The 57,671-nt window shown below is 64.7% G+C and carries 31 protein-coding genes (2 of these 31 cut by a window edge); 15 read left to right on the forward strand and 16 right to left on the reverse strand.

Annotated elements, in window-relative coordinates; translation table 11 throughout:
• Both ACFWF1_RS16505 and ACFWF1_RS16510 read right to left on the reverse strand, forming a co-directional pair.
• Window positions 1-18,422: the 5' portion of a C2 family cysteine protease gene (locus tag ACFWF1_RS16505; protein ID WP_379282829.1), read on the reverse strand. The gene continues 36,241 nt to the left of window position 1, outside the view; only the first 18,422 of its 54,663 coding nucleotides appear in the window; the start codon lies at window positions 18,420-18,422; its stop codon lies off the left edge, out of view.
• A gap of 175 nt (window positions 18,423-18,597) precedes the next feature.
• Entirely contained in the window at window positions 18,598-19,065 is a 468-nt protein-coding gene (locus ACFWF1_RS16510; protein WP_379282831.1) for a YbaB/EbfC family nucleoid-associated protein, read from the reverse strand.
• Between the two features lie 316 nt (window positions 19,066-19,381).
• On the opposite strand from ACFWF1_RS16510, the gene ACFWF1_RS16515 reads away from it, so the two are divergent.
• The 8 genes from ACFWF1_RS16515 to ACFWF1_RS16550 all read left to right on the forward strand — a co-directional run bounded on the left by ACFWF1_RS16515 (window position 19,382) and on the right by ACFWF1_RS16550 (window position 32,283).
• Window positions 19,382-21,055 (forward strand): hypothetical protein, encoded by a 1,674-nt coding sequence (locus ACFWF1_RS16515; protein WP_379282832.1) that lies wholly within the window; start codon window positions 19,382-19,384, stop codon window positions 21,053-21,055.
• A 32-nt stretch (window positions 21,056-21,087) separates the two neighbouring features.
• Entirely contained in the window at window positions 21,088-21,411 is a 324-nt protein-coding gene (locus ACFWF1_RS16520) for a WXG100 family type VII secretion target (protein WP_379282833.1), read from the forward strand.
• Window positions 21,412-21,460: 49 nt separating this feature from the next.
• Complete coding sequence (locus tag ACFWF1_RS16525) at window positions 21,461-21,940, forward strand: YbaB/EbfC family nucleoid-associated protein (protein ID WP_357382450.1); 480 nt, start codon at window positions 21,461-21,463, stop codon at window positions 21,938-21,940.
• 12 nt (window positions 21,941-21,952) lie between these two features.
• A complete protein-coding gene (locus tag ACFWF1_RS16530; RefSeq protein WP_379282834.1) occupies window positions 21,953-27,634 on the forward strand; it encodes a hypothetical protein in 5,682 nt (1,893 codons plus the stop codon).
• Window positions 27,627-30,101 carry a hypothetical protein gene (locus ACFWF1_RS16535; protein ID WP_379282835.1) on the forward strand — a complete coding sequence of 825 codons (2,475 nt, stop codon included), beginning with the start codon at window positions 27,627-27,629 and terminating at the stop codon, window positions 30,099-30,101. Before ACFWF1_RS16530 ends, ACFWF1_RS16535 begins: the two co-directional genes overlap by 8 nt.
• Window positions 30,098-30,907, forward strand: a complete 810-nt coding sequence (locus ACFWF1_RS16540; protein ID WP_379282837.1) for an ESX secretion-associated protein EspG — start codon at window positions 30,098-30,100, stop codon at window positions 30,905-30,907. The genes ACFWF1_RS16535 and ACFWF1_RS16540 overlap by 4 nt, the downstream gene beginning before the upstream one ends.
• A 28-nt stretch (window positions 30,908-30,935) precedes the next feature.
• Window positions 30,936-31,238 (forward strand): hypothetical protein, encoded by a 303-nt coding sequence (locus ACFWF1_RS16545; RefSeq protein WP_379282838.1) that lies wholly within the window; start codon window positions 30,936-30,938, stop codon window positions 31,236-31,238.
• Between the two features lie 124 nt (window positions 31,239-31,362).
• Window positions 31,363-32,283: a helix-turn-helix domain-containing protein gene (locus ACFWF1_RS16550; protein ID WP_379282839.1), complete on the forward strand. Its 921-nt coding sequence runs from the start codon at window positions 31,363-31,365 to the stop codon at window positions 32,281-32,283.
• A gap of 14 nt (window positions 32,284-32,297) precedes the next feature.
• Here ACFWF1_RS16550 and ACFWF1_RS16555 read toward each other — a convergent pair whose 3' ends face one another.
• Window positions 32,298-33,407 (reverse strand): NADH:flavin oxidoreductase, encoded by a 1,110-nt coding sequence (locus ACFWF1_RS16555; RefSeq protein ID WP_379282841.1) that lies wholly within the window; start codon window positions 33,405-33,407, stop codon window positions 32,298-32,300.
• Between the two features lie 205 nt (window positions 33,408-33,612).
• Between ACFWF1_RS16555 and ACFWF1_RS16560 the strand changes: the two genes are divergently transcribed.
• Window positions 33,613-34,059, forward strand: a complete 447-nt coding sequence (locus ACFWF1_RS16560) for a MarR family winged helix-turn-helix transcriptional regulator (protein ID WP_379282842.1) — start codon at window positions 33,613-33,615, stop codon at window positions 34,057-34,059.
• A gap of 242 nt (window positions 34,060-34,301) precedes the next feature.
• On the opposite strand, the gene ACFWF1_RS16565 is transcribed toward ACFWF1_RS16560, so the two are convergent.
• The 3 genes from ACFWF1_RS16565 to ACFWF1_RS16575 form a co-directional block, all read right to left on the reverse strand.
• Window positions 34,302-38,504: a hypothetical protein gene (locus ACFWF1_RS16565; RefSeq protein ID WP_379282843.1), complete on the reverse strand. Its 4,203-nt coding sequence runs from the start codon at window positions 38,502-38,504 to the stop codon at window positions 34,302-34,304.
• A 44-nt stretch (window positions 38,505-38,548) separates the two neighbouring features.
• The gene (locus ACFWF1_RS16570) at window positions 38,549-38,857 is read right to left on the reverse strand and encodes a hypothetical protein (RefSeq protein ID WP_379282844.1); all 309 of its coding nucleotides are present in this window, start codon (window positions 38,855-38,857) and stop codon (window positions 38,549-38,551) included.
• 414 nt (window positions 38,858-39,271) lie between these two features.
• Entirely contained in the window at window positions 39,272-41,041 is a 1,770-nt protein-coding gene (locus ACFWF1_RS16575) for an ATP-binding protein (RefSeq protein WP_379282846.1), read from the reverse strand.
• Between the two features lie 216 nt (window positions 41,042-41,257).
• Here ACFWF1_RS16575 and ACFWF1_RS16580 point away from each other — a divergent pair, with 216 nt between their 5' ends.
• Window positions 41,258-41,911 carry a TetR/AcrR family transcriptional regulator gene (locus ACFWF1_RS16580; RefSeq protein WP_379282847.1) on the forward strand — a complete coding sequence of 218 codons (654 nt, stop codon included), beginning with the start codon at window positions 41,258-41,260 and terminating at the stop codon, window positions 41,909-41,911.
• Between the two features lie 186 nt (window positions 41,912-42,097).
• Here the strand turns inward: ACFWF1_RS16580 and ACFWF1_RS16585 are convergent, their stop codons facing one another.
• The 3 genes from ACFWF1_RS16585 to ACFWF1_RS16595 form a co-directional block, all read right to left on the reverse strand.
• Window positions 42,098-42,931 (reverse strand): alpha/beta hydrolase family esterase, encoded by an 834-nt coding sequence (locus ACFWF1_RS16585; protein ID WP_379282848.1) that lies wholly within the window; start codon window positions 42,929-42,931, stop codon window positions 42,098-42,100.
• Between the two features lie 101 nt (window positions 42,932-43,032).
• Entirely contained in the window at window positions 43,033-44,262 is a 1,230-nt protein-coding gene (locus ACFWF1_RS16590; protein ID WP_379282850.1) for a cytochrome P450, read from the reverse strand.
• Between the two features lie 131 nt (window positions 44,263-44,393).
• Window positions 44,394-44,927 (reverse strand): helix-turn-helix domain-containing protein, encoded by a 534-nt coding sequence (locus ACFWF1_RS16595; protein ID WP_379282851.1) that lies wholly within the window; start codon window positions 44,925-44,927, stop codon window positions 44,394-44,396.
• Between the two features lie 55 nt (window positions 44,928-44,982).
• On the opposite strand from ACFWF1_RS16595, the gene ACFWF1_RS16600 reads away from it, so the two are divergent.
• A complete protein-coding gene (locus ACFWF1_RS16600) occupies window positions 44,983-46,275 on the forward strand; it encodes a serine aminopeptidase domain-containing protein (RefSeq protein ID WP_379282852.1) in 1,293 nt (430 codons plus the stop codon).
• Window positions 46,276-46,412: 137 nt separating this feature from the next.
• A complete protein-coding gene (locus ACFWF1_RS16605) occupies window positions 46,413-46,970 on the forward strand; it encodes a hypothetical protein (protein ID WP_379282853.1) in 558 nt (185 codons plus the stop codon).
• Window positions 46,971-46,974: 4 nt separating this feature from the next.
• Here the strand turns inward: ACFWF1_RS16605 and ACFWF1_RS16610 are convergent, their stop codons facing one another.
• From ACFWF1_RS16610 to ACFWF1_RS16630, 5 genes are all read right to left on the reverse strand, one after another.
• Window positions 46,975-47,637 carry a Crp/Fnr family transcriptional regulator gene (locus ACFWF1_RS16610; protein WP_379282854.1) on the reverse strand — a complete coding sequence of 221 codons (663 nt, stop codon included), beginning with the start codon at window positions 47,635-47,637 and terminating at the stop codon, window positions 46,975-46,977.
• Entirely contained in the window at window positions 47,634-49,619 is a 1,986-nt protein-coding gene (locus ACFWF1_RS16615; RefSeq protein WP_379282855.1) for an adenylate/guanylate cyclase domain-containing protein, read from the reverse strand. The genes ACFWF1_RS16610 and ACFWF1_RS16615 overlap by 4 nt, the downstream gene beginning before the upstream one ends.
• A gap of 194 nt (window positions 49,620-49,813) precedes the next feature.
• On the reverse strand, window positions 49,814-50,851 hold the full coding sequence (locus ACFWF1_RS16620; protein WP_379282856.1) for a YihY/virulence factor BrkB family protein: 1,038 nt from the start codon (window positions 50,849-50,851) through the stop codon (window positions 49,814-49,816).
• A 133-nt stretch (window positions 50,852-50,984) separates the two neighbouring features.
• Window positions 50,985-52,166, reverse strand: coding sequence for an AI-2E family transporter (locus ACFWF1_RS16625; RefSeq protein WP_379282857.1), 1,182 nt, complete (start codon window positions 52,164-52,166; stop codon window positions 50,985-50,987).
• Between the two features lie 345 nt (window positions 52,167-52,511).
• Entirely contained in the window at window positions 52,512-52,760 is a 249-nt protein-coding gene (locus ACFWF1_RS16630) for a hypothetical protein (RefSeq protein ID WP_379282858.1), read from the reverse strand.
• A 79-nt stretch (window positions 52,761-52,839) separates the two neighbouring features.
• Here ACFWF1_RS16630 and ACFWF1_RS16635 point away from each other — a divergent pair, with 79 nt between their 5' ends.
• Both ACFWF1_RS16635 and ACFWF1_RS16640 read left to right on the forward strand, forming a co-directional pair.
• Window positions 52,840-53,217: a hypothetical protein gene (locus tag ACFWF1_RS16635; RefSeq protein WP_379282860.1), complete on the forward strand. Its 378-nt coding sequence runs from the start codon at window positions 52,840-52,842 to the stop codon at window positions 53,215-53,217.
• A 340-nt stretch (window positions 53,218-53,557) separates the two neighbouring features.
• Window positions 53,558-54,145 carry a hypothetical protein gene (locus ACFWF1_RS16640; RefSeq protein WP_379282861.1) on the forward strand — a complete coding sequence of 196 codons (588 nt, stop codon included), beginning with the start codon at window positions 53,558-53,560 and terminating at the stop codon, window positions 54,143-54,145.
• A 1,034-nt stretch (window positions 54,146-55,179) separates the two neighbouring features.
• Here the strand turns inward: ACFWF1_RS16640 and ACFWF1_RS16645 are convergent.
• Window positions 55,180-55,626 (reverse strand): hypothetical protein, encoded by a 447-nt coding sequence (locus ACFWF1_RS16645; RefSeq protein ID WP_379282862.1) that lies wholly within the window; start codon window positions 55,624-55,626, stop codon window positions 55,180-55,182.
• Window positions 55,627-56,150: 524 nt separating this feature from the next.
• Here ACFWF1_RS16645 and ACFWF1_RS16650 point away from each other — a divergent pair.
• Window positions 56,151-56,894 (forward strand): hypothetical protein, encoded by a 744-nt coding sequence (locus ACFWF1_RS16650; RefSeq protein WP_379282863.1) that lies wholly within the window; start codon window positions 56,151-56,153, stop codon window positions 56,892-56,894.
• A gap of 213 nt (window positions 56,895-57,107) precedes the next feature.
• Here ACFWF1_RS16650 and ACFWF1_RS16655 read toward each other — a convergent pair whose 3' ends face one another.
• Window positions 57,108-57,671, reverse strand: partial view of a hypothetical protein gene (locus tag ACFWF1_RS16655; protein ID WP_379282865.1) — the 3' portion only. It continues 525 nt past the right edge of the window; the window shows 564 of its 1,089 coding nt (coding positions 526-1,089); the start codon falls outside the window, past its right edge; it ends in the stop codon at window positions 57,108-57,110.

Below are 57,671 nucleotides of genomic sequence, written 5' to 3' on the forward strand. Positions count from 1 at the left end.
GTAAATGATATCGGCTCACCGGACACCGGATCTCGCCCGAAATACATAAAATCCACATCACCTGGCAACGGATTCGGCCGTAACAACCCCAATGCTCGACCCATTCGCACCGCACCCACTTCATTACGACGCGCACCCGTCAACCCCAACGTGTCGTACAGATCCTCCATTCGCCCATGTGCTTTGATCTTCAGCTTGCTACGGATCGCCGCGAGGGCCATGCCCTGCGCTAGCAGTTCGAGGATTTCCCGCTGCTTATCCTTCGGTCGAACCTCGGTCAACCCCCGCGCCTCAACCTCCACCGCTCCCACATCCAGCAGCCGCTTCTTCAACTCGGCTGCCGGCAACACCAACGACTCGATACCCCCCTCGTCGACATCGAATTGGCCATCGGCCCGCAACCTCGCCGACACCACCCACTCCCCACCCTCCGACACCGCACGCCACGACACCCATGTCCCGGCACCTAAACCACCATCTCCCAACGCAAACGCGAACCTGCCCGCTTCCCACACCCGAGTAACTCCAGTGGTCACCGCAGGCTGCACGATCCGCACAACACTCTCGGCGCCCAACCCCGGCACACCCGCACCCGAACGATCCTCCGACTCGCCCAGCACTCGACCGCGACCATCGGTAAACCCGAACCTCGTTCCCGCCGGAAACTCGACCGTGGCGAATTTCTCCCGGAACAGTCCCCAACCGAACACATCGACACGATCCGTCTCCCCCACCTCCGAAAGGCTGGTCCGCACCGCTGGCAGCCCGCCGGGGACGCCGGAGGTGTCGAGGTCGGTGCTGGTCCGCGGTTCGGCGGGACGCGGGGTCAACCCGATAGGTCCGCGATTGCGCACCAAACGACCCGACAACCTTTGCTCCGGCCGCGGAGCGACCGCAGCACCTGCCGGCGAGAAAAGAGCAGCGGGAACGTCTTGCAAATCCGGCAGTAGTTCTCGCTGGTACTCGTAACGCTGTCTGACCCACTCGCCATCGGGCCCGACAAACTCTTCATCGATATACACAACGCCATCGTCATTCGTCAACAAATAGGTGTGCGCACCTACCGCGAGTTCGTCCACCACCAACGCCGCCGAACCCGGCCCGAGACGAAGGAGATCGTCTTTGATGTTCTCGTGATTTCGGAACCGCCCGAACAATGCGGGAACCGCCTTTTTGAAATTGCTCTCCAACACCCCACTGAGGCGAATTACTCGATCGCTCAAAACGCCGATGTTCAAACCAGGATAACGCTCCTGCAGCCTCCGCAGAGTACGCGGCCCACATTCATTCCGGCCGGGCACCCGAACGATGAGCGCGGTGACCGTGTCTCTGTCGAGCTCACCCCGCCTGGCCTGCCTGTTTGCTTCGGCGAGCGCTCTCATTTCCCGGCCGTCCGCGGGTTCGTTGTTAGCGCCGAAGCGTGCTATCTGCCTTGTCTTCCCTGATTCTATCGAGTTCGAAGTAGTATCAGGTTGGATGCTCTTGACACTGTCGCGGTTCTCCTGGATAGCCTCGAGTTTGATGACCTTGATGCTCGCGCGGATATCCTGAGGCATGAGGATGCCAGAGGCAAGGCGCTGGAGTATCTCGTTCGGCGGCTCCAGCGGCAGTTTAGGCGCTTTCAAGGCAAGACTGTCGATGGTGCTTTGATCGAGCAAGTCCATGTCGAGGGCGATCCCGATGAGCGCCGCGATATTCTCGCTCCGGTTTGATGTGGAAGTAATGCCGAATGTTTTGTACAGGTCGCTCAGTACTCTCCGCACTGCGTCTGGTGTATTGGCAGTTGTTTTTCTCAGCGATCGTCTGTGACGGGCGATGTCCGCAGGCTCCGTGTAGCCCGCAGCAACGTAATGGAGTATCTCGAACGGTCGATCGTCGTCCTCGTCCAGCTTGATCGAGGAAGGCTGGAACGGTAATGGGTCCGGGATTGTGGCGATGATGTTATGGTCGAGTTTACCTGTCTGCTCGGCTTTTTCGGCGATCTCAGTGCGCTGGGAGAAAGGGATGGGGCTGTAGGGGAGGCCGAGGTCGTAGGCTACTGTGAGCAGTATTGTTTCGAGTGCCTGGTAGGTGATGCCGAGGCGTTCGACAATTTGTGTGTTGTTGTATTTTTTGATGATGTAGTGAAGGACCTTCTTCTGTTCGTCTGTCAGCGTGCCCGGCGGCGAAGTGGTAATAACCTCGGCGATGTCGGATCCGCGTGCGGCCGCAGGGGTGGCGGGACTGTGGTGTTGGCTGCTGTCGTGCGTCGCTACCGGGGATGGTTGTGCGGGCAGCGGTGTCGCGGCTGTGGTGGGTGTATTCGGGGTGGGGTCGATGCGGGTGCTCGGTCCGGGCTGTGCCTGGTGGCTGGTATCGGGGTGTGTGCTGCTGCCGTCGGTGAGTGGCTGCCGGAGTCTGAACGGTAGGAGCGGGGCGCCGTTTTCGTCGAGGAGCAAACCTTTCTCGATCATCCTGTCGGCTTGCATCATCGCTCGTCTGGTTCTCGCTCCCCGGGCCCGACCAGTAGTAATGTCCCTGATGCCGAATCTTTTTTTGATCAGATTTTCTCTGCTTGTCTTTACGTTGGACAGCGTGGTGGGTATTCCTCGGCTGACGAGGTAGCTGAGAAGATCGTCGTCACTGGTGCCGCCCGCGTGAAGGAACTCGAGTATCATCTGAGATTTAGCCGTCAGCCAGACGGGCGCTTTGGGTAGCTCGGGCAGCGGGTGTTCGGTGAGGTCGAGTTCAACGCTTTCTTGATACGCCGCGCGTGCGGCATCTATGGCTTTCTTGTCGAGTAGCTGCCATCGGATAATTTCGGCCAGTACCGAATCAGGTGCAACGCCGAGTACACGGTAAGCGCTGTCGCGGTTGACATAGAATTCCATTGCCTGTTTTATGTCTGATCGTCCGATTCCAGGAAATCCGTTGTTTCTGAGCTCGGCGGCGATTTCGGGGTATGCATCCCAGCCGCCCGCAGCCTGGTGTTCGAAGATCGCTGTTTGCAGTCGGGTGAGTGAGGGGCCGGGGATTCTTGTGCTGTAGGGGGTGCCGGTGGAAAAGGTGCCGTGTCGGTAGGTGTGGTTGTGGGGGTGTTGTTGGAGGTAGTGGATTTGCTGGCCGGGGACGGGTTTGGTGGTGAGAGTGGCGCCGTGGTGGAAGTGGATGTTTGTTTTGGTGTGGTCGGTGGCGGGGTGGAATACGAAGGGCAGGCCTGGGTGGCTGGTGGAGCGGTTGTCGGTGGTGCGGCCTTCGCGGATTGCGGTGGTCTCGCTGGCGAGCGCTGCGTAGCGTGGCGCGAGGTCGGTGTCGGCTGCGGCCTCGATGCGATCGTTGGTGATGAGGCCGACATAGTCATCGCGGTTTTGCTCGAGGTGGTCGGCGATACGGTCGCGTAGTTGCTGTTGTTGGTCGGTGTCGTTGATGGCGAGTAGGTGAGCGAGGGCGGTGATGGGTGAGTCGTGCTCGGTGCTCCAGTGGGCGGGTGCGGGCGCGTGAATGGTGACTTCGGCGTCAGGGGCGAGGCTTATGAGGCGGTCGAGGCGGTCGAGGAATTGGGGTACGTGGAGCGTTTGTACTGCTGTGGTGTGAAGTTCGATTGTTCCGTTGGCTCGGATGGTGGCGATCGACTTGTCGGGGAGGCGGATTCGAGTATTGGCGGGCAGAGCGTTGCGGTGGATTCGGTGGCGGAGGTCTGCGACGGTGGTGTGGGAGGTGTGGTGGTTCTCGCCGAGTACATGCCACCGGAGGGCTTCGTCCAGGGCTGACTGACGGTCGGAAACTCCGAATTTGTTGTATACGCCGCCCTTTTTAGCGGTCAGCGAATCCTTGATCTTATTCGATGTCATGTCACCGAATTCGGTGACATGTTCGAAGCGAGCAAGGATCTCTTTTACCGTTTCCCAGCCTGCCATCAGGCGTTCGAGGATCGCTTTTTGCAGGGGAGTGATTCGGGGGCCGACGATTATTGTGGCATAGGGCATGTCGTTGGAATGGATGGCGTGTTGGTAGGTGTTGTTGTGGGGGTGTTTTTGGAGGTAGCGGATTGTTTGGCCGGGGGCGGGGCTTGGGGCGAGGATTTGTCGGGTGGTGCCGCGGTGATTGAATTCGATGTTGGCTGTGGTGGTGTCGGTGGCGGGGTGGAGTGCGAAGGGCATACTGGGGTGGGTGGTGGAGCGGTTGTAGGTGGTGCGACCGTCGCGGATTGCGGCGATTTCGGTCTCGATTGCTGCAAGGCGTAGTGCGGCGAGGTGGTCGCGGTATTCGGCGGCGCGGGTGTTTTCTTCTTGGATTCCGGTTTCGGTGTGGAGGGTAGGGCTGATGAGGAAATGGAGCTGGGCTTGGTTTTCTTGGGTCAATGCGGCGTCGATCTCGTCATTGGTGATGAGATGAGCGTAGTTCTTGCGGTTTTGCGCGAGGTGTTGGGCGATGCGGTCGCGTAAATGCTGTTGCTCGACGGTGTCGTTTATGCCGAGTGCGTGGGCGAGTGCGGTGACGGGTGAGGGGTGTTCGGTGCTCCAGTCAGTGGGAGTGGTTGCGAGGATGGAGATTTCGGGGGTGGGGAGTTTTTTGAGGTGGTCGAGGAATTGGGGGACGGTGAGGCTTTTTGGTCCGGTGAGGCTGCCGAGTCGGACTATGCCGGTGACGGTGATGGTGGCGATGGTGTTGCTGGGTAGTTCGAATCGGGTACCGGTGGACAGGATGGGGTGGCGTGGTTTGTTGGTGAATTTTTCGATGGTTGTGTCGGTGAGTTTCGAGACAGTCGTGTGGTAGATGGGTCCGGAGGTGTCGGGGGTTTCGGGTGCGGGGTAGCGGATGACGGCGGTGCGGGTGCGAGTGTTGACGTAGGAGGTGACGAGGGCCAGGGCGGTGTTGCCGTAGACGACAGGCCCCGCGCTGGGGGTGATCGGGTTGATGGCGCGGTGGTCGTGGCCTTGGGGGAGTAGGCCTTTGTCGGCGGTGACGGTCAGCTGCACCGTTTCGTGCTCGCTGTTGAGATAGATCTCGGTGCCGACGGGGTAGCCGTCGGTGCGACCGGGGTCCAGGGTGCGTGCGAGAGTCGAGTCCGCGAGCAGCCTCTTGAGGTCGGTGAACACCTGGATGCGGCGGGTGCCTGGCACCGGTGGAGCCGCGGGCCACGCCCCTCCCGCCTGTGATGAAGAAGCCTGCGCACGATCGGCGTCGTATGAATACGACTGTGGCGGATCCACATCCATAAGAGGGCCGAGGTCGAGGGCGGGTTGTTGTTCGGCGCCGCCGCGGAGTGGGTTGGTCGATTGGATGGTGTGTTGTTTGGTGGTGTGGGTGGTGAGCGGCTGGCCGTTGGGGTGGATGGCGACGTGGTAGTGGCCGCCGCCGATGTTGTCGCGGAATAGTGGGTGGGTGGGGGTGCCAGGAGCACCGTGGAGGTGGTGGGTGGTGCCGTCGGGGTGGTGGATGTCGAGGTTGAGTTCGAGGGTATGTGCGAGGGCGGGGAGGAGGAATTCTGCTGCGGGGTCGGTGTATTGGGCGTTGAGGAGGAGGTTTTCGAGTTGGCCGGTGAGGGTGGCGTCGCGGAGTTGGTTGTAGGTGTTGTGACGGTCGGTGGGTGAGTGTTCGGGCATGAAGTGTGTGGGTGGGTATGCGGGCATGAAGGTGTTGAGGGTGTTGGCTCGGTTGCGGTAGGCGGTTTCTACTGCGCGGGCGCGGAGGTCGAGGTGTGCGTCGGGGTCGTTCATGTCGAGGATGCGGGCGATGGCGTGGAACATGCAGTTGCCGTCGCCTGGTTGTGATTGCCAGAGTCCGCCGCCGGGCGCGGGGATGTTGTTGATGTGCGAGCGGACTGAGGGGGTGGCGTCGCGGGCGATGCGGTTGCCGTATCCGTCACCGGTGACTTCGAGATCGGGGCTCGGCACCCCCGTGGGACCGGTTCGGTCGAAGTATCGGCGGGCCACTCCGATTTCGGACAGAGCTCGGCGGGCCTCGCCGAATGCGGACAGCGCGTTGCGGAGTCGCTGGACGCTCGCGTGGTGCGGTGCGCCGTCTTCGCGCGAGCGCCCGCCGGGTTGCGGCGGGTTGTGATAGTCGGCCCAGACGATCGCCGCGGCGGTTTGATCAGGGTCGCCGGGGGTGGCCGCGGCGTACTGCTCCATGCCGCGGGCCAGATCGTTGTTCATCGAGGTGATCGAGAAATCGAGTCCGGGTATGTGCCAGGACACCGCCGCGGCGGTATCGATATCGCCGAAGCTGAACACTGCCGCACCGTGTCCGTCGAACGCGTCGGGATCGGCTTTCAGCAGATGAACCGGCGGGACGTGGATGCCCTGCTCGCGGGCGACAATGTCCGCTTCGTGCTCTGCCTCGTACAGGCCGACCATGAGGTCGTGCAGGTCGAACAGGCGCCGCTGTTCGAGCGCCGACCGTTTCGTCCGGGCATTCAGTTTTTCCCATTCGGTTCGGAGATAACTCCGGTTGAGCGTGTTCCTGACCTCGGCCGGGATGCCGTCGGACGTACGCAGGCCGGGGAAATCGGTGACCAAGCCATGCTGATAGTCCAGTGCCAGCGCCGGGAAGTCCAGCGCGTTCCACCACTTCCGGCCGTGTGCGTTCCACCACTTCGCCGCCTGCTGGGTCTGTTGGCCAGCGCTGAGCGCGGTGTCGGTCTTGCCGAGCCCGGCCGGGATTTCCGGCGGCACGATCCGGTCATTCTCCAACTCCGACTCCGGCTGCGGCTGCGCCCACAGGCCAAGGTCCAATGACAGGTCCAGCGAAGGACGGACCTCTCCGGCCAGGAGCTCCTGGGACCATGCGGAGATGTCCTTCTTGCGTCGCAGCAGAATCCGACGTTCGCGGTCGATCCAGCGTTGGACTTCCTCGGAATGTGGGCCGCGGCTCGCGCGGTTCTCCAGCGCCGCGAGCTCGGTGTCCAGTAGCAGCTTTTGACGTTCGACCTCGGCCTTCTGCCGGTCTTTTTCGCCGATCCGCTCTCGCGCAGGACCGTTGAGATCGCGCGTTTTGTCGTCATACCCCCTTCTCTCGAAGTCGCGGTCGAGGACGAGACCACGGCGTAGCTGCCAATCGAGGAAGTAGTCGTTCATCTCCGGCCGTGGTTTGTAATGCCCGCTGTCGTCGCTCATCACGGCGAGTGTTCCGTCCTCGACGAGGATATAGCCAGCGGCGGTGACCGTTCCTCCGGCGAGGAATGACGAATGGAAGAGCCGCAGATGTGTAGAGCCCGCGTACCAGTTGCCGAATTCGTCGGCCACGAACTTCGCACCATTCGGTGCGTGGAACGGACGGCCGTCGCGTGCATTATACAGTCGGCCATCAGGGCCGACAAATATCCGGTACTGTTCGCGTTCTTCCAGGGTCATGTAATGGGTTGGTACGTCGAACTTTAAGGGTGTTATTTTCTCCTTTCTGCGATCGACGACCTTCTTTCGCGTGCGCCGAAGGCCGAACTTCTTGGTTATCGGCAAGGCTACATTCCGCGATCGGATCGGCCGCAGCTCGCCGATGTAGGGTGCTTTCAGCGCCGCACCCTGCAGCAACCGGATCTGCCAAGATGCCAGTACCTGATCGAGCGGGGCCGGAATTTCAGCCATCGGTATCGCATCGGGATACGAACCAGCAGCGGGCTCGACCGGAGGCCAATGGTAGAACATCGAGCCATCCGGAGTGACTCCGAGTTCGTATATCTCGTCGACGGTCCACCGCAGGTAGATGATCGGCCACCACCTCGGCACCTCGGTGGGTGAACGAGACGGCGGCCCGATCGCATATTCCACGACGAGATTTGCGCTGTACTTATCGTTCGCCAGAGTCAGCAATTCCGGGACTGTCAGATCATCGTTGGGGGCTGCACGGCGGCCGTAATCGAGATCGGGATTCCGCAGATCCAGCACAGCTTGGCGTAGCCTTTCGGCCGCCTGCTGCGCGAATCGGTCGTCGTAAGCATTCCGTCGGGACGTCTCCGTTGCCTGCAACTCCAGGACGGCCGAACCCGGCTGCGTGGTCAGCCATTCATCGAATTGCCGCCGTCGGGCAGCTTCGTTGGCCCGGTCGGTCTGCATCTGCGGGGAGAAGAGCTCGGTCCGGTACCTCTGGCTGTTCCGGTCGAGCTGGGCGGCAAGCATGGTGCGCACCGCCGCCGCATCAGCGAGGTTGAAAACCTTTGCCAGCGCGGTGAACAGGGGCTCGCGCCGGGCGGGGATCGGTTCCCACTCCGACGGCCGGTGCGGCCGACGCGGCCGGGCAGTCGACGAATTTGGGCCTGCTCGGGGCTGTTGCGTTGTCACCGCATCCTCGGACACGGCGACGGAATCGACGTGCGACTCTGGCCGAGGCGTGAGCGGCTCCTCGCCCCAATCCTCTATGCGCATATCCGAAGAACTGCTTTGCCTGGATAGCGACTCGATCGTGTCCTCATCGAGTTCGATTCGGGAATCGTGCACGCTCGGCGCGCGGGTGACCTGCGGCAGGTTGGTGCTGTCGGCGTTCTCCCGTGAGTAGAGGAAGTGTGTGCCGGGGCCGCCCATTCCCATTGCGGAGAATTTCGACATATGGCCGACAGCTACCGTAATGACGCCGCGCCGGCGCGGGTCTCGGCGGTATTCGATGCCGGCTACCGGGATGGGATAGGACTCGTTGTGATCGGGGTTTTCGAGCAGGAGCTGGATCGGTTTCCGCTCGCTGTCGCGGAGGACGTCGAGGACTCGGTACAGGCGGTTCTCGATCAATCCCGATTGCGAGCCACGATCGAACGGATGCGTGCTGAGAAGCACCATGGTGCCGCGATCCACCGCCCATTTGATTCGATCGGCGATGGCTTCGGCGGCGAATCGGTAGTGGTCGGGGACCAGTCGTTGGTCGAACGGACCGCTGTTCATGCCGTGGACATAGGCCGTCAGGGCGTCTTTCGCGGCGTCCCACCGTCCAGGGAACTTTTCGTCGAGATATTTCCGGAAGCCGGTCGGCGATTCCAGGTCCTCGGTTTGCATGAACATGCCGAACGCCTCATTACGGACCTCGGGTCCGGCGCCGAGGAGGGCATTCCATGCGGCAGTACGCCGAGACCAGGTCTCCCGGAGGAACTGGTCGAAGTCGGCGGTGAGGGCGCGGCGGAATTCGGGGGCACCACCGACGAGTTGCTCGAGAGAGTCAGGGGCGAGGCGCAGCGGGTGCCAGAAGCTGTGATCGTGGACGAATCGGAAGGGCGCGCCGCTGTCCGGGCGGTAGCCGAGCCCGAGATAAACCAACGCGCTCAACCCGGCCCCAGGTCCTACGGTGATTCCGTAATAGCCGTCACGCCCGCCGACGCGTTGGGCGAGGGCCTTCACAATCATGGCGGCCCACAGACGTTGCCCGGGCGTGTGGCCGGCGAACTGCGCGTCGATGGTGCCGGGGATGACGGGAACGGTCATGCGGACGAGCACCCATGTCATGGTGTTGTTGATGAGGAGCCGGACATAGGCGGTGCCGTCGTCGTTCCTGTGCAGCATATTGTCGAGATGCTGCGGATCGTGGTAGGCGATCGCCTCGAGCAGTGTGATGAGGGCGCGGTTTCCGGCGTTCCCCAGTCTCGCGTCCTGAGGTTGTGGTCCGTTCGGACCGATCAGCTGCTCGGAACGGCGGTCGCTCATGTCCAGTTCGGGCAGGATGCCGAGCGGCACGTTGACGGTGTAACTCTCGTCGAGGCCGTGGAATTTGACCGTCCGCGTTTGCGCTCCCGGCAGGGTCTTGACGATGAGCACGGCCTGGTAGGGCACGTGCAGAGCGTGCTCTTCGTTGCGGCTGTTGTGGCTGTGGATGCGGATCTCGCTCGCCACGTCCCAGCTCAGCGAACCACTGGTCACGCCGGTCGGGAACTCGAAATCGGGCACCATGATCGTGGGCAGGGTGATGCGCGCGCCGTCGTCCGGATTGTCCAGCACGTAGCGAGAACCACCGTCCTCGGTGACGAGTGTCGCGTGCGCGCTGCCGACGGTCGGCAGCGCATAAACTCTTCCGGCCAGATCCACGATGGTGAGTGCGCCGCCGGGACGGTCGATATCGGCAATTCGAATCGGGACCGACGGGAACTGGTCCTCGTACTGCTCGAGCGTGAGGTTTCGCAGATACGACAGGTGTTCGCTGAGCGTGGGTGGCCGGAGGCCGGTCTGGTCGAATTCGGTTCGCTCCGGCGCTGTGGGGCCGTCCAGTGCGTATTCATCGGACTGGAGATAGTCCAGCAGGTGCGCACCGAAGGAGGTGTCGTCGCCTTCGGGTGCGAGGGCGATGAGTTTCTGCTGCGCGGATGTGCGTGACAGCGGGACACCGGAAGGCGGTGGGATAATTTTGCCGCCGGTCAGGACGAAGAAGCTGGCGTGCACCGTCTTGATCTCGCGGCGCTGGAACCGTGGCGGATAGGGACCGATCTCCTTGAATGCCTCGTCGACCATGGTGACGACCCCGTCGGGCCTCGTGACCACATAGAACGAATGAGCACCGATACCGTTCTTGTCGACCGGCCCCTCGTACTCCTCGACCACATGGATCACCGAGGGACCCTGAGCGCGTCGATGCTCCTCGACCCGAGCATGGCTACCGTACTCATACAACGGTGCACCGAAATAGAACTCGGCCTCGGCGAAGGTACGCCCACCCAGACCCGCCTGCTCCGTGGGAACAGTCATATTCGGACTACCCGTGAGCCGCTTGACACCGGCCACCGACAAATCCAGACAGATACTACGCTGGCCCGAAACCAACGGCCGCACAACAATACTCGCAGGATGTTTGCCGATACCAGGGCCCTGGCCCGGCTGAAGGTGCGGGGCACTACCGTCCGCTACTGCCGGCGCGGATCCCCTTCGGCCGGGATCGTAGGCCGGTGCCAGGTTCAGGTGCACGAGCTCGGGGTCGATGCCGCGGGCGCGGTACTGATGTCGGACTTCGGCGGCGAAGTCGTCGAACGTCCCGTAACGGTGCAGGTCGAGTGCCGTGAACAGCGCTCTGGCCCGAGTCATACCGAAGGTGCCGTTGTGGGTTTCGGCGCCGAGGCCGACACCGGAGAGCACCTGCTCAGACCCGGTCGGCACGCCCCAGTGGAACAGGTCGGGGTAGTTGTCCTGATACTCCCGCAACCATGCGATCACCCGGTCGGCCGCGGCCTGGCCTCTGACCGAGACGACGATGCCGTCCACCCGCAGTTCCCGCGGGCCGAATGCTTTCACCACATAGACCCCCGGGAAATGACGGGGGTCATCGAGGACATAGCGGACGAGGTGCCCGGTCACGGTGGAGCGCGCGGCACCGGTCGCGTTCACATAGATCTTGAATTTGGTGTCTCGGCTGGGTGCCTCGCCAGGGGTGTTGTTTCGGGCGAAATGCACAACCGGGATGTCTTCAGGCGCCCAGTTGCCTGCGTTGCGCGGCGTGAGCACGCCCGCGTCTTCCATGTCGCCCTGCTGGGCCCGTCCGGGTGGGCGCTGGGTCAGGATCTGGACCATGTCGTCTTTGAAGGCGCCCGCATCCGCGGGCCGGTCTCCTGCCCCGAGGGTCAAATACGCCTCGTAGATCATGTTCTCGTCCGGGACGAACTCGCGGTCGTCCCAGAGGATCCGCAGGAAGTTGTCCAGATTCTCCCGTGACACCGTGGGAGGCTGCATCCCATTGTTCAGGTAAGTCTGTGCCCGCAATTCCTGCAGATCGTCGAACGACAGGTCGGGCCACCTTGTGCTCAGCGCGGTGTAGAGCTGGTTCAGCTGCAAGGGCTGGTCGAAGATGTCGCCGAATTGCGCGGCAGCGCGCGCCACCGCCGAACCGGGCTGATGCGACGTGGCCGGTATCGCCGGCTGTCCGTTCGAGAGTGGCGATGGTGCCGGCCCCGTGACATCCGTCTGCTCGGGGCCGAGGCCGATACGTGGCCCGTCGTCGAATATTTCGGTCAGGTCCTGGACGCCGTCGCGGCCTGTACCGAAGTTCTGCTGCGCCAGGGCATTCGGGTGTGCGGCCGAATAGGTGTCGGCGGCGTCGAAGAAATTGTCCAGATTAGCGAAGAGATCAGTCTTACCAATCTGCGGCTCGAACACCGATTGCCCGGACACCCCGGATCGACCGAACGTACCGGATCCGTTGCGCGACAAAGAATCTGCTGAACCGTCGAAGGTCGACGTATTCGGCGGCGAACGTCGAGCGGTTATCGCAGAGTTGCCATCATTCCGCGTGTTGGTGAGCTCCTGCGCCGGAGGTGGTGTCACCTGGGCCGGCGGCACCTTCCGAGCGTCACCGGGAGCGTCGTCGTGAGTGTCGCTATGCGCATCGGTGTCGGTGGTGATGTCGGTGTGAGTGCTGGTGTCGCTGTGCGTATCGCTGTCGTCGTTGGTGCTGCTGTCGTAGTGAGTGCTGTTGTCGCCGTAGGTATTCGCGCCATCGTCAGTATCGGTGTCGCGGTGCATACCGGCATCGCCCGGAGTGTCGACGGAACCATCGTGACGATCCGGCTCCGGTGTAACGGCCTGCTGCTCCGGCAGCTGCACCGCGGGCGGCGGCGCGGTGAAGTCCATCCCCGGCGGGGCCAGGGGAGTCGCGGGCTGCTGGCCCGGGGCAGGAACAAGCACCGGAGGAGCGTTGGCTCGGTAGTTCCGGGGGCGGGCGGATGCGGCGAGGTGCTCGTCGACGGCGCGTTGCAGGGTTGGTTTTGTCTGGTCGTGCAGGACTTGCTCGGTGTGCTGTACGGCTTTGTTGGCGTCGTTGAGTGCGCTGCGGGTCTCGGTAGTCGGGTTCGCCTCGTGGTCGACGGCGGCCTGCCGGTGTGTCTTGGCGGCGTTCTGGTATTGGATGACCTGCCGGATGACTCCGTCGTGCGCTATCGGGCCCTTGTAGTCCTTTGGTGAATACCAGTGCTCGACGGTGCCGGGGGTCCCACCGGTTTCCCGGTCGGGTCCGTTGCCACCGCGGCCCACTCGACCGTCACCCTGCGCGACCGCGGCCTCCCCGTATCTGGAGCCGCCGATGAACTTGGCCGAATTACCGGTGCCCGCCTCGATCAGGCGTTTAACCGTCCCGAAGTCTGTGCCACGCATTCGGCTCTTGTTCACGAGAACGAGTACCGCGTCCTTCCGCGTGTTGTCGCCGAATTTCTCGGTGATGTGCTGGCCCGCCGTTTCGGCCTTGGCGGCGCTGTCGAATCCGTCGTCGAACCGTGCATCGAGGATGTCGTAGTTCCATTTGATCCCCTCGGCGACGGTGAATTCGTCACCGGCCATGGCGCGCACCTTTTGCTCGAACAGCTCGTCGATCCAGTCGGCGATACCCTTCTCCGAGTCGGTCTTGTCCCGCCACCCCGACAACCGCACCTGCTCGCCGTCCACGATGACCGGCCGGCCGTGCTTGTCGACCCGGATATCGTCACCACGCAGATCCCGGTTGTCGAAGCCACCGACCAGCTGATTGACCCCGGTCTTTTTCACATCGACCACCTGCCCGTCCTGCACCACCAGTTCGAGCTTCGCGTCCGCCACGACCCGGCTGGCCAAGTCCTGCAACATCTTTTCGGTGCTGTCGAACTCCCGATCCTTCAAAAACTTGACCTGAGACTTGTAGTACGGATCGATCTCGCGCACCGGACCGTTGATAACACCCTGCTCGAAGAGCTTCTGCTCCGCGATCTTCGCCGTCCCGGAATGGCCCTGGGTGTCCTGCAGCAGCCGGGTACCGAGCAATTGCGCATCCGACATGTGCAGCGCTTCCTTGGGCAGCTCCGCCATTACATCCACCCCGGCCTGCAGCTCCAGGTACGGATGCACCCCCTGGTAACGGGTCTCGGTCCCCTTGCTCCGGTCGGCCATCACCTTGTCGGTAGTCGACGACGCCATCGTCTTGACCTTGTGCGGGTCTACGATGTACTCGTTGTTGCGTTCGGGCCCCCATTTGGCCACCGCCTTGTGGGAGTACTCGGCCAGCAGCGGATCGTCCCCGGTAACCCGCGGTCCCGGCACCCGATTGAGCCGCTCGATCACCTCGGCGGACGCGTGGGCCGGCCAGAAGCCCCGGGTGCCCTCGGGCTTGCCGAAATGCGCGGCCGTCAACCGATCCTCCGGCAACGCCGCGGCCGCCTCGACCCGCTCGTGGACCTGCCGGCGAATCGCGACCTGGTCGGCGGCCATCTTCTCGGGATTACCGGGCGTCAGGACCGATTCCTCGTTGCCCAAGGTGTCTATTTCATCGGCGATGTGCTTGCCCGGGGGGAACGGCTCGAACCGATCATCCAAACCGTGCCGGGCAGCGGCGTCGTTGAAAATCTCCGTCATCTCGTCCAGGTCGGGCCGCTCCAGATTGAAACGGTCACGCAACGCGTCGATCTCTTCCTTCGACATGCCCTTTTCTTCGAGGCGGCCCAGCATCCGTGACTCCTCGTGCAGGACCCGGTTCTTCATGTCGTACATCGTGGCGACAATGATGTGTCCCGCGCCCTGTCCCGGCTTGGGCAGATCCCCCTCGGTGACCATCCGGTCCACCTGCACATCCAGGCCACCGATGCGTGAGGCCGCGTCACCGAACTTGCCGAACTCGCGGATTAGATCCCCGACCTGATTGTCGCCGCTGGTCGTCACATACACCCGCCCGCCCTCGCGGGCGGCGACCCACGCTTTGGCCAGCGTCACCAGCGTTTTGCCCTCACCGGTCCGCAAGTTGGAAACGTGGGACATGATCCCGTACAGCTGGGTATCCCGCAGGTCGCGGCCGTCCTTCGCCTCGACGTCGTATCCCGTCGCCCGGCGCACATACTCACGGATACCCACGAACTTCTCCACGGGCGAACCCTTATTGACCATGTTCTTGACTTCGTCGTCGGAGGCCCGCGCCACCACCTCATCCGACCGCTGCCACACCTCCTGGTCGTAGATGTTGGCGAGTTCGAGGAACTTCTCTTGTGCTTGCTTTTCCTTACCCGACGCAGCCGCGAACGCCGTCTCACGGTCGACCAGTCCGGCCTCGAATGCCGCCACATCCGTTGCCCCCGCAGTCCGCGACATCTCCCAGCGCTTCCCCAGAATCTCCAGTCCACCGCTCTTGAACTCCGCGAACGCCTGCACAAACGCCGCGGTCTGCTCGTCCAGCCGAGACTTCAGCTCATCCACGCCCGTACGAGCCTTCGCCTCGGCTTCCCGATCAGCCAACGCGTGCTTCAGTTCCGCTACCCGCCGGTGCACGTTCGATTGGAAGTCTTTGTCCGCAGCCGAAAGATGCTTCTCCAGTTCGGTGGTCAGCTCCCTGGTCCGCTCCTGGACCCGCGCAAGCTCCTGCCGCCCGGCCCGCACGTCCGGCCGCAGCCATCCCAATACATCGGAAGCGACACCCCTTCCGCCCCAATCCTTTTGCAACTGATCACGTTCGGTCTGTACTTTCGCCAACGCCTGCGAGCGATCACCGGCAGCTGCCTGAAAGAACTTCTCGCGCGCGGCTGCCATCGACTCCAACTTGGGCGAGTGATCACCGGCCGCAACCCGCACCAGCGCCTCGTGCGCGACCATCTCCGACCGCAACTGCTCGGTACGGGCGTTGATCTCCTGCTTCAGCCCCTCGAGGCGCTGCAGCCGCGGCTCGTCATCGGCGGCCTCGGCGTCATAGTCTCGCCTGTTTCTCTCCAGCGCGGCCCGTTCCTGGTCCACCCGTTCCTCCGCGGCCCTGATCCGCTCGTCCAGACCACCGCGCACCTCGTCGAGCGCGTTGTTGTAGGCATGCCTGGTTGCCTCCAGCTCGCCGCGAGTCTGCCCGACGCGGCCCCACTTCTCGGTGAACTGTGTCTCGGTATCGGCGAGCACGCGGGCGTTCCCGTGGTCGATTGCGGCGATTCCGGCCTTCGACTCGGCCTGCAGCTGCTCGCGCCGCTCCTGCACCGCATGCTGTACCGCCGCCTCGTGCTCGGCCTTCGCGGCATCGTGCGCCGTGCGCGCCGCCTCGTAACGCGATTCGGCGTGCACGGCGGCGTCCGGCGCCCGATCCTTTTCTGCCCGAACGGATTCGAGTGCTCGACTACTGTTGTCGAGTTCTTTCACCGCGGCGTTCAGCCGTTCCCTGGCACCGATGACATTCTGGTCGCCGGCCGCGACCTCGGTTCGCAACTGATCTCGTAGCTTCAGCTCATGCGGGCTCATCGGCTCTTTGGCTGCCGGTCGCACGGGTGGGGGCGGCTCGGTGCGCCCCTGGCCTTGCGCATCGTGGTCGCGCTGGAGGCCGCTGTGGTGCTGCTCCGGAACCGCCTGACCATCGTTGTTCTCGGGCAGGTGCACTTTCGGCCGACGAATCGTCTGATCATCCGGCCCGTTCTGGCTCAGACTGTTTTTGCGTTCCGGCACAACGTTTTCCGGATGCGTGCGGGCATCGTCGTCGGAGTTGCGGTTGGTGCGGATCTGCCCGGCTTCCGAACCTGAACCGCTGTGCCCGGCCGGGCCTTCCGGCCGCGCTCCAACTGCGGGCCCGACAGCGCGCTCCGGTGACACCGCCCGCGACGCGGCCGGTGACTGGTCTTCCCTGGCGACGACCGGTCGCGCCCCGGCCGGGCCGGACTCGTTGTGCGCCGCGGTGATCCGCGACTGCGATCCGCCGTCGGATGCCGAGGTGAGCGGCGCCCCCGACCGGCCCCGTGCCGGCTCGGCCTCCGGTGTGGTTGACCGAGTAGGGAATTCGGAGCTGGTCCGGCTGCTGCTCCCCGACACCCCGTCCGTGGACCGGCCGCGGCTCTGCGAGTCCGCCCCGCTGTCGGTGGACGAGGCCCTCGATGACGGCCGCGGCTCCGCCTGACTGGGCGGCGGCTCGTGCCTGGCCGAGGCGGGTGTCTCGGACCCGTCGCGAAGGTGACTGGTCGAGCCGCGCGACTCGAACTCGCCCGAAATTCGGGCGTGCGATTCGGGCGGGGTGACTTCGCCCGGGTGCCGGGATACCGACGAATGCGTCTCGGGCCCAATCGAACCCCCATTCCTCGACACACCACCATTACGAGTGAAGTCCTTCGAACCCGATGCCTCGAGCGACCGGGACGTCGAACCTGCCGCCGGTTCCGGCTTGGCACCGAACCCGCGGGTGACCGGTGGCGGCGCACTGGACGACCGATGCACGCCATTGCCGTTCGACGCCGCCGACTTGCCGTTCGGTGTCGTCGACGCCGAAACCTTCGACGTCGATCCGTCGATGCCGGTCCCGCCGACCGAACCCGCGCGCGGCCGCAGCACGCTGGCTGCCGAGATACCGCCGGTGCGCACGGAAGCCGGTCGCGTCGAGGCGGTGTTCTTCTCCTGCACCGAGGGCGCGCTGGAACGCGAATTCTTCTCCGTGACTTCGGTTCCCGTCCCCGCAGACCGATTGTTGCCGTTGTCGGTGCCGTCCGTATGCGACGCCGACCGGGTCTGTTTCTCCGTGACCGCGTTATCGGCCGAATGGCCGCCCGCGCCACCGCGACCGTTCCCGCCGTCCTTCTCCAGCACCGCATGGTTGGAACTGCCGTCGGAGATCTTCAGATCGATCTTGCCGACGTCCGCCCCGATACCCTTGGCGTGCATGGCCTCGCCCCTGGTATGCCCGAGCGCGCCGTGTATGCCACCGAGCATGCCGCCGCCCGCCGCGCCGGCGAGCATGGCCGGATCGAACTCCCACTCCCCGGTGAGGACACCACCGGCAACGAAACCCGCGCCGGCACCGGCCAGGCCACCGGGGACACCGGCGCCGATCGCGATGCCCGCGGACTTCCACCAGGTCATGCTTTCTTTGCCGATCCAGTTGCCGAGGCCCCTGCCGATGATCGCGCCGACGGGTGCCGCTACCGCGCCGGACGCCGCGCCGACGGCTCCCGCGATCCAAATCCGCTTCAGGTCATATCCGTCGATATGCCCCTTCTTGTTTTGGATATACTCGATCAGGGTCTCGGTAAAGAGGCCGAGGCCGCCCTGTGTTCCGGCGCTGATCCCGGCCAGCTTCCACATCGGCTGCCGTGCGATCCACTTGCCGTGTGACGCGATCCGGGTGAGCAGCGCGCGGCCGATCCCCGACATGATGCCCGCGGTTTCGGCCTCCAGGGCCGGCACCATCAACGTGCCGAACAGCGTGGTCAGTGCGTACGCGATCTCGGCGGCCAGGATCGCCAGCGTGATGATGACCTGCAGCTTGGTGTGTTCGATCTCGGCGCCCATCTCGTGCGCCGATTTACTCATGCCCCTGAGCGACTGGACGAGCTTCGGGATCGACTGGTCGCCGGTGAAGAACATGGCGAACTGCTTTTTCATCTTTTCGTCGCCGTCGCCGGAATAGCTGGCGGTCGCCGTGTCACACGCTTTGTGCAGCTGGTCGAGCACCGCTTCCAGGCCGTCCGCCGCCGTTTTGTAGTCTTCGGCGAGCGCGAACATCTTGTCCTCGTCGCCTTCCGGCCACGCGGCGCCCGAGAGGTAACTGAGCCATCGCAGCTCCTCGGGCATATTGATGCTCATCGATCAGCCCCCGAGGTGCCGCACCGCGACCGGCCCGCACCGACGGCCCGGCGGAATACGCAGCGCCGCAGCATGATCAGCGGACTGGGACACGTCGAACACCTTCCCGCGCTTCGGCCGGGCATCCCCTGGCCGCCGCGTGTTCGACTCAGCGAGGTACGACAACCGACGCCGATCAGTCGCGGTCGACGACCGACCATGGCCGGGCTTGCGCGTCGTCGGACTCGAGGTTCTTGCGTTCGGCGGGCGAATCGAACGAAGCCCGTTGCAGCTCCGGTGTTTTCGTGCGCAGGTCGGGCAGACCGTCGACCATCGATGACAAGCTCGGCAACCGGGACCGGGTCTTGCGGATCGGCGCGATCAAGTCCTCGGCCTTGCGCACGACCTCGGCCGCGGCCTCCTGGGTCGCCTCGGTAACGGCATCGGCGATCTCGTCATAGCCGAATTCGTCGATGTCGTCGCCGAATTCGGTGTCGATCACGACGCCGTCGGCGTTGACGGTGATGCGCACCTGGCCCTTGGCCGCGGTAGCGGTGGCGGTGAGCGCGACCCGCTTCTGCTGCACCTCGGCGATCGAGCGAATGTGCTGGCCGACCGTATCGAGCAGATCGGCGACATCACCCTTGGCCCGTTCGTTGCTCACGTCGAGTCCTCCTGCCGCCGAAGAAATGTGTTCCCGTGATGCGTGGTGCCGCATCGATTACTTTGCGAACGTAGCACGCCGGATTGCCCGAAAAACCTTGATGACGCCGCAATTACGCCGTTCTTATGCGCCGGGCCGAGCGCTGTTACGCGGGACTTACTCGACGCTGATTTGCATAGTGTTGAATCCCAATTGGTGGCAAGTGCTCGACGCGGCGTTGCGTTACGAGCTCGAAACTACGCTGCGGAGGCTGTTCGGTGGCGAAGGAAAGGCTGCGCGTCGATGCCGCGATGATGAGGAAGAAAGAATTCGTCATATGAACGATCCCCAGCAGCAGAACCCGGCAGGGGATGGCGAGGCTGTCGATGTCAGCTTCAGGCTGAGTACTGCGGCCGCGGCGCCATCGGGTGCCACCGGAAAGCCGTCGGGTGACACCGATGAGCAAGTGGCCGTCGCGCAGGAGACACCCGCTGCGCCAGTCGATTCCGACCCATCGGCGGGGAGTGTCGGCACGACTGAACAGACGGTCGCACCCGAGGCCGCCGCCGAGCTGACGACCGACGACCGGACCGTCGAGCCGCAGTCGATCGAGGAGCAAGCGGTCGAGCTCGCCCACCACATCGCCCGCGAGCTCGGCGTGGCCGGTCCGGACGGTTGGCAATCGCTGGAGGCGGTGTTCTCGCTCACCGCTGCCGGTGGTATCGCCTACGGGCTGTACTACGACGACGCCGATCAGGTCTCCCGGATCGAACCGTCGGCGGAGGTCACCGAGCTCGTCCTGCGGCATCGCGAGCTCTCCGCGCAACTCGGCGACGGACCGTGGTGGCGCATGCTGGTCGATCTCGAGGCGACCGGCGAGGTCGAGGTCGACTACGACTACGGCGACGAGCCGTTCCCCGACGATCAGCTGCTGGCGCCCGACGCGTATCGCGCCGACCTGGAAGCGTTTCCGCGAGAACAGATCCCGGTGTGGTTGGCCGCCTACGTCTTCCACGACGAGCGGCAGTGGCGTTCGCCCGAGCAGGCCGCCGAGCAGGCCCGCACCGACCGCGAGGCGAACATCACCTCGATGCTCGCGCGCGACGAATTTCCCGCGCTGCCCGTGCTGTGGGCCCGCTGGGCCACCATCGCGGCGGCCTTCGTCGCCATCGGCTCCGGGCTCGGCCCGCGAATCCGGCCCGCGCTCGGCATTTTCGAAGGCGCGGCGCGCAGCGGCTCCACCCTGTTCGTGTTGCCCGGTGGCCGCGCGGTGCTCTCGGGTGGCGTCTGGAACGCCCCTGAACTCGATGCCGCCTACAACGACGACGACGAGCTGCCGGACCTGTACGCGGGCGCCCCGGACTGGGTGGCCAATCAGGTGCTCAATGCCCGTGCGGCCCAAGGCATGCTGTCGTTCTGCTACTGGTGGGCCAACGGCACCTGGCACCGCGGCGAATCGCCGAGCGCCGACCAGCTCAGCGCGGCCGTGCCGGGAGTGTGGACCGCGGAGACGGTGGTCGACATCCTGTGTCGGCTCTCGGGCGACGAGCCGACCGAGCAACAGCGGGAAGCCGCGGCGACGCTGGTCGACGCCGCGGAAGCCGGTGTGGTGACCCGGGATACGTTGACCGCCTTGTTCGATGAGCCGGACCACAATATCGACGGCGCCATGTATCAGCTGTCGTTGGCGGGCATCACGACAACGATCCTCGAGTCGCTGCCCGAGGATCAGGCGATCACCCTGGTGCGTCAGTACATCCTCGATCTCGGCGTCGACACCACCGGTTATCCACTCGACCAACTCGTCGCCGAACGCCTCGAGGTCGGCTGGATGGTGTTCGTGCCGACCGAACCCGGCGAAATCGCCATCGGCCGCGCGATCTTCTACATCGCCGACGACGGCGTGATCGAACAGTCCTCCTCGTCGATGCCACCGTCCACCTACTCCGCCGGGTTCGAACAGCGTTTCCAGGAGCGGCAGTCGAGGGCCGGCGTCGATCTCGTTATCTGACCAGGCCGTGATCTCACCAGGAAAGGAACACGATGGCCAAGCCGATCAAGGTCGAGCCGGACGGATTGCGCAACAGCGCAACCGATTTCGAGGCGGTCGCCGATAAGACGAAGAAAATTCTGGAAACGCTGAAGTCGAGCACCAGCAGCAAAGGCGAGGCGTGGGGCGACGACAAGAGCGGTAAGAAATTCGCCGAGGGCGACAAAGGATACAAGAAGGGCCGCGACAACGTTTTCGAAGCCCTGGCCAATGTCTCCGAGGTCTTCGCGCAGAACGGGGAAAACCTGCGGGACTCGGCGAAAATTCACGAGGAGAACGAGCGCATCCAGGTCTTGAACATGCAGCGACGGGGCTGAATTCCGCGATGACGCACGAGCTCGACTTACGATCCGGAGGCTTCTGGTGGTGAATGAATGGCTGCGGGCCGACGCCGCGATGATGATGGAAGCGATGTCGGAACAGATGCAGGGCATTGCGAAGATTCAACGTGATCGCGCTCGGCTCACGGCGACCGTCACCGCGTGCGACAAGCGGATCAGCGTGACCGTCAATGCCGACGGCATTCTCATCGAGACGCGGTTCGCCGACGATATCGGCGATCTGACGCACGCGGAGATCGCGGCGGCGATGACCGAGGCCGTGCAGGCCGCCGCGAAGAAGGTGAGCGAGCAGGGCCGCCAGCTCATGGAGCCGTTGCGGGAGCGCAAGTCCCGGCTGCCGCGGCTGTCGGATCTGCTCGAGGACATCCCGGATATCAGGTCGGTAATTCCGGTGGCGCCGCCCGTGTCGACCGCGCCGCCGAACTCGCCGGAGCGGCGCTACGACGACGACAGCGATACGGAGCCGAAAGCGCGCCGGTCACTGGTCAACGACCTCGAAGACTGAGTTCGCGCCGGGATGAGTTTATATCTGCCGCCGGAGCTGCGCTGGCTGGGCTGGATCGCGGGCGGTACCTGGCCCGACGGTGACGAGGACAAGATGTGGGCGATTTCGGCCGCCTACAAGGACGCCGCCGCCGCGCTGCGGAATCAGATCGCGGATATCGAGGACGCCAAACGCACCGCGATGTCCGCCTATCCCGAGGGCACCGGCGGCGAGAAGATCGGCGAGATGTTCGATCAGCTGCTCAAGGGCGACCAGTCGATGGAGGCGCTGGCCAAGTCCATGGAGCAGGTGTCCGACGCCGCCTTCGATCTCGGCACGCAACTCGAGGCCGCCAAGCTGATGACGATCGTCTCGCTGATCGCGTTGGCCATCGAAATCGCTTGGGCTTGGGTCTTTCCGCCGACCGCGGCCGCTGTTCAAGCGGCCGAGGAGGTGGCCACGCAGTCTGTTATGCGCGCCCTGATGAAGCAGATTCAGGAACGCATTCTGGCGAAGGTGCTTTCGGTATTCGGCACCAAGTTCGCCGGCCTGGCCAAGAATTGGATACTGAAGATCCTCGAGGCCGCGTTGATCTCCGGCACCTTGGACGCGGCCGTGCAGGTCGGGCAGATAGCCAAGGGGCATCGGAAGAACTTCGACTGGAAAGAGTTCGGGGCCGCGGTGGGCTCCGGAGGCGCCGGTGCGCCGTTCGGCCGGATGGGGGCCAACGCCCTCAACAAGTACACGACGAAGTTCTTGGGGAACAAGCTCGAGAACAAGTGGGTTCGGGCCGGTAACGGCGCGATCGTGGGAATCGGTTCCAGCCCGATCGAGTACGCGGCAGGCGGCGCCGTTGCCGCGATGATCACCGGTGATTGGCAAGGCACATTCGGTAGCGGGGCAGGGTGGGTCGGTGGCGCGGCGCGCGGCGGGATGGTCGGCGGTGTCAAGGGATACGTCGGGATCCACCGGATGAACAACAAGAGCTTCGAGATCGACTTCAAGATGCCGAAGGACGGGTCGTCGGATATCCCGAAGCGGCCGGGGTTTTCCTTCGACCTGGGTGGGCTCGGATTCAAAGGGTCCCGGGACGATGCGGGCGGCGAGCACACCACGTCGAAGAACGTGCCGGTCGAATCGAACGGATCGCGGGGTGACAGCCGCAACACCCGCCCCGCCGGGTGGACCGAGGACAGCGGCTCGGCCGGGCAGAATCGGCCTGTCAATGGCGCGGTACGCGACGAACCGGTCGGCAACAACAACTCGGGCACGAACAACTCGACCACGAACAACAACTCGGGCACGAACAACTCGAGCACGAACAAGCAATCGCCGCCGGTGACGCCGAGCAACTACCACGGCAGTCGGCCGGGAGATTCGTCCGAGTCCGGCCGAGCCGGGACGACGCAGCCCGACAATGGTTCGAAAGCCGTTGGCTCGAACCCTAATTCGCGTTCATCGAGCCCGCCGCCGAATCGCCCGGCGTCTGGCGACGGCGTCCGGAGCGAGCCTCCGGCATCCTCGAATCATTCGGAGAGCGGCGGCAGTTCGGGCAAATCGACCGGAGCGCCGCCCCCGCGTACACCGTCATCGGTGAATCTGTCCGGTGACGGCCGCAATTCGGCGGTGCACAGCGGATCGAGCGACCGGCCGTCGAGCAGTCACAGCGACGCGCCCAGTACGCGTCCGGCTCCCGGTCGCGATGGATCGGTGGAGTTCCAACGCCAGCCGGGGTCGCATGCGCCGGTCGACGGTGTCCAGACGCCGGCGCGCTCGACCACGCCTGATACGAATACCCCTGGGGGACAGCCACGTTCATCCGCCGTGTCGGAGGCGGGTTCGACGGGTCCTGGTCAGTCGTCGCGTCCGGGTGCCGTGTCGGAGGCAGGTCCGGTCGGTCAGTCGCAGCGTCCGGCTGGTTCGTCGGAGGCGGGTCCGGTCGGTGCTGGTCAGCAGCCGCGTTCGGCTGCGGAGCCGGGGCCCGGTCAGTCGTCGCGTTCGGCTGGTGTGCCGGAGGGGGGTCCGGTCGGTCAGTCGCAGCGTCCGGGCGGTGCGTCGGAGGCGGGTCCGGTTGGTGCTGGTCAGCAGCCGCGTTCGGCTGCGGAGGCGGGTTCGACTGGTTCCGACCTGTCGCGGCGTTCGTCCGTCGTGTCCGATATGAGTTCAACTGGTTCGGACTTGTCGCGCCGTTCGTCCATCGTGTCGGATGCGAGTTCGACCGGTCCGACTCAGCCGCCACGTCGACCCATGGGGCTGAATCTCGAAGGGCAGCAGCAGCATCCGCCCGTGTCGGAGCCGAGTACGAACAAGCAACCACGGTCATCTGTGCCGCCTCCCGGCTCCGGTGTCGAGACGCCGCCGGTCCGCCGCGCACCGACGCCCGATTCGGATTCGGGCAGCGTCCCGCCGAGGCAGCGTCCGCCGGAGTCGAACGTCGGCGGGACCACGCCGCATCGCCCCGAGGGCGATCGGCCGTCGCCGCGGGGATCGGTTCCGCCGGACCAGCAGTCGGACCACGGCGGGTCGCGTGGGCGCGATGCCGAGTCGGACGGCCGCGTCAGCGGGAGCTTCGAGAGCGACCGGACCCATGACGTGCCGAACGACAAGATGGGGTGGACGAAGGATGGGGACGGCAACTTCGTCATCACCTCCCCGGACGGCACCAAACACGAGATCGATGGCCACGGGAACATGACGGTGCGCCGCGACGGCGATCCGCAGGTCCTGAAGATCGGCGACGACAACGTGATCGTGTTCGTCGGCGCGGAAGGTACCGGCCCGGCGGCTCGCCCCGGGGAAGCCGCGGAAAAGGGCGCGGGTGTGCAGTCGCACACCCGGCCGGATCAGGTCTCGCACACGGTGCTGGACGGCGGCGCGGTGCAGACGAAGGGCCCCGACGGCTGGACCACGACCATAAAACGCAACGGGGCAGCAGAATTCGTCTCGCCCACCGGCGACAAGATCGTGTACAAGGTCGATGGCACCGTGATCGAATCCGGGCCGGGCAAGCCGACCGTGATCACCGGCCCCGGCGCGACCAAGCAGACCGTCGAGCACAACAACGTCGTCACTGTCGAGCTCCCGGACAACACCAGGCACTCGGTATTCGACGCCACGGAAGTGCCGGGCAGCGGGCGGACCGAGCACCCCGACCACACGGTGATCCACTTCGACATGAAGGGCACCTTGGACTTCGGGTGGCGGGATCGGCTCGGCGGCCTCGATCACGACGGCCCGCACAAGCCCGGCGTCCTGCACATGGATCGCCCCGACCGGATCACCCTGGAGTCGACACCCAAGGGCATCAAGGTGTTCGACAGCGACCAAACCACCTATGAGCGGGGTCCGAAGGGATCCGTGCACATCACCAAGCCGAACGGGCACACCGAGACGCGGACGATGAACGAGCCGATCAAGCTGGCCGACGGCTCGGAGTTGGAGCGGACGCCCAATGGCTTCCGGGTCAACCACAAGAGCGACGATTCGGTCTCCGAGATCGGGCCGCACGAAGTCACCTTCACCGACAAGGGTGTGGTCCGCGGGACACGCGGGGACGGAACGGCTTTCGTCAAAGGCACCGACGTGCATGAGATCCGGAGCGACGGAGCAGTGCGGGTCACCGCGGCGGACAAGACCGCGTGGGGCAGCAGAACGGACGGCACCAGCTGGCACGTCGACGACAAGAACAAGGTGCACGTCTCCGATCCCGATGGCAGCGTGGCGAAGCCGGCCGATCCGAAGAACTCGTATGTCGAGGGCGCCGATCTGACAGCCCATGGGCGGCCGCGTCAGCTGAAATCGGACGACCCGCTGACCGGTGGGTTTTTCGCGCCGACCGCGCCGAGCACCGAGGATTGGATTCCGTCGACGTACGACGAGGAGGAGAAGGAACCGCCGCCGGGTCCGCCCGATCCGGATCCGGACTACTGGGATCCGCGGAATAAGTACCACCGGGGTCCGCCCGATCGGGATACGGACGACTGGGGTCCGCCGGACCCGGATACGGACTATTGGGGTCCGCCGTGGCAAGGTCCGGGCGGGAACGACTACTCCGGTGGTGGCGGCAACTCTGGTGGCGGCGATAACTCCGGTGGCGGCGACTCTGGCGGTGGCGATTACTCCGGTGGCGGCGATTACTTCGGTGGTGGCGGCGACTCTGGTGGTTCCGGCGACTCCGGCGGTGGTGATTACTCCGGTAGTGGCGGCAACTCTGGTGGTTCCGGCAACTCTGGTGGCGGCGATAACTCCGGTGGTGGCGGCAGGTCCGGCGGAGGTCGAGGCGACGGCGGCGGTCGCGATTCGGGCGGCGGTCGCGATTCCGGTGGCGACCGCGACCCGTCCGGCAATGACCGGACGCCGCCGCCCGAGGACCGGCGGCCACCGCCACCGCAACCCCCGCAACTGGATCCGGCGGTGCTGTCGAAGATGCTGCAGAACCTGCACGGCGCGGGCGAGATGCCACCGCCAGATGGGGAGGGCTCGAACGGGGACGGCACGGGCCAGGGGACGAATGGCCAAGACGAGCCGTCGCCGGACTTCCTGCGCCTCGGTCCCGATAGTGGGCTGCAGTCGTCCACGCCGGATTCGAGGAGTGGCTCGGGATCGCAGGGGCCGGAAGGACTTTCGAACAAGCCCGACATGGATGCCCTGCGCTCGTTGCTCAACCGTGCCCCGGGCTTGGCTTCCGGCGGCGCGGGCCAGCAGGGGGTCACCGATCAGTCCGGCCTGCCGAATCGGCCCGGCACCGGAGTGGGCCAGGACCCATCGCGGGATTCGACCACGCCGAACAGGCCGGGCGCGCCCGGACAAACGGGAACTTCCGGCCACGACACCGAATCGGATCGCTCCGGCTCGCCGCGTGACGCGGCCCGGCAACAGCCCCATGACTCGAAAAACCTTGACGGCAAAACTAATTCGGATGCACCAAGGCAGGGAGAGCGCCCCGGCGCGGACTCGCGTGCCCCAGGTTCCGACAGTCAGTCCGATACACCAGGTTCCGAGAGCAAGTCGGATGCGCCGGGTTCCGAGAATAAGCCGGGTGCCCCGGGTTCCGAGAATCGGTCCGACGCGCCGGGTTCCGAGAATCGGTCGGACGCGCCGGGTTTCGGCGACCAATCGGACGCGCCAAAGCAGGGCGAACATCCTGGCGCCGACTCGGGTGCCCCCGGTTCCGAGAATCACTCGGGTACTTCGGATTCCACGGATTCATCGGGTCGCACCGGTACCGGAGACCATCCGGGCGCACCGGGTTCCGGTGACCGATCGGGCACGCACGGGTCCGACGGGCATACGAGAATCCCGGAGCAACACGGGAACTCGGCGTCGGGTCAGGACGGATCGCAATCGGCCATGCCGGGGCGCCCGCCCACGGCTCCGATGCAGGACGGGCACGCACCGTCCGGGTCGCCGTCGTCGCCTGCCGGGTCGCCGTCGGCGCCCGGGGCTGCGGCGTCGGCCGCCCCACCGCCCGGCGGTGTCGCCGGCTCGGGGAAGAACAAACAGTCGCGTCGGCCGCGCAAGAAATCCGACAAGCCGCGAAAGCCGCCGAAGTCGTTCCTGCTGCCCTCGCCGTTCGACGAGCCCGAGCAGCGCGCCGGCCCCGACGAAAACTCCACCGACGTCCCTTTCACTTTGGGAGCTTCGACCTCGGTGACCGAACCGGTCATCGACACGCGAGCCACCACGCAGACCACGAGGAGTACCACCGATGGCTGATGACATTCGCAACGACTGGAAAGACCTCCGGTCCGGGGCGGACCACCATACGCTGAAAATGTTGAAATTCGACGAGAAGGTCGTCACCGCTTGTGTGCAGCAGTGTTTCAACATGATCGGCAAACTGAAGGGGTATCGGGAGTTCATTACCAAAAATGACCTGAATAACTTGAAGAGTTGGTCGACGATCGAGCAGGGCGGCTTCAATCTCACGAAGCTTTTCAACGCCAAGGGCACTGAAGTCTTCGATGACCTGGACACCCTGCGCTGGACGATGGAAGATATGGGGGACACTTTTAGGAGTGCTGCGGGGAACTACCTGCGTGCGGACAACCAGTCATCGAAGGCCCTGGAGGCTGTCGGTGACCTGCAGGATCCGAAGCTTGTCGAGACGAAAGCGCCACCGAAGCCGGACGAATGGGCGCCGTCCATGAAAGGCGTACCCGAGGCGCCGAAACCCAGGATTGCCGGTAATGCAGCAGCGATCCAGCCCGAGACTGCCGACGGCTGGTCCTATAACAAATTCAAGAGTTTCAACGACGAGCTCATCGGTCGGGACAGGGCCGCATTCGACACGGGTAACCTCTATATTTGGTTGGCGGGCCAGCTCTCCTCGGATTTCTCGGATCTGAACGGCGCACTGAAGGGCGTAACCGCAGAAATGTGGGAGGGAAACGGTGCGGACAAAGCGATGAAGGCAGTGCAGCGCTTCACCGACAACACACTACCGTTCACCAATAGCTTGATCGATCTCGGCAACAATCTAATATATTGCGCGCGGTGGTTGTACGACACGAATGCCATGTTGCCTGCCAAAAATTGGGACAACGATTGGACGACTACTTATAACTACTCTTATGACAACGAGGTGAATAATTGCCGCGAAGTCTATAAGAAATACTATATGGCCGGAGTATATGGCGCCGTAGCTGCGATGCCCGGCATTCCTATGGCTCCACCGCCGAGTCCGCCGCCCAATAATAATAGCAATAACAACAATCAAAACAATAACAATCAAAACAATAATAACAACGGAGGTGGCAATAATAACAACAACGGAGGCGGCGACAACAACATCGATAAGAATAGCCCCAATTACAAGGCTGGTTTTGAGGACGGCCACAAGCAAGGCCTGATCGACGGTAAGAACGGTAACGGCGGTGGTGGCAACCAGGGCGGTGGTGGCAACCAAGGTGGTGGGGGTAACCAAGGTGGCGACAATCAAGGTAGCGGTGGTCCGGGTCCCCAAGGCAGTGGTCCCGGTCCTCAAGGCAGCGGCAGTGGACCAGGTGGTCAAGGCAGCGGTCCCGGCGGATCGGGCAGTGGCATCGACAAGAACAGCCCCGAGTACAAGGGCGGTTTCCAGGAGGGCCACGACAAGGGCGTCGCCGAGGCCAAAGGCGACGGCAGCAAAGGCGGTGGTAGCGGCAGTAGCGGCAACGGCAGCCCTGGCAGTGGCAGCAGTGGCGGCAGTGGCAGCACCGGAGGTCCGGGCGGCACCGGCGCGGACAATCCGCACGACAACAACAAGGCGCAAACACCCGACCGGCCGATCAAATCGGTACCGATCCCGCCCGGCAAGCAGCCCCCGAAATCACCTGACGAGCTGCTGAAACAACTGCAGGACGGCAAGAATCCGTTCAAGGATCTGAGCCCGGAGGCGCTGGAGAAGATCGGGAAGGATCTGCTCGGTGGCCTGAGCCCGGAGTTGCTGAAGCAGATGACCCCGGAGGGCTTGCGGAAGCTGGGGGCGGATCTGGTGTCGAATATGACGCCAGAGCAGCTGAAGAAGTTCGGCGCGGACATCGTGGGCGGCCTCACCCCCGACGGGGTGAAGAATCTGAGCCCGGAAACGTTGAAGAACTTGGATGCGGAAACCGTGCGGAATCTGAGTCCGGACACATTGCGCGACATTGCGCGGGTACTGCCGCAGATCCCGGGCGGTACGGATCTGCTCAAGACGCTGACCGACGGAATGAATGGATTCACGAAGACAATCGGCGACGTCGTCAAGTCCGGCACCGACATTCTCGCGAGTCTCGCGCACAATCCCATGCTCGGTATCCCCGGTATCGGCGAACTGCATCCGATGAACGTGGACAGCGCGCTCCCGAACGAATTCGCGGTGGCCCTGCACAACGGTGCCGGAATCCCCAGCGGTGGCCCCGGTCCTGGTCCGGGTCCCGGTGGCGGCGAATTGCATCCGCCGGTCAACGCGCACTCGGCCCCGGTGGAGGCATCGAGGTTGTTCCCGCGGGCGGCAATTCAGTCCTCCCTCGACGGACACCAGACGCTGACGTCGTCGCAGGCGGGCTCTGCCGGTATGCCCATGGGCCCCGGTCCTGGTCCTGGCGCGCATAGCGCGAGCACGGAGTACAAGCGCGGTAAATTCCTCGACATCGCGGAAAACATGGATGAGGTGCTCGGGCCGGACATTTCGCGATCGAAGCCGGTGGTCGAGCCGTGACCCAGCAGTGGGAATTCACCGCGCTCGAATTCATGGTGCTGTGCGACCGCTACCACAGCGGTTCGCTGCCTCGGCCATTCCTGTTCGAGAGCGACGAGGTGATGCTGGCCGACGAACTGGAGCGGCGTAAGCACCACACCTGGGAAGATCTGCGGCGTCGGCTGGACGGCTCGTTCGACAGCGTGATCGAGGTGCTGAATTCGCCCGAACTGTATGTGCTGGTGAGTACCTGGGACGAGAAGGACGGCCTCAACATCGAGAAACAGCTTCGCCTGCACGCCGCGCGTGCGGGCGCGCTGGGGTACCTCATCCGACAGTCGCCTGCCAAACTCACCTTCGACTCGCCGATGGTAACCATCACCGAATGCCATCCGCATGACCTGGTCGCCGCGGTGGTGCGGGCGCTACCGAACGTGGAAGCCGGTCGGCAGCGCGACATTCCGATCGTGACCGACTCGCTCGACCAGGACGAGCCGAGCTGGGGCGCCGACTTCGTCCGGGACGACGTCGAGGACCGGCCTGCCTACCAGACGCGGCAGTTCTACCAGCGCCGTGCCGATTGCACCGGACTCATCACCGTGGTGCAGGGCCGGTCGAAGTACGGCCCGCGCGGGATTCACGAGACGGCGTTGGTGTGGCGCGACGTGACCGACGACGGGCGCTACGTGTGGTCGCGGGACGAGACGCCGATCGCCGTCGGCACCAGCAGGCGGCGGCTGGCCGAAAGACTCCAACGCGAGACCGACCACCTGATGGAACGCCTCGAAACTCATTGGGAATGGGGACGTCCCGACGACCGGTACTGAATGCTGATCAGCACGACAGGAGAGTGACATGTCCGAAGGCAGGATCCGCGTGGACACCGCGCGATTGCGGCAGGCCGCGAACAAGATGGATGGTGTCGGCCGCAGGACCGGCGACATCATCAGCACGTTGAAGAACAACCTGAATGTGCAGGGCGAGGCGTGGGGTAACGACGACTACGGCGACAAGTTCGCCAAGGGCGAGAGCGGCTACACGAAGTCCTCGAAGAACCTGCTGACCGGCGGCGACAACATGGTCGAGTCGGCGGGCAAGTTCAACAAGGGCATGAACGATGCCGCGAACAAGATGGACAAGATGGACGGTGCCTCCTGACCGCGAACAATTCGCACTTATCCCGCTAGCTCCTTGACGAAGGGTGCTGTGCCGATACGTAATACCTATCGTGACAGCATCCAGTCGCGGTGGGCCCACGTCCGGGAGCGCGGCGGAGTTCGCCATGGACTCCACGCTCCCTGGTGCCGGCACATGGGGATTCGACGCGCATCGGCGTGGCTGGGAGGCGGAGTTCGGCCCGGGGCTGCCCACCTTCGACGCGGACACCACCGAGGACTTCCGGGTCCGGGCTCATGCGGTCCTGATGGGCGACGTGTTCATGGTCGATATCCATGGCGCGTCGGGCATCTCGACCGCGCGCCCGTCGGAGGAGACGGACAAGGAGATCCAGCTGTACGTGGTGTCGCGCGGCGCCTACACACTGCCCGGATCAGCCGGTCGCAGTGCGCACACCGTGTCGGCCGGGCAGTTCCTGCTCCAGCATTTCCCGCGACCGCCGCAGTTGGACATGGCACCCGGCACCGCGGCGAAGGTCGTCGTCACCACGCCATCGCCCGCCCTCGAACCGCTGCTCCGGAACCGGATGATCGCCGGACCGGCAGACTCGGCCGAGCTTCGGCTGCTGCTGGCGCACGCGGAAATGGTCCGCGCGACGATAGCCGACCTCAGTCCGGCCGGTGTGGAAGCCGCAGGCAAAGCCGTGCTCGAACTGCTCAAGGCGGTGGTACTGGGCTGCTTCGACGACGTGGAACCCCGACTCACGCCCGCCCTCGCCCAGGCGGCGAAGGACATCGCGGACCGCAGACTCGCCGATCCCGAACTCTCCCCGACGGTGCTGGCCCGCGAACTCAACGTCTCCGTCCGCACCCTGCAGCGAGCATTCGCCGCGGAAGGTGAATCGGTGGCCGCCTACATCCAGCACCGCCGCCTGCAGGAGGCTCGACTCGCCCTCACCTCCCGCAACCGACTGAGCGTCTCCGAACTGGCCGCCTACTGGCAATTCTCGGACCGAAGCCATTTCATCCGAGCCTTCAAGAAGGCATATGGCCTGACTCCAGCCGAATATGCCCGCGCCGCATCATGATTCGATTCCGCGGGTCAGTTGAGGGACTTCAGCACGCCGCGGTCGAAGGCGATCGTCTCGTCGAGACGGCCCTGTAGCGCCTTGCTGGCCCAGTCCGGGTTGGCCAGCAGCGCGCGGCCGACCGCGACGAGGTCGAATTCGTCGCGTTCGAGGCGATCGAGCAGCTGATCGATGCTCGCCACGTCGGCCTGCTTCTGCCAGCCCGCGGCGCCGACGAATTCCTGGTCGAGCCCGACCGAGCCGACCGTCACCGTCGCCTTGCCGCTGAGCTTCTTGACCCAACCGGCGAGATTGAGGTCGCTGCCGTCGAATTCGGGCAGCCAGTAGCGGCGGGTGGAGGCGTGGAAGGCGTCCACGCCCGCGTCGACCAGCGGTGCCAGGATCTGCTCGAGCTCGCCCGCGCTGTCCGCGATCTTGGCCTGGTAGTTGCCGGACTTCCACTGGGAGAGCCGGAAGAAGAGCGGGAAACCGGGGGAGACGGCGGCACGCACGGCCTCGACGATCTCCACCGCGAACCGGGCCCGTGACGCGGGGTCGCCGCCGTAGCCGTCGGTCCGCTGGTTGGTGCCGCTCCACAGGAAGCTGTCGATCAGATAGCCGTGTGCCCCATGCAGTTCGGCACCGTCGAAGCCGAGACGTTCTGCGGCCGCGGCGGCTTCGGCGAACGCGGCGACCGTATCGTCGATGTCGCGCTGCGTCATGGCTTTTCCGGTCGGGTCACCGGAAAGGCCTACGCCGGAAGGGCTTTCGGCGGGCGGCTCGGTCGCGGTGCGCGCGACACCCGTGTGCCACAGCTGCGGAATGATCTTGCCGCCCGCGACGTGCACCTGCTCGGCCACGCGCGCCCAACCGGCGAGCGACTGCTCACCGTAGAAATGCGGCACGTTGTCGTAAGCACCGGCCGCAGCCCGGTTGATGTAGGTGCCCTCAGTGATGATGAGACCCACGTTGTTGGCTGCCCGGCGAGCGTAGTACTCGGCGACGTCGGGGCCGGGAACACCACCCGGCGACATGTTCCGAGTCATCGGCGCCATCGCGATCCGGTTCGAAACGGTCAGACCGCCAACGGTGAACGGCCGATCCAGCAACCGCCGGATCCGAGTGGTGTCTACTGCCGAGGTCATATCGTCTCCAGTGTCGGCGCCGAGCGGATGACAGCACCATGGTCGGTTGCGGTAGATGGAAGAGCAGCGAGCCTTCGAATAGTTGAGCAACTCAAGTGACTCATCGACAGTACAACCGCAAGTGCTTGATTCTGTCAAGCATTACACCGTGTGATGCTGGCCCGATAAGCTTGAGTTCATCAAGTATTCGGCCTACCTTGACACTGTGCCGCACTCTTCACCCACGCCCTCGCCGACCGCAGTCGACGTCATGGCGACCCTCACCGACTTCTGTCGCGTCTATCAGCAGGACTTCCTCACCGCGGCACAGCGCCTGGATCTGACCTACAGCCAAGCCAAACTCGTCTGCCTACTCGCCCAACCGCGCGCGATGCGAGAACTGGCCGAAGCCCTCTCCTGTGACGCATCCAACATCACCCTGCTCATCGATCGCCTCGAGCAACGCGGCCTAGTCGAACGGCACCCCGACCAAGCCGATCGCCGAGTCAAAAAGGTAGTAGCCACCCCCGCCGGCACCGCCCTCGCCCAACAGGTCCGCGACGGCATGCACGGCGTCCACGCCGCCCTGGAAACCTTGACCCCAGCCCGCCGCCGCAACCTCCAGAGCATCCTCGAACAGCTGCATTCCCATATGACAACCAGCCAAGACTGACTTGCCCCAGTGCGGGTCGGCGACGGGGCAATCCAAAATTCCTGTCGCCTACCCCATGTCGAGCGTGGGGTTCGCCTGTACGAATCGACCGTGCCCTCGGACGACCCGGTCGGCACCCGGGTGGTCCTCGGCAGGCCCTGATTGCGCAGTGGTCGACAGTTCCCGGGCGGGTGCTACGGATCGGTTCGGCGGCCGCTGACGAGGGGATGGCCGCCGAACCGGTCCTGCAGCAGGTCAGTGCCTTACAGAGTGACGCTGACCAACTCTCGTGGTGCCGCGGTGTGCACCGAACCGTCCGCCGCGTTGTGTCCGACCAGCGGCAGTGCCGCTTCGCGTGGCGTCGGGGTGATGGACTGCTCGGTGCGCGGCAACGGAGCGAGCACCTGCTGCAGCGAGGCGATCAGCGCTGCGGTGGGTGTCGTCTGAGGAGTGCCGTCGAGCAGTTGGGTGCCGGTTTGCATGGCTCCACCGGTGCAGTCGCGATCGGGACCGTGCTGGTCCTGCTCGGCGCGCAGCGCCGAAATGATGTACTCCGCTACCGGATTGGCGTTCGTCTGCACCGTGTTGTTATTGATGTTGATGTTGATGATCGGCACCACCACGATCAGCACGATCGGGATGATGAACAGCAGCGGCACCACGACCACCATGGGCAGCGCCAGTGCCGCCAGTGCCAGGGCCACGATCGGTACCGCCACCGCGACCAGCCCGGCCAGCGCGAATCCGCCGACCGCGAACGCCGTGACCGCGGCAGCCGCCGCACCCAAGACGAACGCGCCGAACACCGGAATACCTATCATCGCCACCGCAAGAGCCAGCGCGGCAAGGAGAATCGGAATACCGCCCGCCAGTAGCGGCCCGCCGACGACAACCGCCGTCAGGAACGCCGCACCGGCCGCGATCACCGCGCCGACCACGGCCGCGCCTGCGGCCAACGTAGCCAGCGCGGCCAGGGCGACCGCGACCATCGCCAGCAGACCCAGCACGAGGGGCACGCCGATCGCGGCGGCAACGGCACCGAACAGCACCGCAGCGCCGACCACCGCAGCGCCCACTGCGAGACCACCGATCAGCAACGCGCCCAACACAATCGGCGTACCGATCACCACGGCCGCCACCGCGAGCGCGGCCACGATCGCGGCAGTCACGGCACCGAGGGCCAGCGAACCACCGATGGCCACCGCAACAGCCGCCAGCGCGCCGAAGATAAGCGCCCCCAGCACGATCGCTCCGCCGACCGTCGCGGCCGCCGCAGCCAACGCGGCCAACAGTGGCGGTCCGCCGATGATCACGGCCGCGGTCGCGAGTGCCCCGAGCGCCAACAGTCCTAGGACAATCGGACCGCCGATGACGACGCCCGCAGCGAGCGCGGCCAGCAGTGCCGGTGCACCGATTACCACCACCCCGACCGCCAATGCGAGCAGGCCCAGGGCGATTGGTCCGCCGATGACGACCGCGCCGACGGCGAGTGCCCCGAGTGCCAGTAGGCCCAGCACGATTGGTCCGCCGAAAACGACCGCTCCGATCGCGAGGGCGCCAAGTGCGAGCAGGCCCAGCACGATTGGTCCACCGATCACAACGGCGAGTACACCAAGCGCCAGCAGCCCCAAGGCGATCGGTACGCCGACTATTAGTGCGCCGACCGCGAGAGCACCCAGTCCCAGCAGGATCGGTCCGCCGATCACGACTGCGGCGACGGCGAGTGCGCCGAGTGCCAGCAGGCCCAAGGCAATGGGTCCGCCGATGACGACTGCGCCGATGGCAAGTGCGCCAAGTGCGAGCAGACCCAACAGGATCGGTCCGCCGATCACGACCGCGCCGACGGCGAGTGCGCCAAGTGCCAACAGCCCCAGGGCAATTGGCACGCCGACGACCAGCGCACCGAGTGCGAGTGCACCCAGTCCCAGCAGGATCGGTCCGCCCACCAGCACCAGCACGGGTATCACCGCCATCAGGACCGGCGCGAGCAGCATGGCTCCGGCGATTGCCAGCAGGATGACGATGCCGAGCGACAGAATGCCGCCCGCGATCACGGCGACGAGTTCGCCGAGCGTCGGGATGCCGATCAGCAGGATGGCGAGTGCGACGAGGCCGACCCCGACCACGGCGATGCTCGCCGCGCCGATCACTAGGGCCGCGAAGCCGAGGATCGCACCGAATATCGGTGTCATCAGCAGTCCGGCGACCACCGGTGCCAGCGGACCGAAGATCAGGAACGGCAGGCTGAGCACCGCCGCGACGAGCACGGTGGCGACGGCGAGGATGCCGGTACCGATGGCGAGCACCGGAATCGATGCCACGGCGACGATCACGATGGCGAGTGCGGTGATGGCCCACGCGCCCAGGACCGCGCCGAAGGAAATGACAATGGCCAGGGCGGCGACCCCGAATATCAACGCGGCGAGCGGGATGGTGAGCAGCCCGAGGGGCGGGAAGACCAGCATCGGGGCGAAGGCGAGCACGGCTGCGCCGAGTGCCGCCGCGATGGTCAGTCCGAGGCCGGTGAGGGCGAGCGCGCCTCCGATTCCAGCGAGGAACAGCAAACCGGCGATCGCGGACCCGACGACGTTGAAGAACATGGTCGCCAGGAACGCGCCGAAGATCAACGGTGACAGCAGCACGAAGAGCGGCGGGTTGAGCAGGATGAGCCCGATGGTGTCGATCCCGAGCACGCCGAAGGCGAGGAACGGGATGGCCACGCTGGCCGCCGCGATGGCCGTCGCCGTCAGGCCGGAGCAGCCCATGGACCACAGGACCACGCCCGCGGTGCCGACGAAGGTGGCGGCGACGACCGCGAGCGCCACCGCCGCGACGGCGAGACCGCCGCCGATGGCCACGATCAGGCCGAGCGGAATGGTGATCAGTGCCAACGGTGGGAACAGCAGCGTGACCACGAACAGCGCCGCGAGGACAGCGAACAGCACCAGGGCCCCGCCGACGATGATGATGCCCGCACCGGACACCGCGAGCAGTCCGCCGATCAGCGGTCCGGCGAACAGCATCGCCACACCGAAGAACATCGGCAGCGCCGTGAACAGGGCGAAGGACAGCGGAGCCAGCAGCGGTCCGAGGAAGGGCACCAGCAAGATCAGCGCAGCGGTAATCGCGAGACCGGCCAGCGGAACTACGTGCTGCACCAACTCGACGGCCGCGTAGACCGCGGCGATGAACGCCGCACCGATGAACCAGGCGAAGATCGCCGCACCCAGCACGAGCACCCCACCGGCCAAGCCGAGCACAGTCGCGCCGATGACGAACGGCGCGGCGAGGATGATCAGGGGCAGCGTGATCGGCAGTGTCACAACGGTCAGCACGATGCCGATGACCAGCAAGACCGGCAGCGCGATCAGCGCGGCAACGATCAGCACCGGAATCGCGAGCAAGATCAGGACGGCGATGATCGGCAGCGCGATGATGGCCAGCGGCAACAACGCGAGAGCCGGGATCATGAACAGCCCGGTGTGGTTGAGCGCGAGGCCGACCACGTTCCGCAGATCCTTGCGTACCGTCGACAACAGATCGTTGGCTGTCGGTCCGGTCAGCAGGGACAGGAACTCCCGAATCGGATCGGGCGCACGCAACACTGTGCCGAGCGCTTCGATCAGTGGCGCACCGAGGTCGATCAGATCGGGCGAGATCGATCGGACGAATTCGCTGACCGGATCAGGCAATCCGTTCGCCTTGCCGGCGAACGAGGTCAGCAGATTCCGCAGGCCCGCACTCGGATTCGGTCCGCTGAGCGGGAATCCGAAGGCTTCGGCGGCCTGGACGATCAGGTCGTCGATGGCGTCGCCGCCTGGCTTACGCTGGCCCGCACCGGCCATTTCGGTTGCGCTGGTGACGAATCCGAGCAGATCGTTGATCGGCTGGCGCAGTGGTCCGTCCGGGAAGGCGGTGTCGGCAAAGTTCGCGATCTGGCCGAGATCGAGCCCCGATCCGGTGATCTGGGCGACGGTGGCGGCGATATCGGACACCGGTTGCGATACCGGCCCGAGGAGATCGGTGATGGCCGGTGCGACCGACGTCGACATGGGCGCACTCGTAGATGTGGGCGCACTCGTCGAGGTAGCCGCGCTCGCCGGCGTGCTGTCACGCATCGGTGCGCTCGGCGTCGCTGCGGGTGCCGGACTGCCCGCACCAGCGGCCCACGGGGCGGTCGCGGTGCCGATCACCGACAACCCCGAGTCGATCATCGAGCGCGTGCCGGGGTCGAGATGCTCGTAGGCCGTCGTGCCGAGATTCGACAGGATGTCGCCGACCTCGCCTGCGCCGATCGGGCTGGGTGACGGCGGTGCGTCGGCTGAGGCATGCGCACCGGACACCATGACGGTGGCCAGCCCCGCGAAGGCCGCGGCGGCGCTCAGTCCGCGCCGGTTCCGGCTGGTTTCCAGGCGGTGCTTTGCCTGTGCCTTGGTCGTCTTGATCTGACGTGTCTTCGTCCGCATTGTCGAACACCTTTCAATCGATCCCGGCGAACCGGGTGCTGGTTTTACTGCGGTCCGGTTTCGCCCGGTCCGCAGTAGGCGCGAGATGTCCCGCCGTTGGCCCCGAGGGTGATGCCGATGTGGCTGTGCAGAATGCCCACCACATCCCGGCATCGGAGGAAGGCATGGAGGTTTTGCCCCGCTCCTGGCTGACAGGAGAGCGTCAGCACGTTCGGTACCGAGTAGTCGACGGCGCAACCGGGTGGCGGCGGATGTGCCGCCGCGATTCCGGCAAAGGGAATTGCGCCCAAGATGCCGACCGTGACCGAAGTCAAGGCCAAGCATTTTTTTGAATGGTTTCGATTGTTCTTCACCGTAAATATGGTGGTGCGCGTGGTTCGCGCCAGTCAAATATCTAATTCGGACAAAACGGCAGATGGCCAGGTAGGGTCCGTGATTGAGTAATCGCCAGCATATTATCGTTATATTATAGTTAGGTGGCGACGGTTGAATTATTCATTTGCGTACGTTCTCGAGTAGCCTGTCTGGCTGTTCTTGCATCAGGCGATGCAAATGCGTTATTCGGCAACGTCGATGAGTGACTATCAAATGTCACAATCGTTCGCGTCGATATCTGGGTACGTTAATAGTAGACAATTGTCCGGAGGGTTGGTCGATGCATTTTATCGCATGGTAAGTCTAAGGCAGTGGCCGATATTCCGATGCCGAATTACCGATGGCGCGAAAAATCGCGACCGCACCGATGCGGTCGGTCAGGAAGTCTGTGCCTAGATCGCGATAGTTATCGCGTGCAGAAATGGGTCGGCGGGATCCGCTCGAGCGACCGTGAATGTCAGCGGTGCGGATATAGCGGAATCGATCGCCTGTCCGACCGCGCCGGCCTGCGGATTGCAGTACTCGTCACTGTCGGCGTGCCGCGCGGTGAGCGCGAGCAGCAGCGCGGCCACCGCGAGCGCGACCAGACCGGTGGCGCCGACCAACAGCAGCCGCCACGCTTGTCTCCGGCCTGCCACCGCGCGTGCCGACTCGGCAATGAACTCACGCGCGAGGCAGTTCAATGAGTTCGTCTGCGCGTCGAGTTCGGTCGCGGTGTCCAGGCGGCATTTGCCGTAGAGCAGCCGCGCGGGGTGGCCACCGGCCGACCAGGCGCGCGCGTCCTCCTCGACGCGTTGGCGAGCCGGGGCGAACTTCGCTTCTTCGGCAAGCCACCCTGTCATCCTCGGCCACCCCGTGAGCAGCGCGTCGTGCAGCAGTTCGACCTCGCCGTCGTGCTGGATCAGCAGGCGCGCGGCGGCGAACCGGTCGATGATCGCCGCGGTGCGTCGCGGGTCGGCGGACTCGCTGACGAGGATCTCGTAGCGGACTCGATTACGGACGGTGGTGTGCGGTCCGACCAGCGTGAGCGCGATGAGAAGTCTTCTGGCGGTATCGCGTTCGTCGGTATCGAGCTCGGACCACACCCGTTCGGCGGTCGCGGCGACGGTGCCCGAGACGCGGCCCGCGGCCTCGTACAGGTCCAGTGTCAGGGTCTTGCTCTTGCGCTTCGACCACATCTCCCGCAGTACGTTCGACAGCAGGGGCAGCAGCGCGGCCCGGCGATTCGGGGACGCGGCGGCGTGGACATCGGCCAGCAGGACATCGACGAGGTGCGGGTCCACCCGCAAGCCGAGCGCAGCGGCCGGGGCGGTGATCGCTTCGCGCAGTTCGTCATCGGTCATCGCGCCGAGCACCATGGACCGCTCGGGCAGTGCGGCCGCGAGCGGTTCGTAGTCCAGGAGGTCGGGGACACGATTGACATCGAGGACCAGCACAACCACATTGGCGGCCGCCAACCCGCGCACCGCGTCGAGGAAGAGACTGCGTTGTGCTTCGTCAGCGCACCGGGTGAACAGTTCCTCGCCCTGGTCGATCAGGATCAGTCGATTGCCGTCGCCGGAATAGGGGACGGTGCGTAGCGCGGCGAGGGGATCGGTGCCGAGGCTGATCAGGATCGGCGTGCGGGATCCCGGATGGGCTTGCAGTCCGGCGGCCAGCAACGACGACTTGCCGGTGCCGGGATAACCGAGCAGCAGCACCAGTGACGTGTCGCAGGTCGCGGCGGACTCGACCAGATCGGTGAGCTGGCTCAGCGCCGCGTCGCGACCGAAGAACAGGTCGGCGTCCTCGGCGCGGTACGGAGCGAGGCCACGGTACGGCTCGCGGTTCGGGTCGCACGCAACGGCGGGGCCGTCCGAGCGAGACGTCGCCCACGTCTCATGCCAGTTCGCCAGATCGAGGAGCGACGGATCGAGGCCGGCCGGTGCGGCACTGCGGCTGCGGACCGCGGTGATCAGCACCTCCAGCACCGGGCGCACGGCTTCGAAAGTGGCGGGCACCCGGTCGGCGCGGCGCCACTTGCTGATCTGCTGCTCGGTGACGGTCGTCGCCCCGTTGGATCGGGTATTGACCGCGCGGACAACGGATTTCGTCGGAGGCGCGCCCGCCGCACGGAAAAGCAGGGTCAGCCGTTCCCCGAAAAGCCCCTTCCTGTGGTTCATTTCGCTACCCGAGCCCGGCCGATGGCGTTTTGCTGATCGTGTTCGCTACGTGCGTCGAGCATCTTCGGAACTCCTTGTGCTGGCTTGATGGTCAGCGAGGCTTGATCCGTGCGCGCCCGCCGACCTGGTCGGCCGGTGGCGGCTGCCTCCGAAGGTGTTGTGAAGTCTCACAAAATATACAGATATGTATTTTATTCAAGTATGTACACTTTTCCGATGGGTGCGCAACGGGATGACGATGAGATGGACGTCACTGGCCCTCGTGACCGGCCGTTATCCCGCAAGCGACGGCAAACTCGGGACCGGTTGCTGAGCGCCGCGTTGGACGCGTTCGCCGAACGGGGGTTTCACGCGAGCTCGGTGGAAGACATCTGCGAGCGGGCCGGCATGACGCGAGGCGGCTTCTACGGCAACTTCGCCTCCAAGGAAGAGTTGTTCCTGGCGCTGTACGAGCAGCAAACCGCCCACCTCCTCGACGCGATCAGCACGACCCCGCGGACGGAAAACACCGTGGTGCAGGAGTACGTGCCCGCTTTTCTCGAGAAGATCCCGCAGGATCGCCGCTGGCATCTGGTCAACACCGAATTCGCCCTGCACGCACTGCGCGACCCCGCCGCAGCCGCCGTCCTGGTAGAAGCAACCACACGCCTGCGCGCCCGAATGAGCAGCCGCATCAACGACGCACTCACCAAGGCCGGCCTACGCCTCACCGTCCCCACCGACACCGTCGTCCGCTGGCTCTTCGCCGTCCGCAACGGCGGCCTAACCCAGTCCTACCTAGAACCCGACGTCCTCCACCCCAACGAACTACTCGACCAACTAGCCCAACTACTCCTAGTCGTAGCCACCCGCACAACCGACAACGATTAGCCCGCCAGCCCGACGCCGCAAGCGGTGGGCAAGGACCTTGGGGCTGCTGGCCGCGATCTGGTCGCAGATGAGGCCAGCACGGCCAGTCCGCGCCCTGTGGGAAAGTCTGTTCCCGCACACGCTCGCGTCCTAGGTGCGGCCTATCAACGGCCGACGCAGCCGCCGGAACAATTGGTAACGGGCAGTTCAGTAATGGCGATCGGTTCTGTCGATTCCGAAGAACTGCGCGATCACTTCGGCGGCGACCAGTCCGCCGCCGACCGTCGTATCGGGGAGCAGACTCCGGCCGATGGGGCCGGGGATTTCGTGCTTTCCGCCGACGACGGTGTAGCCGGTCACGGGCTTGTGTCCGGGTTGGCTGTATTCGGTGCGGCCGACCCATCCGCTAGCGGTGTGGAGCCACTGGAAGACGGGTGGCGTTTCGATGCCGTTGCGGGCGGCGAACCACCGGAGCGTGTCGGGGAATGACAGATGCGGTCCTTTCCCGAAGAGGGCGCGCTGCTGAGTCGGTGAGATCCGGAATCCGACTGTGCCGCCACGCCATAGGGCGAGGGGATCGGCGGTGCCGTGGAAGGTGAGCACCGGCACCGGCATTGGTGGTCGCTCGCTGCAGACCCGGTTACTCGCCGCAGGGAGGGTGCTGGAAATCAGGGCGGCACCCGCGAGTAGGTCAGGTGCATCGCACAGTAACCGGATCGCCATCTGCCCGCCGAGAGAGAACCCGACGACGAAGAAGCGACGCGGGTCCAGCGACCAGGTCGTGACGAGGTGTTCGGCCAAACCCCGGAGATATCCGACGTCATCGACGCGCTTGATGCGCCGCGACAGCATCACCGCCTTGCGTGCCGAATTCCACTCGCGCGCAATGCCATCGGGATAAGCGACGACGGCACCGCCGTCGCGGGCGAAACTATCGAACGATCTCCCGGAGTATCGGCTGCGCATCGACTCCCCGGTGTCGCGGAATCCGTGCAGCACAAGCACTAACGGAGCGCCGGGGGTCACGACGCTGGGACGCACCAGAGTGTGGGTGCGGTAGTGCTGATGGTCAAGGGCTTCACGGGTGACAACGACGTTTGCCTGGCGCGGGCGTATCCACACTGGCGAGCACCTATCTCGAATCAGTGGAGGGTGACGGGGAACTCTTGGATGCGTCGGAAGAAGATGGCGCGTCGCCATTTCAGGTCATCCGGGTCGACTGCCAACGCGATGTCGGGGTATCGAGTGAGGAGTCGGTCGACCGCGATGTGGGTGAGGGAACGGGCTAGTGGAGCGCCGATGCAGTAGTGGATGCCGTGACCGAAGGATAGGGAGCGGCGTGGTTTGCGTGTGGAGTCGAAGGTTGCTGGACACGCGTTGGCTTTGCTGTCGTAGCCGGCGGCGAGCAGGGAAATCCAAATCCATTCTCCGGCACAAATTTTCTGACCGGCAAGGGTGATCGGTTCGGCGGCCACGCGAAGCGTTGCCACCGGCTGCGGCGTGTGAACGCGCAGCGCTTCCTCGATGACCGGGGCGAGAGCCTTGGGGTCGGCTTTGACGCGCGCCATTTCGGTGGGGTTGGTCAGCAGAGCGTAGACGGTATTGAGAATCATGGACGTCACCGCTTCGTGCCCGGCGAGGAGAACGATCGAGGCGGTCGAGGTGGCTTCTTTGAAGCTCAGCTCACCGCGTCGATGCGCGGCGGCGAGTGTGCTGAGTATGTCGTCACGCGGCGCGAACCTTCGCAGGACCAGATAGGGGAGTATCACCCTGGCGAATCCGATTACCCCGGCGCGTAATTCGGGCAGGCTCGAGGAGAGGAAATCGCCGAGGGCGTACGAGGATCTGGTGATGATGGCGGCATGCCGGGCCGGAACTCCGGTGATCTCGGCGGCGATCTGGACCGGCAGCGGGATGGCGAAGGCGGCGGACAGGTCGACCGGCCTCGTGGCGTCCATCCGGTCCAGCAGCGCGTCGGCGAGGCGGGTGGCGCGGGGCGCGCGGTCGGCGACAGCGCGCGGGCTGAACGAGTCGGCTACGACGCTGCGTAGCCGGTCGTGGTCGGGCGGCTGGGACCCGAGCATGTGGGTGATGATGTGCGAGTTCGCCCACCGGTTGAACCGGCTCCGACGGCTCAGGCTGCTGGTGTCCGGGACGTACGAGCCGTTCATGGTTTCCGGCGTTTTGATCACGCGGGTATCGGTGAACACTGCCTTGGCCAGCTCGTGGCTGGTGATCATCCAGCCGCTGACTCCTTGTGGCGCGGTGAACCGGTGTATCGGCCCGCTTTCGGCGAGCTGATACATGCTTTCGGCTGGCGCCGCGAAGTATTCGTCGTCGAAGGTCAGGTGCTGAACCGGTTCGGCGGTCACCTGCACGGTTCTACCATGGGCAGCGACTCGGTGCCGCTCTAGGCCCGCAGGCATGGTCCTGGCCGTGATCGCACTGCCGAACGCATTGTGGCTCAACGAGTCTCGAGGACCCTACCTCGCCACGACAGTTCCTATGCTTCCGCCTCGACCGGAAACAGGATGGGGCTGAGCAGGTATCGCCCGCGTCCGGGGGCTGGTTCATTGGTCATGCGTGGCACGATCGCCTGCCGTAGCTCCAGGATGAGTTCCTCGAGCTCGGTGTGGTCCAACCAGAGCGCATGCTGCCGGTAGCCAACGAGATCTCCTGCCGGATCGGCGTTTTCGCGGTCGAGATACGCGGTGAACTCCGAGATCAGCACAGCCATCGCGGTGACGAAGATCCGCCGGTGATCCTCGATCGTGGCCGCTGCCGCCTCGTCGGCGCTGATCGTCGCCCGGTCCGCACGTAGCCGATAGTGCCGTTCGACCGCGCCTCGCACCCGCCGCTCCTGCGCGACTTCCAGGATGCCGGCCGCGGCCAGCGCCTCGACGTGCCGGTACACCATCGCTTTCGAAACCCCGGGCAGCCGGGCGCACAGTTCGGCGGTGGTCAGTGTGCGGCCACCGCGCAACGCGTGCACGATCCGCAGCCGCGCTGGGTGCGCAATCAGCTCCAAGGCATCCACTTCTCAACTATCTCATATCTTGCTAACGTTCTCATTAAACGAGAAAGGTTGAGCGATGACGAGACATACCGACCCGGAGACCGTGGCGAAGACCGTGCTGGCGATGCTGCGGGAGGGACGCTTCGATGATCTCGAGGAGCTGTTCGCGCCCGTGCTGGCGGCGGCGGTGTCGGCTGACACCGTCCGGACCGGGTGGACCGGGGAGATCGCGAAAACAGGCCAGGTACGTGCCCTCGGCGAGGTGCTCCTCACCCCGGTCGATGACCAGCTCACCCGGGCGGTGGTGCCGCTGCACTGCGAGAACGGTGAGCTCGAGCTACGGCTCGCGGTCGACGCGGATGGTCGGCTGCACGGCCTGCGGCTCGCACAACCTGCCGAATCAGCTTGGACCCGACCGAGTTACGCTACACCACGCCGGTTCACCGAACAGGACATCACCCTGGAATGCGGACCGCTCACTGTCCCGGGCACGCTGACCATGCCCCGGGGCGGCCGCGACCGGCCCGGGATCGTGCTGATCGCTTCCGGACCCAGCGACCGCGACGTGACGGTGGGTCCGAACAAGCCGTTCAAGGACCTCGCGTGGGGTCTGGCCAGTCGCGGTGTCGCGGTGCTGCGGTTCGACAAGGTGACCCATGTGCACACAAGCTTGGAACACGAACCCGGCGGCACCATGGTCGAGGAGTATCTGCCGAATGTGCTTGCCGCAGTGCGGTTGTTGCAGCAGCAGCCCGGAGTCGACCCCGCCCGGGTCTTCGTGGCGGGCCACAGCGGCGGCGGCAAGGCCGCGGTCCGCGCCGCCGCAGCGGATCCCTCGATCGCGGGTGTGGTGATGCTGGCCGCGGACACGATCCCGCTGCCACGCGCCGCTGCGCGCATATTCGGCTACATCGCAGGCATCGACCCGGCATCGGCTCTCGCGCACAGCACGGAAACGATTGCCCGGACCGAAGATCCGGCTCTGTCACTCGAAACCCCGAGCGCGGAACTGCTGTTCGGCTGGCCTGCCTCCTACTGGCTGGACCTGCGTGAGTTCGATCAGGTCGCCACCGCCGCGTCCCTCGACCGGCCGATCCTGGTGCTGCAGGGCGGTCGTGACTACCAGGTCACCGAGGCCGACGACCTGGCCGGGTGGCGGGCCGGACTGGCCGGAAGACCGGGCGTGACCATCAAGGTGTTCGCGGCCGACGACCACATGTTCTTCCCCGGCACCGGCCCCTCCGTCCCCGCGAACTATCAACTGCCGCAGCATGTCGATCCGGAAGTGATTGCCGCCATTGCGGATTGGCTGGTGCCCGGCGCGGGTCGCGGCCCGATGTCCCGGCTACTGGCCCACTTCGGTAGGTGAGCACAATGACAAGCCCGGGTAACGACCGCGTTGTGTCAGCGCGGACACACAGTGGACGTCGTTGAGCGAACAGATTATTCGAGCCCCGAACCGAAGAATTGGCGGCACACCACAGCAGCCACTTCGGAGGAAACCACATGTCGAAACTCACCAAGATGATCAATACCGCCGCCATCGCGATTGCCGCCGCCGCGGTGCTCGGACTGTCCGGGGCCCCGGCCGCCACGGCACAACCCGCGGCGCCCGCCCCTTCGGCGTCGGCGCCGGTACTCGCGAAAACGCAAGGCTGGCTGAACATTTACAGCGGGCAGGCGCCGCAGGGCACCAATGCGGTGCAGCTCAGGGTGACCAACGATCCAACGGTCGGCCCGCGGGTGACCGACCGTGACGGTCGCTCGCTCTACCGCTTCGACAAGGACACCGCCAACCCGTCGAAGTCGAATTGCAACGGCGACTGCGCCGTCACCTGGCCGCCGCTGCTGGTCAGCCGCGGCCAAGCCCTGTACGTCGATGGCATCGACCCCGCGCTGACCGGATTTGTCGAGCGCGCGGACGGCTCGTGCCAGATCACCGTCGGCGGGTGGCCGGTCTACTACTTCTCGAAGGACCGGAAGCCTGGTGATCTGCTCGGTCAGGGCGTCGGCGGCACGTGGTTCGCGGTCGCACCCACCGGTGGCAAGGCGCTGGCCAAGTAGCCGTTCAGCCGGCGGCGGCGCGCACCAGCGCCGCCCGGTCGACCACGGTGATGCGGCCACGGGTCAGCGCAAGGATCTCGCGCTGTTGCAATTCGCGCAGCACCTTGTTCGTCGTGGCCCTCGTGGTGCCCGCCATGGACGCCAAATCGTCTTGGTTGAGCCGGATCTCGGCAACGGGATGCGCGCCGCCATAGATGCGGGCAAGGTCGACGAGTCGTCGCACCACCCTGGTTTCCACCGGTAGATATAACGCCTCGAGCACCTGCGCGGACAGTCTGCGCACCTGAGCGGCCAAGGTTCCGATGATAACCTGGTCGATCTCCGGGTAGGTCTGCCGCAGCGTCGTCAGCTGCGTTCGGCTCAACGTCAATGTTTCGGCATTTTCCACCGCTTCGACGGTCGCGGTGCGGCGAGAGTTGCTGTCGGCCACCGCCAATTCGCCGAATGAGTAGCCCGGACCGAGCATGGTCAGGGTGGCGGTGTTCCCGAACGGCGTGGCGACGCGAACAATGAGCAGGCCGGACTTGATCAGATGCAGGCAGTCACCGGGATCGCCTTCGTGGCAGAGGATTTCCCGGCGTTTGAACCGGCGCGGCGTGCACGAGGCAAGGATGTCGCGCCGCTCCTCATCGTTCAAGCCACGCAGTATCTCGAAATCGGTGGTCACCGTAGTCCATCCAACACATAGCAGGTCACCGGTTCACTCCGGCCTTTGACGGTCACCGTGCCACGGCCGCGCACCTGTGCGCGCGGGCCCAGCTGCGCATAGGTCAGCGAGCCGATGACCACCGTGCCGGGTTCTGCCAAACTCTCCAGTCGCGCAGCAAGATTCGTGGTGTCACCGATCGCGGTGTAGTTGCGCATCTGCTGCGCGCCGACGTTGCCGACCAGCGCCGGACCGGTGTTGACGCCGACCCGGAAGCGCGGCCAGCCGGGATGTTCCTGCACCGTTTCGGCGACCACCCGCTGCAGTTCGAGCCCGGCTCGTGCCGCCCGCAACGCGTGATCCGGCTGGTGGGTAGGCGCGTTGAACAGGGCCATTACCGCATCGCCGACAAACTGCACCACTGTGCCGCCCTGCTCCAGGATGACCGGCACGATCGCGCCGTAGAACGTATTGAGCATGTGCACAACCGCTTCCGGAGTCGAGGACTCGGCGAACGGCGTGAACCCGGACAGGTCGGCCATGAGCACACTGACCTCGGCTCGCCGGCCACCCAGTCCGGCCCTGGACGGGTCGGCGATCAGCGCGGTCGCCACCGCGGGCGACATGTAGGACCGGAACAGCCCGTCGATCTGCTGATATAGGCGAGCGTTCTCCAGCATGACCGAGGTCCGGTCGGCGAACGAGCGCAGCATCGCCAACTCGGCGTCGCCGAAATGCCCGTCCGCACGGCGCACTTCGAGGACTCCGGCCTCGCTGCCCTTGACGACCAGCGGCAAGGCCACCGACCCGGGATCGGCGGCGCGGCCGTCGGGAAAGGTCATTTCGCCGTCTCGAATCAGGCCGAGCCGAAACCGATCTCGGTCGAAGGCCGCCGACACCAGCTGCAGCACCTCGTCGAGCAGGTCCTCCTCGCGCCGAATCACGTTGGAGCGCTCGCCGATTGCCGCCAGCGCGCCGAGCCTGCGGACCTGCTCACGTTCGCTGCCCAAGGCGTGGGCGCCCTGCTGCAGCACCGCGAGCTGGCGCTCGGTCAGCCCGAATCGCTTGGACAGCCGGACCCCGACCGCGCCGAGCGGCTCGGTCGAGACCACGCCACCCTCGGCGCGCTCCCGCAACGCATCGACCATCTCGTTCAGCGCGTGCGCGTAGTCGCGCTCCAGCCCGGCCACCGTCTGGCGCAGCGTGACACTGTCGAACAGGCCGAGAGTCGAACCCTCCCGGCGGAATTGCAGGTGCGCGCTGGCCGAGATGAGCACGAACGCGGCCAGCATCAGCACATGCCATTCCCACCACGAGGTGTGCCAGCTGCGCCCGAAGCCCACCGCGAAAAGCGCCTCGGCCAGCAGCACAAAGGCGGTGAGCACGCTGAGCAGCATCACCCCGCGCCGGCGCAGATACTGCCGGGCATACCCAAGCGCCGCAACGAAATAGCACACCGACCCGAGGAAGGCCACGCCGATCAACGCGCCCCGCGCCTCGGCCGGATCGGGTGCGTGATCCAACGGCGGCAGCTGTGCCATCGAAACCACTGCCCACACCCCGAGCAGCAGCGTCGGCAGCGCCGACAACAGCCACGCGAACCGCTGCAATCGGGCGGCCGCTGTCGGCCCGAATTCCACCGACGACGCCAGCGCGGCAAGACCACCGAGCCCCAGCCCGACCGGGACCGCATAGACGAAACCGGCGTTGGGCGTCAGCAGAATGACACCCGGCGTCGCCAACGCGTGCAACGCGAGGAATCCCGCGCTGAACTGGAACATCAGCGACACCAGAATCAGTCGCGCGTCAGCACGCATCCGAGCGGCCCGAAACAGCATGGCGCCCAACGCCATCGCGATGGCAGCAGTAGTGAGCACCAGCCAGAAATGGCCGCCTTGGTGCTCGTAGTCATGGTCGAGCGCAGGCCGGGAAACCAGCAACCACAACCCGAACGCCGGCAACGACACGTGCCCTAGCCACAGCAGAATCCTGACCCTCGACACCACCCGAACGTACCGTGCGGCGCGCTGCTCCTCAGCCTTCGTCCGCCCTTCGACGGCCGGAGCACGGTCTACCCGCCGCATCACATCGGGTCCAGATCCAGCTTCCCGGCACCAGACGGGACGGCGATACCACTGCTGTCACCTATCACCCAACGCGGTGACCGGCTCGACCTAGGCGGAATCTTGCGGCGAGTTCACTGCTCGGGAGGCTGGTCGAAGGTGACCGTGATGTCTTCGAAGTCCTTGTTGCGCTGGGCTTGTGCCTGATCGGTGTACGTGCGCCGGTCGCCGGTGGTGAGGCTGACGTTCTCGGTGAACGGCGCCAATAGGGCACGCGGATAAAGCTTCTCGATCCACACGACGTTGATCTCCGCGCACAGCACGACCGAGAACGAGGCCAGGTAGAGGAAGCCGAGAAGCCCGAGAACGACGGCGAACACACCATTGGTGTCCGACGAATGATTCACCACCCGACCGACATACAGCGAACCGAACCGCTGCAGCAGTTGCCACGCGACGGCGGCGGCGACCGCACCGGGCGCGACCTCCCGCCAGCGCAGGGGTCGGGCGGGAGCCCACTTGAACGCGATCGCGAACAACCCTGCATTGAACACAACCGACGCCAGCGTAAGCAGCCATGCGAACCCGAAACCGATATGCCACGCGGCCCCGATCCGCGACAACACAGTCAATCCGAGGATCAGCGGCCCCAGGATGAGCAGCCCGATCAGTCCCCGCACTCGGACGATGAATGGATTAGGCCGCTGATTGACAGGCACGGCCCAAGCGACGTTCATCGCGTTCTGCACCGCTACCGACACACCGAGCCCACCGAACCCCGCAACACTGATCCCGACGATCAGCCCGACAGTGCCACCGCTGAGCCGCTCCGGACGGCTGATTTGATCCCCGATCACCGGAAACTGACTCACCGCCGAATCGAGGATGCGCTGCTGCAGATGCGGATCGGCCTTGAGAATCACACTGAGCACGGTCGTCAAAATCAGCAGCAGCGGAAACAACGACACAAACGCGTAATAGGTGATCAAGGCCGCAAGGTACCCACCCTGATCATCGACGAACTTATAAACCACCGCCAGCGGAAACCCCACCCCACGATGCCGCTGCTGAAACCGATCGACTCTGGCAACCAATCCAACCCTCATCCCTCGCGACGCGCTGTCCGATGGCCGTGGCACACGCCCGACCCGAGACGCCCGCAACACCAGCATCCTCGCTTATCCCCGGCCATCAGACGCCGAAATCGCCGCACACCTCAGCTGCCGCCACCAATCGCTCGCACCACCCGAGTTGTCGCGCAACGGAAGTCCCAGAAGGCCCGCCGTGGTTCAGACCGGTCTGCGCTCAGCGCTGGTCCAGTGAGGGGAACGCGGTTTCGCGCATGATCAGCAGTAGCGCGGCGGCGACGGGGATGGCGAGCAGCGCGCCGACGATGCCGAGCAACGCACCGCCGAGCAGCACCGCGACCACGGTGACGAGGGCCGGGACCTCCACCGATCGGCCGATGATCCGAGGGACGAGCACATAGTCCTCGACCAGCCGCAGCACGATGAAGAAGATCACCGTTGCGATGGTGACCGGGACCGAAACCGTCAGTGCGACAAGGGCGACGATCACCCCGGCCACCGTGGATCCGATGACCGGAATCAGGTCGAGCACCGCAACCAGGACGGCCAGCAGCAGGGGATAGGGGACTTCGAAGAACAGCAACCAGATAAAGGTGAGTGCCGCGGTGATCAGGGAAATGATCAGGTTGCCGAGGATGTAGCCGCCGACTTTGACGAAGATCTCATCACCGATGAGGATGGCGCGCGGTCGGCGCGAACGCGGAAAGAGCCGGTAGATCGCCGCGCGGACCTGGGTGAAATTCGCCATGAAATAGCCGGTGAGTACCGCGACGATGACCGTCCCGCTGATGATGGAGAAGGCCAGTCGCCCTGCGCCGAGCACCCCGTCGGTCACCACCGACGAGTTCGTATCCAGGGTCTTCTGCAACTTTTCCTGCAGATGGAAGCGCCCGTCGAGATTGTCGATCACCGGATAGCGCTGACGCAGATGGTGGAGGTAGTCCGGCGCGTTGTGTGCCAGGGCACCGCCCTGATGTACCAGTGGCGGGATGGCGGCGGCGAGGAATCCGGCGAACAGGCCGAGCCCGACCAAGAACACCAAAGTGACTGCCGCCCACCGCGGGAACCACGGCCGGACCAGCCACGAAACCACCGGTTCCATCCCGATGGCCAGGAACAACGCGATGACCACCAGGACGAGCACCTGAGTCGCGGCGAGGACGGCTTGGATGGCGCCATACGCGACCGCCACGCCGAACGCACCCATCAGGCCGATCATGAACGGTGAGGACCGGTCGAATCGGCGCCCCGGCCGCCCGAGCGGATGATCTTCGGTGCTGGCTCGCGCCGCCGCCGCTTCCGCGGCGATGATCGGTTCCCCCTCGTCAGCCGAGTGCGGTTGAGCGACCATCTCGCTATGGCCCTGACTCGCCGCTTGCACATTTTCCTTGTCGGCCATTGCTTTCACCTCGCTGGTCCCCATCGGCCGCCGAGCCGGGTGCATCGGAACAGGTGGGCTCCGCCGAACTACCCTGAGGCGCTCGGTTGAAACGCCGTAACTCCTCGCTGCCCCCAGTTGGCTCGGCGCCGCGGTACCCACCGTCGCGCGACTACGCTGCGACCCGGGGGCAAGGACCGTTACCCGGCCGGCGGTAGCTCACGAACTCGTGACCGGCGTGATTCCCCTGAGTGATCCTGACGAAGTAGCCGATTCGCGTGCGCTCGATGTTGCGCTACCTGCGAATCATGTTGGGGCACAATGTGTTTAGCACCCGGCCTGAACGATGGGTAGAACTCTTTGAGATCACCTCCCTCCCTCACCTTTATCTTCCCGCTGGTTGAGGTCGTCGAAATTCTTCCCGAGGAAGTCAGACATGCCGTGGGCTCTCGTGCAACATGCCCTGAGCGTGCCCTTGGACTGGGTGACGACCTCTTTGAGCTTCGCGGTCCAACTCTCGAGGTCCCCGCACATCGCCTGCCGGCTATACGGGTTGAACCCGATGGCGCCGTAGAGGAGGTTCAGCGTCTTGTAGAAGGGCTGGGCGAAACCCACTGCTGGGTAACGTGATAGAGCGACGACATGGTGTCTGCGCGCAGACACCCTCGACGATCTGGAGCAGGTCGCTCGGCGATTGGGCAGCGAGGTCCAGGTTGTCCCAGGGCGCACGGAACCGGACGGCACCCAACGGGTGGTCACCAGCACGCCTGTGGGGCAGGCGGTTTGGCGGGCTCGGCAGCAGGGCCTGCCGAACTGGTACTACCGCGACGATCCAGACAAGAACCCTGCCCGCCGCGCCGTTGTCGGTGACCGAATCGCGGCCGGAGTGGCCTGGTTGGAGGTGGCTGGCGACCCCGACCAGTTCCGCGGGCACATCGGCCAGGAGGCTTTCGACCACCTACCCCTGCGGTTCGTGCCCGGTGAACCGGGGCTGCACGCGGTCGCTGTGCGTAGCAGCGATGGTGAGGAGATCGTGATCCGACGCACCCCAGTTGGGCAGGACATGTTCTGACGCGGTGGAATCCGTTCAGTCGCGATATCCGACCGCTGTGACGTTCGGACATCCGTCATGCCCGCGGGTTCAGGCGGTCATCGCAACACCACGCGGCGAGATCGACTGCGGCGCAGAACATCCGATATTGCCGATTTCAGTACGTCAGTCCCTATCAGCTGCCCGTCCTGACCGCGCGGGGCTGCACGTACGCAGGCAGGAGGTGTCCACAGGACGGCGCAGCCAGTTTCGACAACGTCTGCGCTGGGGCAGGTGCGAAAGTCTGAGGCATCCAAAGGCTCGGCGGCACCGAATATGCAGGTAGCTCCGATACGGACCACGCGTATCGCCACCGTCCACGATGAATGCCAAGGAGGCAATTGTGAGGGTACGCCTGTCCGCTCTCCTCGTAACCGGATTTTCTGCGCTGCTGATCTCCGGTGTGGCCTCGCCGCACCTGGCCTATGCGGATACCAGCGCCGCCGACAGAGCCGATGAGTTGGAAAACTCGATCAGCAAAGCCAAATGGGGGCAACTCGTAGATCGCTTCTGCAAGAAACCCATCAACCCGAAGGATAATCTGAAAGCTTCGAGGGCCGATTTCAGCGATGCCGGAATCAATGCCTATGACAAGGCGCTTCACATGAGTCCGCTGGAGCTCACGCAGGACCCGTACAAGGTCGCTCGCGCGCGGACAATGGTGGATGGCAAATACGGAAATTTCGCGCCGACCCCTGGTTTTACGGATGAAGATACGCTGCGGTTATGGCGGGCTCTGGTTTGTGAGGTTGCTGCTTACAAGCGTCAGTGGAACAACGAGTTCAAGGCTGCGACCGAGAAGTATGGAAAACAGATGAAGCCAGAATACGAGGATGATGAGGCCGTCCTCAAACTGTTCGAAGACAAGTATAAAGCGATGGATGATGCGCTGAAGCTCGCAGGTAAGTAGTCGCAGCACCCTGCCGCTCCGCGCGGCAGGGTTGCTGCAATTGGTGCGGTGGTTACGGGGTCCGCGCGGGTCATCGCTGCGATGTGGCCGGGCGCCTGCTCGATAGTCTCGTTGACGCCGTCGAACGTGCTCCGCGTGCGTCGGGTGGGCAGTGCGGTGGGGTATAGCTGAAGCGTAGAAGGGCTCAGGAGCGAATCCGAACATCTAACACGCGTCGAACGACCAGGTAACCGCAGCCGCTGATTGTGGCCGCCCAACTAAGAGCGGTCTTCGACAGATACGTTTGTACGGGCCCGTGTTTCGGCGTAAATTGTGCCGTTTATCCACACTGCGGCCTCAAGAGTGTGCGTACCGGTCCTGAGACCGGTCAGCCCACGTGGGATGAGGGCGGAGCGTTTAGTGACGGACCAGTGGCGCACTTTTCCGTCACATTTCAGTTCGGCTCGCCATGGAATCGTCCAGCTCTTATACCCGTACCCTACTTTTATTGATGCGTCGTTCCCGTGCGGGGACGAGCACGAGGCGGTGCCGGAGATCTTGTCTTTCAAGGTGTAGCGCGTGCCGTCGACCTCGATGTGCACGGGCGGAAGCCTATCCAGTGTGATCGTCGCCCAGGTCTCGCTTTCGGCGTACGCCACCGTCGGGGGCATAACGGAGCCCCCTACTGCGACAACAGCTGCTGCAATCAGCGAAGCGGTGCACGCGCGGTTCATTGACATCTTGGTTTCCTGTCTTTGAAGGCGAGCTCGTGAGTCCAATTCACCGTACTTCTGAATATTCGGACGTGTGACCAGCCTGGATGGGTTCCCCCGGCCGGACCGCTGCGGCGCGACTCGAGGTGTCTGCGTCAAGCGGGCAGCAGGGCTTCCGCGGCTGGTTGCAATGTCGGCCGAGGCAAGAATCAGGGCCGCACGAATGCCCGGTCTATAGCCGATGTGCGAGCGTTCGACCGACCTTGATCAAGTGGTCGGCCGGACGCTCGGAGAACATCTGATCATGCCGATGAGGCGACGTTTTCAGTCAGCTGGTTGGGCTCAGATGTCCGTGGGGCTGAGCAATTTCCCGAAGGCTTTTTTGAAGCCGGTCAGCCGCATCGTCCACATGTCCGTGGCAGTCAGTTCGTTCTTCTGCATCGTGGGCGATGGCGTTGTTCCGGCTTTCCCGATCAGCTGTACCAAGGCCTGGTAATAGTCGGCCCGGACCTGGGGGTTCTCACACAGCTTCTTCCTGCCTTCGTTGGTGAGACCGGCTTTATCGGTGAGGTCGGCAGGCTTCAGGACTTTCAGACGAGCCTCGCGTATCGGGTCCTTCGGTGCGTCCGGCGTGCCGAAGATGACCGGGAGAGCGTCCTTGTACACCTTGTCGATATCAGCCAGCATCGTCGCGGTCATCGTGTCCTTGGTACAGAACGCTTCGGAGATCTTCTGATACTTCGCGAACGGGATGACCTCCAGTTCGCCTTCGTCGTCGGGCAGTGGCACCCGGAGCAGATACGCATACAGGGTCTTGTCGTTCGGGACCGGAGCCGCGGAGGCGGTTCCGGCCAGGGCTGGGACCCTGGGACCTTCATTCGGCTGGCGTGGCGACGCCGCGACAGTGGCTCGCGCATTGCGATGTCCGCTCTATGCCGCGGAGCGCGCGCTCCGAGCGGAGTGACCACCTCGGACTGGCTGGCCACCAACGCTTCTGAAACGTCCGCTTCTGCCGATGTGCGCGCGGCGGATCGTGTAGATAGTGTCCGACTCGTCTGGCTGGCCTACCGAAGTCCGGTCCTGTCCGGCTCATTGTGACGTCGTGGTGACAGCCTGTGTTGAGTGACATCCTGAGTCCTCGAGTTTGGCATCTGATTCCACGAGAGCGCACCCTACGGACCACCACCAGCGATCGTGGCGTCGGTTCTCTCTTGATTATTTTCTTTCCATCCGCGCCGCCTTCGGCAACGAACATCAATCAGAAGCCCATCGCCTGCCTGGCCGAACACTGAGTGCCGGGTAGCGTCCGGGCTGTGCGATTGGCTGGTACTGACATAGACCTGGATGCCGACATAGACGAAGGGAAGCCGAACGTGCTCGCGATAAGAGGTGGCCTGCTTGCCGCTCTCACCCTGACCGCCACAGTATTTCTTGGCGCCCCGGCAACTCACGCTGACGTGGACTATGACGAGGCTACGGAACAAAGAATCGCGGCAGGGGTACTAAATTTTCGTTGCAAGGACAAGGGCGACCTTGATGTCATCGTCGTCCCCCTCGACGATGAGCCCGAATACACCGGCGCCGTCGTCGTCGATGATAACGGTAAGCCTTTCTTGGACCATGGTGATGTCATCAAGGTCGACCTCGTCGATGTCAACGTGGCGGACCCAAAACCCTACGAGCGTGATGGCCTCGGCTCGAAGGAGCGCACGCAGGCGTGGTACGCCCGGCAGGTCGACATTGAACGTTCGTACAGCCCGTATGCTCTAAAAGGTGGCGGAAGTGCGGAAGACAGCGCACGGCAGGATCTTTATCGCGACAACAAGTACAATCCGGCAACGCGCAGGCAAATATGTGGGGACGTGCAGAAGTATTCGAACAGGGTCACCGATTTTATTCGTGCGCGAAAGGGAGACATCAAGGACTGTTGCGCGACCGAAGTGGGTTTGGCGAAATTCTTGAAGGATAAGATGAGGGCATTCAGTGAGAATGATAAGAAGGAAGCGCTGGGTGTCTACAAGAAGGAAGGCAGTCCACTTGTGAAGGCGTCGGAATGACCCTTGTCCACTCGTTGATCTGAGCGCGCACATGCCGCATTCCGCGCGATCGACTGATCCGTTACCGCTGCCCACCGGTGACCTCACGAGCGCCTGGAATCGCCGATTCCAGGACGTTCGGACCCATGACTTCCGGACGCACCACAAGCAGGTGCCTGGGCGTGTGTTGTAGGGCCGGTCCGCCTGAGCGTCTTGGCTCGCCCAGGACCTCGTTCATCGCGGCTGGTTCGAACGGTTCCGGTGTTCGTCGAGGCGTTGGCGCTGCCGGACCCCGTATGCCGCTTCCTTGACCGCGGTGTCGTCTTCGAGTCCGGATCCCAGGGCACCACCGATGGTCGCGATGGACGCCAGCAACCAGGCCAGGGTCAGGTAGTCGGCAAAGCTCACTGCGTGCCCCAGAACGTGCGCGAACAGTTCTGGGGGAAGGGTCAGGCATGCGGTGCCCAGCAATAGTCCGAACAGGGCTACGTGTAAGACAGCAACGCCGGTGACCAGCGTGATGACGGTCGCGGTGTTGTACAGCACCGATCGCTCGCGGTCGGACGGCGATGTCGGTCGCTCCCACAGTTCGTGGTCCAAAATCAGCCACAGGATCATCGCCACGATCGACAGAATTGTCGCCGCGCTCATGCGCCAGGGGCCCATGGTGTCGGCGAACATCCAGATAGTACTGGTGGCCAGCGCGACCGCGCCTGTGGCGAAGGCACCGACGAGCACCTTCGAGAGTCCGGTGACCAACCGCCACGGCCGGTTGGCCCGCACCATCCCGGAGAGCAG

The organism is Nocardia sp. NPDC060255 (assembly GCF_042727395.1).
Lineage (GTDB): Bacteria > Actinomycetota > Actinomycetes > Mycobacteriales > Mycobacteriaceae > Nocardia.

What these genes read in the sequence shown, in the direction of transcription:
- ACFWF1_RS16530 (WP_379282834.1), top strand. Translation starts at nt 21,953, where the DNA reads ATGAGTTTATATCTGCCGCCGGAGCTGCGCTGGCTGGGCTGGATCGCG.
- ACFWF1_RS16550 (WP_379282839.1), top strand. Translation starts at nt 31,363, where the DNA reads ATGGACTCCACGCTCCCTGGTGCCGGCACATGGGGATTCGACGCGCAT.
- ACFWF1_RS16605 (WP_379282853.1), top strand. Translation starts at nt 46,413, where the DNA reads ATGTCGAAACTCACCAAGATGATCAATACCGCCGCCATCGCGATTGCC.
- ACFWF1_RS16640 (WP_379282861.1), top strand. Translation starts at nt 53,558, where the DNA reads ATGAATGCCAAGGAGGCAATTGTGAGGGTACGCCTGTCCGCTCTCCTC.
- ACFWF1_RS16515 (WP_379282832.1), top strand. Translation starts at nt 19,382, where the DNA reads ATGAACGATCCCCAGCAGCAGAACCCGGCAGGGGATGGCGAGGCTGTC.
- ACFWF1_RS16545 (WP_379282838.1), top strand. Translation starts at nt 30,936, where the DNA reads ATGTCCGAAGGCAGGATCCGCGTGGACACCGCGCGATTGCGGCAGGCC.
- ACFWF1_RS16555 (WP_379282841.1), bottom strand. Translation starts at nt 33,407, where the DNA reads ATGACCTCGGCAGTAGACACCACTCGGATCCGGCGGTTGCTGGATCGG.
- ACFWF1_RS16520 (WP_379282833.1), top strand. Translation starts at nt 21,088, where the DNA reads ATGGCCAAGCCGATCAAGGTCGAGCCGGACGGATTGCGCAACAGCGCA.
- ACFWF1_RS16620 (WP_379282856.1), bottom strand. Translation starts at nt 50,851, where the DNA reads ATGCTGGTGTTGCGGGCGTCTCGGGTCGGGCGTGTGCCACGGCCATCG.
- ACFWF1_RS16575 (WP_379282846.1), bottom strand. Translation starts at nt 41,041, where the DNA reads ATGAACCACAGGAAGGGGCTTTTCGGGGAACGGCTGACCCTGCTTTTC.
- ACFWF1_RS16600 (WP_379282852.1), top strand. Translation starts at nt 44,983, where the DNA reads ATGACGAGACATACCGACCCGGAGACCGTGGCGAAGACCGTGCTGGCG.
- ACFWF1_RS16535 (WP_379282835.1), top strand. Translation starts at nt 27,627, where the DNA reads ATGGCTGATGACATTCGCAACGACTGGAAAGACCTCCGGTCCGGGGCG.
- ACFWF1_RS16580 (WP_379282847.1), top strand. Translation starts at nt 41,258, where the DNA reads ATGGGTGCGCAACGGGATGACGATGAGATGGACGTCACTGGCCCTCGT.
- ACFWF1_RS16565 (WP_379282843.1), bottom strand. Translation starts at nt 38,504, where the DNA reads ATGCGGACGAAGACACGTCAGATCAAGACGACCAAGGCACAGGCAAAG.
- ACFWF1_RS16625 (WP_379282857.1), bottom strand. Translation starts at nt 52,166, where the DNA reads ATGGCCGACAAGGAAAATGTGCAAGCGGCGAGTCAGGGCCATAGCGAG.